At 74.5% G+C, this 56,385-nt stretch carries 50 protein-coding genes (1 of these 50 only partly in view); 30 read left to right on the forward strand and 20 right to left on the reverse strand.

Features of this window, described 5'->3' with window-relative positions; translation table 11 throughout:
* Positions 1-83 precede the first annotated feature (83 nt).
* On the reverse strand, positions 84-665 hold the full coding sequence (locus ACFV1L_RS24050) for a carbonic anhydrase (protein WP_380369044.1): 582 nt from the start codon (positions 663-665) through the stop codon (positions 84-86).
* A gap of 124 nt (positions 666-789) precedes the next feature.
* On the opposite strand from ACFV1L_RS24050, the gene cynR reads away from it, so the two are divergent.
* Together cynR and ACFV1L_RS24060 are read left to right on the forward strand one after the other, a co-directional pair.
* Complete coding sequence (gene cynR / locus ACFV1L_RS24055; RefSeq protein WP_380369045.1) at positions 790-1,749, forward strand: transcriptional regulator CynR; 960 nt, start codon at positions 790-792, stop codon at positions 1,747-1,749.
* 136 nt (positions 1,750-1,885) lie between these two features.
* Positions 1,886-3,097, forward strand: a complete 1,212-nt coding sequence (locus ACFV1L_RS24060) for an MFS transporter (RefSeq protein WP_380369047.1) — start codon at positions 1,886-1,888, stop codon at positions 3,095-3,097.
* 7 nt (positions 3,098-3,104) lie between these two features.
* Here the strand turns inward: ACFV1L_RS24060 and ACFV1L_RS24065 are convergent, their stop codons facing one another.
* From ACFV1L_RS24065 to ACFV1L_RS24075, 3 genes are all read right to left on the reverse strand, one after another.
* Positions 3,105-3,443: a hypothetical protein gene (locus tag ACFV1L_RS24065; RefSeq protein WP_380369049.1), complete on the reverse strand. Its 339-nt coding sequence runs from the start codon at positions 3,441-3,443 to the stop codon at positions 3,105-3,107.
* A complete protein-coding gene (locus ACFV1L_RS24070; protein WP_380369052.1) occupies positions 3,433-4,140 on the reverse strand; it encodes a hypothetical protein in 708 nt (235 codons plus the stop codon). The genes ACFV1L_RS24065 and ACFV1L_RS24070 overlap by 11 nt, the downstream gene beginning before the upstream one ends.
* 105 nt (positions 4,141-4,245) lie before the next feature.
* Entirely contained in the window at positions 4,246-4,662 is a 417-nt protein-coding gene (locus tag ACFV1L_RS24075; RefSeq protein ID WP_380369055.1) for an ATP-binding protein, read from the reverse strand.
* Between the two features lie 305 nt (positions 4,663-4,967).
* On the opposite strand from ACFV1L_RS24075, the gene ACFV1L_RS24080 reads away from it, so the two are divergent.
* From ACFV1L_RS24080 to ACFV1L_RS24105, 6 genes are all read left to right on the forward strand, one after another.
* Complete coding sequence (locus tag ACFV1L_RS24080; RefSeq protein ID WP_380369058.1) at positions 4,968-5,840, forward strand: helix-turn-helix domain-containing protein; 873 nt, start codon at positions 4,968-4,970, stop codon at positions 5,838-5,840.
* Positions 5,837-6,058 carry a DUF397 domain-containing protein gene (locus ACFV1L_RS24085; RefSeq protein ID WP_380369060.1) on the forward strand — a complete coding sequence of 74 codons (222 nt, stop codon included), beginning with the start codon at positions 5,837-5,839 and terminating at the stop codon, positions 6,056-6,058. The genes ACFV1L_RS24080 and ACFV1L_RS24085 overlap by 4 nt, the downstream gene beginning before the upstream one ends.
* 176 nt (positions 6,059-6,234) lie before the next feature.
* On the forward strand, positions 6,235-6,990 hold the full coding sequence (locus tag ACFV1L_RS24090) for an FHA domain-containing protein (protein WP_380369063.1): 756 nt from the start codon (positions 6,235-6,237) through the stop codon (positions 6,988-6,990).
* The gene (locus ACFV1L_RS24095; protein ID WP_380369064.1) at positions 6,987-8,348 is read left to right on the forward strand and encodes a protein kinase; all 1,362 of its coding nucleotides are present in this window, start codon (positions 6,987-6,989) and stop codon (positions 8,346-8,348) included. The genes ACFV1L_RS24090 and ACFV1L_RS24095 overlap by 4 nt, the downstream gene beginning before the upstream one ends.
* 163 nt (positions 8,349-8,511) lie before the next feature.
* Positions 8,512-9,042, forward strand: a complete 531-nt coding sequence (locus ACFV1L_RS24100) for a hypothetical protein (protein ID WP_380369067.1) — start codon at positions 8,512-8,514, stop codon at positions 9,040-9,042.
* Between the two features lie 73 nt (positions 9,043-9,115).
* Positions 9,116-10,063: a hypothetical protein gene (locus ACFV1L_RS24105; protein WP_380369069.1), complete on the forward strand. Its 948-nt coding sequence runs from the start codon at positions 9,116-9,118 to the stop codon at positions 10,061-10,063.
* 80 nt (positions 10,064-10,143) lie between these two features.
* Here ACFV1L_RS24105 and ACFV1L_RS24110 read toward each other — a convergent pair whose 3' ends face one another.
* Entirely contained in the window at positions 10,144-11,505 is a 1,362-nt protein-coding gene (locus ACFV1L_RS24110) for a cation:dicarboxylate symporter family transporter (RefSeq protein ID WP_380369071.1), read from the reverse strand.
* Between the two features lie 191 nt (positions 11,506-11,696).
* Here ACFV1L_RS24110 and ACFV1L_RS24115 point away from each other — a divergent pair, with 191 nt between their 5' ends.
* Together ACFV1L_RS24115 and ACFV1L_RS24120 are read left to right on the forward strand one after the other, a co-directional pair.
* On the forward strand, positions 11,697-13,331 hold the full coding sequence (locus ACFV1L_RS24115) for an ATP-binding protein (protein ID WP_380369073.1): 1,635 nt from the start codon (positions 11,697-11,699) through the stop codon (positions 13,329-13,331).
* Positions 13,332-13,386: 55 nt separating this feature from the next.
* On the forward strand, positions 13,387-14,103 hold the full coding sequence (locus ACFV1L_RS24120; protein ID WP_380369076.1) for a response regulator: 717 nt from the start codon (positions 13,387-13,389) through the stop codon (positions 14,101-14,103).
* Positions 14,104-14,219: 116 nt separating this feature from the next.
* On the opposite strand, the gene ACFV1L_RS24125 is transcribed toward ACFV1L_RS24120, so the two are convergent.
* Positions 14,220-14,885, reverse strand: a complete 666-nt coding sequence (locus ACFV1L_RS24125; protein ID WP_380369079.1) for a class I SAM-dependent methyltransferase — start codon at positions 14,883-14,885, stop codon at positions 14,220-14,222.
* 177 nt (positions 14,886-15,062) lie between these two features.
* On the opposite strand from ACFV1L_RS24125, the gene ACFV1L_RS24130 reads away from it, so the two are divergent.
* Together ACFV1L_RS24130 and ACFV1L_RS24135 are read left to right on the forward strand one after the other, a co-directional pair.
* Positions 15,063-16,436: a diaminobutyrate--2-oxoglutarate transaminase family protein gene (locus ACFV1L_RS24130; protein ID WP_380369081.1), complete on the forward strand. Its 1,374-nt coding sequence runs from the start codon at positions 15,063-15,065 to the stop codon at positions 16,434-16,436.
* An 83-nt stretch (positions 16,437-16,519) separates the two neighbouring features.
* Positions 16,520-17,968 carry a pyridoxal phosphate-dependent decarboxylase family protein gene (locus tag ACFV1L_RS24135; protein ID WP_380369084.1) on the forward strand — a complete coding sequence of 483 codons (1,449 nt, stop codon included), beginning with the start codon at positions 16,520-16,522 and terminating at the stop codon, positions 17,966-17,968.
* 7 nt (positions 17,969-17,975) lie between these two features.
* Here the strand turns inward: ACFV1L_RS24135 and ACFV1L_RS24140 are convergent, their stop codons facing one another.
* Positions 17,976-18,776: an inositol monophosphatase family protein gene (locus ACFV1L_RS24140; protein WP_380369203.1), complete on the reverse strand. Its 801-nt coding sequence runs from the start codon at positions 18,774-18,776 to the stop codon at positions 17,976-17,978.
* 250 nt (positions 18,777-19,026) lie between these two features.
* Positions 19,027-19,776: a MerR family transcriptional regulator gene (locus ACFV1L_RS24145; protein WP_380369087.1), complete on the reverse strand. Its 750-nt coding sequence runs from the start codon at positions 19,774-19,776 to the stop codon at positions 19,027-19,029.
* A 318-nt stretch (positions 19,777-20,094) separates the two neighbouring features.
* On the opposite strand from ACFV1L_RS24145, the gene ACFV1L_RS24150 reads away from it, so the two are divergent.
* The 3 genes from ACFV1L_RS24150 to ACFV1L_RS24160 are packed head-to-tail and all read left to right on the forward strand — an operon-like array spanning position 20,095 to position 23,587.
* Positions 20,095-21,693, forward strand: a complete 1,599-nt coding sequence (locus tag ACFV1L_RS24150; RefSeq protein WP_380369089.1) for a flavin-containing monooxygenase — start codon at positions 20,095-20,097, stop codon at positions 21,691-21,693.
* Positions 21,690-22,700 (forward strand): alpha/beta fold hydrolase, encoded by a 1,011-nt coding sequence (locus ACFV1L_RS24155; protein WP_380369092.1) that lies wholly within the window; start codon positions 21,690-21,692, stop codon positions 22,698-22,700. Before ACFV1L_RS24150 ends, ACFV1L_RS24155 begins: the two co-directional genes overlap by 4 nt.
* Positions 22,697-23,587, forward strand: a complete 891-nt coding sequence (locus tag ACFV1L_RS24160) for an SDR family oxidoreductase (RefSeq protein ID WP_380369095.1) — start codon at positions 22,697-22,699, stop codon at positions 23,585-23,587. Before ACFV1L_RS24155 ends, ACFV1L_RS24160 begins: the two co-directional genes overlap by 4 nt.
* A gap of 170 nt (positions 23,588-23,757) precedes the next feature.
* Here the strand turns inward: ACFV1L_RS24160 and ACFV1L_RS24165 are convergent, their stop codons facing one another.
* The gene (locus ACFV1L_RS24165; protein WP_380369098.1) at positions 23,758-25,818 is read right to left on the reverse strand and encodes a discoidin domain-containing protein; all 2,061 of its coding nucleotides are present in this window, start codon (positions 25,816-25,818) and stop codon (positions 23,758-23,760) included.
* Positions 25,819-26,346: 528 nt separating this feature from the next.
* Here ACFV1L_RS24165 and ACFV1L_RS24170 point away from each other — a divergent pair.
* Both ACFV1L_RS24170 and ACFV1L_RS24175 read left to right on the forward strand, forming a co-directional pair.
* Entirely contained in the window at positions 26,347-27,120 is a 774-nt protein-coding gene (locus ACFV1L_RS24170; protein ID WP_380369100.1) for an SDR family NAD(P)-dependent oxidoreductase, read from the forward strand.
* 179 nt (positions 27,121-27,299) lie between these two features.
* Positions 27,300-29,132, forward strand: a complete 1,833-nt coding sequence (locus ACFV1L_RS24175; protein ID WP_380369103.1) for an ABC transporter ATP-binding protein — start codon at positions 27,300-27,302, stop codon at positions 29,130-29,132.
* Between the two features lie 7 nt (positions 29,133-29,139).
* Here ACFV1L_RS24175 and ACFV1L_RS24180 read toward each other — a convergent pair whose 3' ends face one another.
* A complete protein-coding gene (locus tag ACFV1L_RS24180) occupies positions 29,140-29,811 on the reverse strand; it encodes a lysophospholipid acyltransferase family protein (protein ID WP_380369104.1) in 672 nt (223 codons plus the stop codon).
* Between the two features lie 231 nt (positions 29,812-30,042).
* Positions 30,043-32,223, reverse strand: a complete 2,181-nt coding sequence (locus ACFV1L_RS24185; RefSeq protein WP_380369107.1) for a CDP-glycerol glycerophosphotransferase family protein — start codon at positions 32,221-32,223, stop codon at positions 30,043-30,045.
* Between the two features lie 591 nt (positions 32,224-32,814).
* Here ACFV1L_RS24185 and ACFV1L_RS24190 point away from each other — a divergent pair.
* The 5 genes from ACFV1L_RS24190 (at position 32,815) to ACFV1L_RS24210 (ending at position 36,092) form a co-directional block, all read left to right on the forward strand.
* Positions 32,815-33,690 carry a hypothetical protein gene (locus tag ACFV1L_RS24190; protein WP_380369110.1) on the forward strand — a complete coding sequence of 292 codons (876 nt, stop codon included), beginning with the start codon at positions 32,815-32,817 and terminating at the stop codon, positions 33,688-33,690.
* A 350-nt stretch (positions 33,691-34,040) separates the two neighbouring features.
* Positions 34,041-34,310 carry a hypothetical protein gene (locus ACFV1L_RS24195; protein WP_380369113.1) on the forward strand — a complete coding sequence of 90 codons (270 nt, stop codon included), beginning with the start codon at positions 34,041-34,043 and terminating at the stop codon, positions 34,308-34,310.
* A gap of 215 nt (positions 34,311-34,525) precedes the next feature.
* On the forward strand, positions 34,526-34,948 hold the full coding sequence (locus ACFV1L_RS24200; protein ID WP_380369116.1) for a secondary thiamine-phosphate synthase enzyme YjbQ: 423 nt from the start codon (positions 34,526-34,528) through the stop codon (positions 34,946-34,948).
* 83 nt (positions 34,949-35,031) lie between these two features.
* The gene (locus ACFV1L_RS24205) at positions 35,032-35,253 is read left to right on the forward strand and encodes a hypothetical protein (protein ID WP_380369118.1); all 222 of its coding nucleotides are present in this window, start codon (positions 35,032-35,034) and stop codon (positions 35,251-35,253) included.
* A 23-nt stretch (positions 35,254-35,276) separates the two neighbouring features.
* Positions 35,277-36,092 carry an alpha/beta fold hydrolase gene (locus tag ACFV1L_RS24210; protein ID WP_380369121.1) on the forward strand — a complete coding sequence of 272 codons (816 nt, stop codon included), beginning with the start codon at positions 35,277-35,279 and terminating at the stop codon, positions 36,090-36,092.
* 7 nt (positions 36,093-36,099) lie between these two features.
* Here the strand turns inward: ACFV1L_RS24210 and ACFV1L_RS24215 are convergent, their stop codons facing one another.
* Both ACFV1L_RS24215 and ACFV1L_RS24220 read right to left on the reverse strand, forming a co-directional pair.
* Complete coding sequence (locus ACFV1L_RS24215; RefSeq protein ID WP_380369124.1) at positions 36,100-39,138, reverse strand: AAA family ATPase; 3,039 nt, start codon at positions 39,136-39,138, stop codon at positions 36,100-36,102.
* Between the two features lie 58 nt (positions 39,139-39,196).
* On the reverse strand, positions 39,197-40,369 hold the full coding sequence (locus ACFV1L_RS24220; protein WP_380369127.1) for an exonuclease SbcCD subunit D: 1,173 nt from the start codon (positions 40,367-40,369) through the stop codon (positions 39,197-39,199).
* 228 nt (positions 40,370-40,597) lie between these two features.
* On the opposite strand from ACFV1L_RS24220, the gene ACFV1L_RS24225 reads away from it, so the two are divergent.
* The gene (locus ACFV1L_RS24225) at positions 40,598-41,191 is read left to right on the forward strand and encodes a hypothetical protein (RefSeq protein ID WP_380369128.1); all 594 of its coding nucleotides are present in this window, start codon (positions 40,598-40,600) and stop codon (positions 41,189-41,191) included.
* 865 nt (positions 41,192-42,056) lie between these two features.
* Positions 42,057-42,854, forward strand: coding sequence for an SGNH/GDSL hydrolase family protein (locus ACFV1L_RS24230; RefSeq protein ID WP_380369130.1), 798 nt, complete (start codon positions 42,057-42,059; stop codon positions 42,852-42,854).
* A gap of 131 nt (positions 42,855-42,985) precedes the next feature.
* Here ACFV1L_RS24230 and ACFV1L_RS24235 read toward each other — a convergent pair whose 3' ends face one another.
* Together ACFV1L_RS24235 and ACFV1L_RS24240 are read right to left on the reverse strand one after the other, a co-directional pair.
* Entirely contained in the window at positions 42,986-44,116 is a 1,131-nt protein-coding gene (locus tag ACFV1L_RS24235; RefSeq protein WP_380369132.1) for a polysaccharide deacetylase family protein, read from the reverse strand.
* A gap of 194 nt (positions 44,117-44,310) precedes the next feature.
* Positions 44,311-46,134: an AMP-dependent synthetase/ligase gene (locus tag ACFV1L_RS24240; protein ID WP_380369133.1), complete on the reverse strand. Its 1,824-nt coding sequence runs from the start codon at positions 46,132-46,134 to the stop codon at positions 44,311-44,313.
* Between the two features lie 328 nt (positions 46,135-46,462).
* Here ACFV1L_RS24240 and ACFV1L_RS24245 point away from each other — a divergent pair, with 328 nt between their 5' ends.
* The 5 genes from ACFV1L_RS24245 to ACFV1L_RS24265 all read left to right on the forward strand — a co-directional run bounded on the left by ACFV1L_RS24245 (position 46,463) and on the right by ACFV1L_RS24265 (position 51,882).
* Positions 46,463-49,096 carry a nitrate- and nitrite sensing domain-containing protein gene (locus ACFV1L_RS24245; protein ID WP_380369134.1) on the forward strand — a complete coding sequence of 878 codons (2,634 nt, stop codon included), beginning with the start codon at positions 46,463-46,465 and terminating at the stop codon, positions 49,094-49,096.
* Positions 49,093-49,512, forward strand: coding sequence for a roadblock/LC7 domain-containing protein (locus ACFV1L_RS24250; RefSeq protein WP_035868175.1), 420 nt, complete (start codon positions 49,093-49,095; stop codon positions 49,510-49,512). The genes ACFV1L_RS24245 and ACFV1L_RS24250 overlap by 4 nt, the downstream gene beginning before the upstream one ends.
* A gap of 7 nt (positions 49,513-49,519) precedes the next feature.
* A complete protein-coding gene (locus ACFV1L_RS24255; protein WP_380369137.1) occupies positions 49,520-50,029 on the forward strand; it encodes a DUF742 domain-containing protein in 510 nt (169 codons plus the stop codon).
* Entirely contained in the window at positions 50,010-50,654 is a 645-nt protein-coding gene (locus ACFV1L_RS24260; RefSeq protein WP_380369140.1) for an ATP/GTP-binding protein, read from the forward strand. The genes ACFV1L_RS24255 and ACFV1L_RS24260 overlap by 20 nt, the downstream gene beginning before the upstream one ends.
* 580 nt (positions 50,655-51,234) lie before the next feature.
* Entirely contained in the window at positions 51,235-51,882 is a 648-nt protein-coding gene (locus tag ACFV1L_RS24265) for a winged helix-turn-helix domain-containing protein (RefSeq protein ID WP_380369143.1), read from the forward strand.
* Positions 51,883-51,962: 80 nt separating this feature from the next.
* Here the strand turns inward: ACFV1L_RS24265 and ACFV1L_RS24270 are convergent, their stop codons facing one another.
* Positions 51,963-52,376 carry a hypothetical protein gene (locus tag ACFV1L_RS24270; protein ID WP_380369145.1) on the reverse strand — a complete coding sequence of 138 codons (414 nt, stop codon included), beginning with the start codon at positions 52,374-52,376 and terminating at the stop codon, positions 51,963-51,965.
* Positions 52,377-52,619: 243 nt separating this feature from the next.
* Here ACFV1L_RS24270 and ACFV1L_RS24275 point away from each other — a divergent pair, with 243 nt between their 5' ends.
* Positions 52,620-53,126 carry a DUF6624 domain-containing protein gene (locus ACFV1L_RS24275; protein ID WP_380369147.1) on the forward strand — a complete coding sequence of 169 codons (507 nt, stop codon included), beginning with the start codon at positions 52,620-52,622 and terminating at the stop codon, positions 53,124-53,126.
* Between the two features lie 40 nt (positions 53,127-53,166).
* On the opposite strand, the gene ACFV1L_RS24280 is transcribed toward ACFV1L_RS24275, so the two are convergent.
* The 4 genes from ACFV1L_RS24280 to ACFV1L_RS24295 all read right to left on the reverse strand — a co-directional run.
* Positions 53,167-53,457 carry a hypothetical protein gene (locus ACFV1L_RS24280; protein WP_380369150.1) on the reverse strand — a complete coding sequence of 97 codons (291 nt, stop codon included), beginning with the start codon at positions 53,455-53,457 and terminating at the stop codon, positions 53,167-53,169.
* A gap of 907 nt (positions 53,458-54,364) precedes the next feature.
* The gene (locus ACFV1L_RS24285; protein ID WP_380369151.1) at positions 54,365-54,931 is read right to left on the reverse strand and encodes a GNAT family N-acetyltransferase; all 567 of its coding nucleotides are present in this window, start codon (positions 54,929-54,931) and stop codon (positions 54,365-54,367) included.
* Positions 54,932-55,077: 146 nt separating this feature from the next.
* The gene (locus ACFV1L_RS24290; protein WP_380369154.1) at positions 55,078-55,992 is read right to left on the reverse strand and encodes a GDSL-type esterase/lipase family protein; all 915 of its coding nucleotides are present in this window, start codon (positions 55,990-55,992) and stop codon (positions 55,078-55,080) included.
* 101 nt (positions 55,993-56,093) lie between these two features.
* Positions 56,094-56,385 carry the 3' end of an NAD(P)-dependent oxidoreductase gene (locus tag ACFV1L_RS24295; protein WP_380369156.1) on the reverse strand. The gene runs 617 nt beyond the window's last position, so 292 of the gene's 909 nt are visible here — the last part of the coding sequence; its start codon lies off the right edge, out of view; its stop codon occupies positions 56,094-56,096.

A 56,385-nucleotide genomic window follows, 5' to 3' on the forward strand; every position in this document is an offset into this window, starting at 1 on the left:
GTCAACGTCCTGTGGGCGCTGATCCGTGACCGACGGTGCTACCACGTCACACCTCCAGTGACCGAGACAGCTTGACAACGACATTAGGAAGCGAGAGTGGGGGCGGTGAGGTCCTCGACGGCGCCGGTGGCGATGTCGTAGACCCAGCCGTGCAGGGCGACCCGGCCGGCGGCCGTCGCCCGGGCCACCGCGGGGTGGGTGGCGAGGTTGGCCAGCTGGGCGAGGACGTTCTGCCGGACCAGGGCCGGGACGTCGCCGTCGGCGGCGGTCCGCGCCACCGAGGCGTCCGCGTGGCGCAGCCAGGAGGCGACGGCGGGCGCGGAGCTGAGGTCGTGGCGCTCGGCGAGGGCGGTCATCGCGCCGCAGGCGGAGTGGCCGCAGACGACGATGTCCCGCACGTTCAGCGTGGCGACCGCGTACTCGATGCTGGCGGAGACGCCGTCGGCCTCGGGGGTGTGGGCGGGCACCAGGTTGCCGGCGGTGCGGACGACGAACAGGTCGCCGGGCTCGGTGCCGGTGATCAGCTCGGGCACCACCCGGGCGTCGGAGCAGCCGATGAACAGCGTGCCCGGGGTGTGGTGCGTCGCCAGGTGCGCGAACAGCTCCTTCTTGGCCGGGAAGACGTCGCGCTGGAAACGGGCGAGGCCGTCGGTCAGATCCTGCATGGTCACTCCCTTCGAGTGGGGTCGGACCCGGTGGCCCGGTGAGATCCACCATGCATGACCTGGCCTCATAGCGTCCAAGAGGTGCTGACCATGGAAACGATCGACACCATCTATAGTGACGTCCGTGGCTTCCGTCGAACTGCGTCACCTGCGCTACCTGCTCGCCGTGGCCGAACAGGGCAACTTCACCCGCGCCGCCGAGGAGCTGCACATCTCGCAGCCCACGCTCTCCCAGCAGATCAGGCAGCTGGAGAAGACCCTGGACGTCCAGCTCCTGGACCGCACCGGCCGCACCGTGCGACTCACCGACGCCGGCGCCGTCTACGCCGACCACGCCCGGCGCGCGCTGCGCGACCTGGCGGCCGCCGAACGCGCCGTCCACGACGTCCAGGACCTCACCCGCGGCCACCTGCGGCTGGGCGTCACCCCGACCTTCACGGCCTACCTGGTCGGCCCGCTCACCGCCGAACTGCACGCCCGCCACCCCGGCATCGGCCTCACGCTGACCGAGCTCACCCAGGACCGGATCGAGACGGCGCTGCTCGCCGACGACCTCGACCTCGGCATCGCGTTCGCCGGCCCCCACCTCCCCGGACTGGCCGCCACCGCCCTGTTCGTCGAGACGCTCAGCCTGGTGGCCGCCGCCGCACGCGCCCGCACGATGCCCGGACCGCTACCGGTCGACGCCCTGCGGCACGAGCAACTCGCGCTGCTCAGCGGTGACTTCGCCACCCGCGGCCACATCGACGAGTACTTCGCCGCGCACCGCAGCACCCCGCGCATCACGGTCGAGGCCAACTCCGTCCAGGCGCTCACCGAGATCGTCCGCCGCACCGACCTGGCCACCGTCCTGCCCGACGCCGTCACCCACGACCACCCGCACCTGCGCCCCGTCCCGCTCGAACCGCCGCTGCCGACGCGCACCGTGACCCTGCTGCACCGCGAGGGTGCGTACCGCAGCGCGGCCGGCCGGGCGTTCACGCGGCTCGCGCACGAACTGGTGCAGGCCCGCGGGTACCGGCCGGCGCGGCAGCCGGTGACGGCGCGTCAGTCGCGCCCCGGAGCCCCCGAACCGGTCCGCTAGGATGGCCGGCATGTTCCTCGACCGTGACTAGGACCCCGCGCGGCAACCGCCCACCACGACCGGTGGCGCGGTTCCTCCGGCGTCCCTGTCCACCTTCACCGGCGCGCTGCGCGCCGTTCCTTCGAGGAACTCCACCATGTCTTCGTCCTACGGGGCTGTCCTGCGCACCCCCGGCGCTGCCCGACTCTTCGGCTCGGCCCTGATCGGCCGCCTCTCCTACGGCACCGTCTCGCTCTCCCTGCTGCTCGCCGTCAGCGGCACCACCGGCTCGTACCCGCGGGCCGGGTGGGTGATGGCGGTGTTCTCCACCGTCAGCGTGCTGCTGTTCCCGTTCCGGGCCGGACTGGTCGACCGGTACGGCCCGCGCCGCGTCCTGCCGCCGATGGCCACCGGGTACGCGCTCACCCTGCTCGCCCTGGCCGCCGCCACCTGGCGGCCCGGCACCCCGTACCCCGTGCTGCTGGCGCTGGCCGCGGTGTGCGGCGTGGCGGCCCCACCGCTCGGACCGGTCACCCGGGCGCAGTGGAGCCGCCTGGTGGCCGACCCCGAACTGCGGCGCCGGGCCTACAGCCTGGACACCGTCGCCGAGGAACTCCTGTACGTCACCGGCCCGTTGCTGGCCGGCCTGATCGCCACCGCGGCCCGGCCCGCGGTCGGCCTGCTGCTCAGCGCGGTGCTGGTGCTGGGCGGGACGCTGACGCTGGCCGCCGCCGTCCCGGCTGCGACGGCGCAGCAGGACGAGTCCGGTGGGACGCCCGCCGGTTCGTCGACCCGGGGGCTGCTGTCCCGCTCCCGGCAGCCGCTGGCGGCGGCCGCCGGGGCCGGGGCCGGGCTCGGCGCGTTCGGCCTGCTGGCCGTGGTGTTCGCCGGTCGGCACGGGCGGGACGCGGACGTCGCCTGGGTGGAGGCCGCGCTCGCCGCGGGCAGCGCGATCGGCGGCCTCGCCCTCGGCGCCCTCAACTGGCGCGCCCCGGCGGCGACTCGACTCACCGTGCTGACCGCCGCCCTCGGCGCGGCGCTCGCCCTCGCCGCGCTCGCCCCGTCCCTGCCCGTGCTGGCCGTCGTCGCCGCGCTCGCCGGCCTGGCCGTCGCACCGACCCTCACCACCGCCTACCTGCTCACCGACGAGATCGCCCCGCCCGAGCAGCGCACCCGGGCCGGTGCCTGGGTCAACACGGCATTCAACGCGGGCGGTTCCGGCTCCACGGCGCTGGTCGGGCTGCTCACCGAACGCGTCCCGCTGCCGCTCTGCCTGCTGCTTGCCGCCGCGCCCGTGCTCGCCGCCCTCGCCGCCGCACCGTCCTGGCGGCGGGGCGGCGCGGGGCGGGCACTGCCGGTAAAGAGCTGACGGCCCGTCAGTCTCCGATGAACCACAGGTAGCTGCCGGGAGTGTTCGCGCAGGCCGTCAGCAGGGCGGCCAAGTCCCGTACGGCGGCGGCCTGCGACTCGTAGACGCAGCGCTCCAGCAGGTCCGGGATCTCGCGCAGCGCGGCCTCGGCCTCCTGCTCGCCGAACAGCGTGTCGCCGTACGGGTCCACCTGCCGGAGCCGGCCGGAGCCGCGGGGGTCGAGCGTGCTCAGTGCCTGGTCCAGGGCGTCGCCGTGCTCGTACGAGCCGCGCAGCAGGGTGGCCCGGGAGGTTGACCAGCTGGAGCGGGCCGGCCGGGCGGAGTGCAGTTCGAGCTCAATTCCCATGGTTCTGCCCGTCGTTCGGCTCGGTGAGCGGTGCGCTGTGCCAGTGTTCGAAGGTGCGGCGGGGGTGCCCGGGAAGTGCGGCCCGGCCGGTGGCCCAGAGCAGGGTGGGCCACCGGCCGGCGCCGGCGGGCGCCTCGGGGAACAGCCGCGCCAGCGCCCGGTCGCACAGCCCCGCGGGCGGGCTCCAGGGCAGGCCGAGGCCGGACGCCGCGTCGTGGGTGTGCACCAGGGTCTCCACCACGCCCATCGCGGCGAACCCCTCCGGGTCGGACACCCCGTACGAGTGGAACGCCCGGACCTGCGGGGCGGCCGTCCGGACCACGGCCGCGAGCAGGCCGCCGCCGGCCTCCAGCGTCCGCAGCAGGCCGGCCGGGCCGGCGGCGCGGTCCACGTACAGCACGTTCGCCGGCCCGTCCGGGCGCTCGCGCTGCCAGCGGTACGGCAGGTAGCCGTCCAACGGGGGCCGGGCGGGCGCGAGTTGGGTCGCGTACCCGAACAGCGCGTCCGCGGCGTGCTCCACCGTCTCCCAGCAGTCCCACGCCAACTCCCCGGCCGGGACGGACCAGTCGGCCGTGAGCGCGCCCGTCAGGGTGCCGACCGCCGTCCGCACCGCGAGTTCGACGTCCGCCGCGGTGACGGCCGTTCGCGCGGCCGGGCCCGGCGTTCCGCTCCCGTCCGCCGTGTGCTCCTGTGACATGCGCCGACCCTAGCCGGACCGGCTCCGCCGACACGCGCCGACCCTGGCCGGACCGGCTCCGCCGACATGCGCCGACCCTGGCCGGACCGGCCGTGCCGCGGTCGGTCATGGGCGGAGGTCCGCGTACACGGTCTTGCCGTACGGATCCCGGTCGGCGCCCCAGGCGGCGGAGAGGCAGCGGACCAGGGTGAGGCCGCGGTGGCTCTCGTCGTCCGGTCCGGCCTCCACCACCACCGGCAATTCGCGCGAGCCGTCGCGCACTTGGATGCGGACCGTGCCGTCCGCCCGGTGCCGGACGCCGACCTGCATGAGGGTGGTGCAGCCGGTCTTCAACGCGTTGGAGACCAGTTCGGTGACGATCAGCTCGGCCGCGTCAACGAGGTGCGGCAGTTGCCACTCCCGCAGTTTGGCGCGCACCAGGCGGCGGGCGGAGCGCGCCGACTCGGGCCGGTAGCGGAGCACCGCCGTCTCGGGCCCCGGCAGTCCCGTGCTCGCGACGGGGGCGATCCCGGCCGCCGTCACGCCGGCTCCCGGTGGTGCGGGCGGGGCGGGTCGGAGCGGTGCATGGCAGGCCTCCGTTGATCGGCTGGAGGTGGACGCGGCGGCCCGCTCGGGGCCGCCCGCCGGCGGCCCGTCGATCCGGGCTGCCCACACACCGTGGCGGGTCGGCGATGAATCTGCAACGGAATCGGCGTCGAATCACCCCGAGGGTGGGAACTGGCACATGCCGCGGCGATCGGATGGCGTGGCGCGGCAAACTGATGACGTGTCAGACTGCGCTCGTCCGCACGGGCGGTGAACGCATGGACCCGGGAGGTAAGCGCGTGGTGGCACGGCCGAGGCCGACGACACGGCGGATCGAACTCGGGCACGAACTCCGGATCCTGCGCCGACGGGCGGGCCTGACGCTGGAGGAGGCCGTCAAGGGCCTGCCGTTCAGCGAGACCAAGCTCCAGCGGGTGGAGACCGGGCTCCAGGACCTGCGGAACGCCGGGGACCTGCGCAAACTGCTGGCCCGGTACGGCATCGACGACGAGGAGGCGGTCGACAGGCTGGTGGAGATCCAGCGCACCGCCTCGCGCCAGGACTGGTGGACGCCCTACATGGTGGCGCCGATGGCCCCCTCGATGCCGCGCTTCCTGGGCGTGGAGTCCTCCGCCCAGGCCATACGGGCCTTCCACCCCACCTGCGTCCTCGGCCTGTTCCAGACCGAGGCGTACGCCCGGGCCCTGCACGAGAGCGCCAAGCCGATCGAGGAGTTCACCACCGAGTTCATCGACACCGCCGTCGCCATCCGGATGGCGCGCAAGGAGCGGCTGGTGAGCGCGGACGACCCGGTCAAGCTCTGGGCCATCCTGTACGAGCCCGCGCTCCGGTACGTCGTCGGCGACGAGACGGTGATGCGCGGCCAGTACGAGGAGATCGCCCGGTTGGCCGCCCTCGACAACGTCACCGTGCAGATCCTGCCGCAGACCGTGCGCGGCTACCTCTCGCTCAGCGACTTCACGCTCCTGGACCTCGGCGCCTCCCTCCCCGCCGCCGTCCAGGTGGACTTCGCGGGGGCCAGCATGTCCCTCACGGACAAGCCCCGCGAAATCGGCCGGTTCACCAGGATGTTCGAAGCGCTGACCCGCTCGGCCCTCCCGTCCGAGGCGACACCGGAGTTCCTGCACCAACTCACCCGAGGAATCAGTACATGACCACGCACATCGCGGCCACCGAACTCGTGGGCGCCGGCTGGAAGAAGTCGTCGTACAGCGGCGGCGGCAACAACTGCGTCGAGCACGCCGACCTCACCGGCACCGCGTTCGACGCCATCGCCATCCGCGACTCGAAGGACCCCGCCGGACCGGCCCTGCTCGTCAGCCGCGAGGCGTTCGGCCGCCTGGTGGCCTTCGCCGCGACGTTCGACGTCTGATCGGCCCAGGGCCGCCTCCCCGGCAACCGCCGGCGGCAGGCGGCCCTTCCCGCGCCCGGACCCGTTCGACCGCCGACCGACCTGACGGCACGTCGGAACCGGACGCCCGGCCGCCTCTTGGCGGACACCACCCCCGCCCGGGGCGGGCTTCCCTATCCTGAGCACCGGGGGTGAGTATGCATACCATCATCGTGGTGCCGCCGGGGGGACCGCAGCCGCAGGAACACCTCACACTGGCGGCCGGCGAGCGGCTCGTCTTCGGCCGCAGCCCCGCGGACCTACCGGGGCGGCACCAGCGCCTGATCATCGGGCACGGCGGCGTGTCACGGACCGCGGGGGAGATCCTGGCGCAGGGCACCTTCTGGACCCTGAGCAACCTCAACCTCGAGCGGACGTACGTGGTGGAGAACCCGGAAGGCGGCGGCGAGCACATCAAGGTCGCGCCCGGCCGACTCGACGCACCCGTTCCGTTCGAGTTCGCGCGCATCGTGCTGCCCGCCGCGGGCGACCTGCTCACCTTCGACGTCTGGGCGCCCCGGCACGACTACCTCGGCGCCGGCCCCCGGCTCCCCGAAGGCGCCACCACCGCCGCCGCGTTCGCGCTCGACCGCACCAAACGCTACTTCGCCGTCCTGGTCGCCCTCTGCGAACCCCGCCTGCGCGACGCCCCCGCCCACGCGCCGCTGCCCACCGCGGACGAACTCGTCGAGCGGCTGCGCCCCGGCTGGCCCGCCGCCAGCCGCTCCACCGTGCAGTGGAACATCAACTACCTGGCGGTCAAACTGCGCCTGGCCAACACCCTGCGCGACCCGGAGCCGGGCACCCGGCGCAACGGCATGAAGGAGTCCCTGGTGTCGCTCGCCCTGCGCTTCGACATCGTCCGCGAGGACGACCTCGCCGTCCTCGACGCCGGCGTCGGAGCCGCCCGATGAGCCGGCCCGACGAGCAGTCCTGCGCCGTGCCCGTGCCCGCGGGCTACCGCCTCGGGCCCTGGACCGTCGGCGCCCCACTGGGCACCGGAGGCTTCGGCAGCGTCTACACGGCCCGGCGCGGCGACGGCGGACAACCGGCCGACGCCGCACTGAAGTTCCTGCCCACCGGCACCCGCACGCCTCGTCAACTGCGGTACCTCCGCGACCTCGCCGAACGCGAGATCGACCTGCTGAGCCGGGTGCGCGCGCCCCGCCTGATCCGCTTGCACGAGGTCCTCACCGTCGACGACCCGTCACAGCCCGACCTCGACGGCGCCACCGTCCTCGTCCTCGACCGGGCCGAGAGCTCGCTCCAGGACCTGCTGAACGGCTCGCCCCGGCCCGACCGGGGGCCCGAACTGCTCGTCGAGATCTGCGAGGGCCTGCACCAACTCCACCGGACGGGCTGGCTGCACGGCGACCTCAAACCGGCCAACGTGCTCCTGATGGCCGACGGCTCGGCCCGGCTGGCCGACTTCAACCTCGCCGCCGAACTCGACGGCACGCACGCCTACTCGCCGATGTTCGCCACCCCCGACTACACACCGCCGGAGATCCTCTGGGGCGACCTGGCCGAACGCGGCCGACGGATCCGGCCCACCACCGACATCTGGGCCTTCGGCGTCCTCGCCCACCTGGTCCTGACCGGCGCGCCGCCCCTGCCCGGCGCCACCGCCGCCGCCCGCCGCGACGCCACCGTCCGCTACGCCCGCGGCACCGAACAGCTCCGGCTCTCACCCGAACTCCCGCCCGACTGGCGGCAGATCATCACCGACTGCCTCGCCCCGACCCACCGGGAACGCGCCCCGCACGACGCCGCCTCCGTGCTGCCCCGGGTCCGCGCCGCCGCCAGAGGCGCCGCCGCGCCCCGACCGCTCGGCACCGCCCGCCTGCTGCGCCGGTCACTGACCGCCCTCGCCTGCGCCGGCGCCCTCACCGCGGCCGGCCTCGGCCTGGCCGCCGTGACGGCCAAACACCCTGCGGCGCCCGGCAGTTCGCTCGTCGGCTACGACCGCTGCCTCAGCGGGAACGTCTGCTTCTTCGCCGAGCCCGACGGCAACGGCCGGATGTGCTCCTGGGAGGGCGACGAGACCGACTGGCTCGGCGGCGCCTCCCGCTGCAGCTGGGCCGACCGGCAGACACCCCGCTCGGTCTTCAACAACGGCATCGGCCCCGAATCCGGCGAGCCACTCGTCCACGTCGTCTACTACGCAGGCGCCCAACTCCAGGACCGCATCGACTGCCTCCCCCGCGGCACCCGCCAGAACCTCGACCTCACCCGCTCCCCCCGCTCCCACGTCTGGACCGAACGCTGCTGACAGCACCGTGCCCGCCCCGGGACAGGGAGCACGTCACCCGCTGGCGAGTGACGCGAGTCTGCACCCGATGCCGGTCCGGGGGAACCTGTCACTTCACAGGAGCGGCAGGAGCCCGACGCCGGGCACTCTTCGGTGCAGGCAAACCGACAGAGGGGGAAAGCACATGAAGATCCGTTCCCGCCTGGCCGCCCTGGGCGCGCTGGGCATGGTGGCCGGCTCGATGCTCTTCAGCGCCGCGCCGGCGCAGGCGTACGGGCCGCTGACGTTCCACTACGCGGTGGTCGACACCTCGAACTGCGAGCGTCTGTGGGGGGACCTGGCCGTCAGGAGCGAGTCCGCCGGCTGCCGCCTCAACGACTCCGCCGACAACACGTTCTTCGAGAAAGTGGGAGGGGGCCAGGCCGTCAAGATCACGCTGAGCGACGCGGACGGGATGGTCGCCAAGGTGGAGATGCATCCGAAGACCAACGAGATCTGGGTCTACGACACCCGCAACGACGGGGACAGCATCTACGTCACCTACCGGATCAACGGGGGCGGCTGGTCCGCGCCGCTGGGCGTCACCGGAACGGACGACGTGATCGATTACGACGTGCACCCCTTCTCCGCCGCGGCCGGCGCGACGATCGGCCTCCGGGTGTACGACGACTACGCGCGGACCGATCTCCTGGGAGAGCTGTACGGCCGGGCCTGACCCGCCGCCGGGTGACACTCCGTCACGTCCGTGTCGGCGGGGTGTCACCTGCTTGCGGTCGTACATTGAGCGGATGATCGTCGACAACGGGGCGGGGCCCTCGCGGCCCGCGCGGTACGGGTGGGGGCCGTCGGGGCGGCAGTTGGCCGCGCGGGGGGAGTGGCGGGAGCTGCTGGAACGTTTCCGCCTGGCGAAGGCGCTGGACGATCCGCTGTCCGGTCCGCTCGGGCACCTGGTGGCGTACGGCGCGCCCGCCGCGATCGCCGGCGGGCTGTTCGACCCGGCGGCCGGGCCCGGCGCGGCGGCGACGGTGAGTGACCACGACGCCGGGCCGCTGTGGGAGGTGCTGGCCACCCGGCACCCGTGGCCGGTGCTCGCCGCGCTGCCGCTGCCGCCGGCGATCCGCCGCCTGGCCGCGCACACCCGCGCCCTGCTCGGCGAGGACCCGCCCGGGGAGGGCGTCTCGCTGCGCCCGTGGGAGGACGCCGGGTGGGAGCGCGACACCCGGGTCCGCGAGTACCTGCCCGGCGGCGGGGCGCGGCGCACCCTGCACCTCGCGCCGCCCACCCGGGAGGGTCTGGGCGTCCTCAGGCTGCCGCCCCCCGGAGCCAGGTCGATCGGCGGCCCGGCGACGGCGCTGCTCGCCGGACTGTCCGACTGGACGTTCGCCGTGTGCGTGGCGGGCCGCGCCGCCGACGCCGCCGCGCAGCTGGCCGCCGGGCCGGCCGTCACGGGCGGGCAGCTGCCGTTCGCCGCGCTGTACCCGGCCCTGGTGCACCTCGCGTCCGCCCGGCCCGACCGCGGCGCGGCCCACGGGCGGCTCGCCGTCCGGCAGTTGCTCGCGGCGATGGACGGCGCCGCCGGCGAGGACCCGGCCCGCCTCGACGCGCTGGTCGGCCGCCTGCACTGCCTGGCCTGGACCGAGCCCGGCGACGACCTGCGCCACCTGCACGTCGCACTCGCGGACCCGGCGAGCGGTCTCGCCTGGGCGGTCTCCGGCACCACCCCCGAACCCGCCTGAGCGGCTGCCGGGAAGCGCCGCGCCCCCGTCGGCGTCCGGCAGCACCGGAACGCCCACGGGGGCGGCGAGGAGACGCGGCGTCAGGCGGCGGTCGTGGCGGCCGGGGCCTGCGCCTGGGCGGGCAGGTCGGCGTGCTCGGCGGTGCTCGTGCTCTCGTCGTAGGGGAGGGCGCCCGCCAGGACGGCGTTCATCCGCTCCCGGTCGAGCTCGCCCGTCCAGTGGCCGATCAGCACCGTCGCGGCGGCGTTGCCCGCGAAGTTGGTCAGCGCGCGGGCCTCCGACATGAAGCGGTCGATGCCGACGATCAGGCCGACGCCGTCGACCAGCGCGGGCTTGTGCGACTGCAGGCCGCCGGCCAGCGTGGCCAGGCCGGCGCCGGTGACGCCCGCCGCGCCCTTGGAGGCGATCACCATGAACAGCAGCAGGGAGAGCTGCTCGCCGATCGACATCGGCTTGTCCATCGCCTCGGAGATGAAGATCGACGCCATGGTGAGGTAGATCGCCGTGCCGTCCAGGTTGAAGCTGTACCCGGTCGGCACGGTGATGCCGACGACCGGGCGGCTCACGCCGAGGTGCTCCATCTTCGAGATCAGCCGGGGCAGCGCGCTCTCGGAGGACGAGGTGGACAGGATCAGCAGGAACTCCCGGCCCAGGTACTTCAGCAGCGCGAAGACGTTCACCCCGGCGGCCAGCCGCAGCAGCAGGCCGAGCACCACGACCACGAACAGCGCGCAGGTCACGTAGAAGCCGATCATGATCACGGCGAGGCTCTTCAGCGCGGCCGTGCCGGTCGCGCCGACCACCGCCGCCATCGCGCCGAACGCGCCGATCGGCGCCACCCACATGATCATCGACATCACGCGGAACACCAGCTTCTGCAGGTGCTCCACGCCGCGCAGGACCGGCGCGCCCGCCGCGCCCATGCCCTGCAGCGCGAAACCGACCAGCAGCGCCACCAGCAGCGTCTGCAGCACCTGACCCTGCGTCAGCGCCGACACCAGGGTGGTCGGGATGATCCCGAGCAGGAAGTCGGTGGTGGACGCGGCGCCCGCCGCGGCCTGCGCGTGCCCGGACTTCGCCAGCGCCGAGGTCAGGTGCAGCCCGCTGCCCGGCTCCAGCAGGTTGCCCACCAGCAGGCCGATGCCGAGCGCGACCGTCGAGGTCAGCAGGAAGTAGCCGAGCGCCAGACCGCCCACCCGCCCGACCTTCGCCGCCTTGGTGACCGACCCCACACCCAGCACGATGGTGCAGAAGATCACCGGGGAGATCATCATCTTGATCAGGTTGACGAAGCCGGTGCCGACCGGCTTCAGCTCCACCGCGAACTTCGGCGCCGCCAGACCCACCACGATCGCCGCGACCACCGCGACGATCACCGCCAGGTACAGGAAGTGGGTGCGGTCCGCTCTCTTCGTCGGCTTCGCGTTCGTGGTGGGGGTCATCCGCGCGGCTCCTTCGCCGTAGGCTCGCTCTCGTCGCGCCGCCGGGGGGAGCGGACACGACCGGCCCGTGGGTGGCGGGCCGCGCACGACTATCCGCCCGGACGTGAGCCAGGTCACGATTGCGGTCATAGAGTTCACGGCGGACCCCCGCACCCGCCACCAGCGGCCCGCCACCGGGCACACTGGTCGACATGCACCCGACCAGCCCGCCCGCCGGCCCCGCCCGCCCGCGCCGGCGACGCAGCCTGGCCGGACGGCTGTTCGCCGTGCAGGTCGTCATCGTCGGGGCCGTGGTCGCCGGCGGCGCCGTCCTCGCCTACCTGTTCACCGCCGGCCGCGCCGAGGACACCGCCCGCCACCAGGTCACCGCCGTCGCGCTCTCCCTCGCCGACGCTCCCACCGTCCGCGAGGCCGCCACCGGACCCGACCCCAGCGCCGTCCTGCAGCCCTACGCGCAGCGGGTCCGCACCGACACCGGGGTGGACTTCGTCACCGTCATGGACCCCCGGGGCATCCGCTGGACCCACCCCGACCCGGCGCAGATCGGCCGCCCGTTCCTCGGCCACATCGACCAGGCCCAGCAGGGCCGCCTCCAGCAGGAGACCTACACCGGCACCCTCGGCCCGTCCGTGCGCGTCGTCGCCCCCGTCTACGACGACGGCCACCACGTGGTCGCCCTGGTCAGCGCCGGCATCACCGTCGACAACATCTCCGCCCGGCTGCGCACCCCGCTGCTCGCCCTGGTCGGCATCGCCGCCGGCGCCCTGGCGCTCGGCGCCGCCGCCAGCTACCTGCTCGCCGCCCGGCTGCGCCGCCACACCCACGGCATGGACGCCGAGGAACTCGCCCACCTGTACGACTACCACCAGGCGACGCTGCACTCGGTCCGCGAAGGGCTGGTGCTGCTCGACCGCGACCACCGCGTCCTGCTCTGCAACGACGCCGCCCGCGAACTGCTCCGGCTCGCCGACCCGGTGGGCCAGCCGACGGTGCGCCAGCTCGACCTGCCGAGCTCGCTCACCCGGGCACTGGAGTCCGCCGAGCCGGTGCGCGACGAGGTGCACCTGACCGCCGAACGCGTGCTGCTGCTCAACACCTCGCCGGTCGGGCCCGGCCTCGGCACCGTGGTCACCCTTCGGGACCACACCGAACTCCAAGGCCTCACCGGCGAGTTGGACACCGTCAAGGGCATCGCCTCGGCCCTGGACGCGCAGGCCCACGAAGCCGCCAACCGGCTGCACGCCGTCGTCTCGCTGATCGAACTCGGCCGGCACCGCGAGGCCGTGGAGTTCGCCACCGCCGAACTCGCCCTCGCCCAGCGGCTCACCGACCAGGTCGTCGGCGCCGTCGGCGAACCCGTGCTCGCCGCGCTGCTGCTCGGCAAGGCCGCCCAGGCCGCCGAACGCGGCGTCGAACTCCACCTCACCGAGGACAGCCGGATCGACGACGGCGTCCTGCCCGACCGGCTCACCCCGCGCGACCTGGTCACCCTGCTCGGCAACCTGATCGACAACGCGGTCGACGCCGCCATCGAGAACGCCGCCCAGGCCGCCCCCGAAGTCCGCGTCACCGCCCGCACCGACGACGGCCACCTGCTGCTCCGGGTCGCCGACACCGGCGCCGGCGTCGACCCCGCCGCCGCCGACGAGGTCTTCCGCCGCGGCTGGACCACCAAGCAGCACGGCCGCGGCCTCGGCCTCGCCCTGGTCGCCCAGACCGCCCGCCGCAACGGCGGCGACGTCCGGCTCGGCGATCCCGGCCGGCCCGGCGGCGGCGCGGTGCTCACCGTCCGACTCCCGCTCCAGCGCCCGGCGGTGGACGCATGACCGGCGCGCGCAGAGCGGAAGTCCAGCCCCGACCGGACCGCCAGGAGGTGGGCCCGTGAACGGCAGGCCCGACGACCGGCCGATCCGGGTGCTGGTGGTCGAGGACGACCCGGTCGCCGCCGACGCCCACGCCCGGTACGTCACCCGCACCCCCGGCTTCGCCGTGACCGCCACCGCGCACTCCCGCGCCGAGGCGTTCCGCGCACTGGAGCGGGCCCGCGAGTCCGGACTTCCGGTCGAGCTGATCCTGCTCGACCTCTACCTGCCCGACGGCCACGGCCTGCACCTGTGCGCCGCGCTGCGCGCCGCCGGGCACACCGCCGACATCATCGCCGTCACCTCCGCCCGCGACCTCGCCACCGTCCGACAGGCCGTCACCGCCGGCGTCGTCCAGTACCTGCTGAAACCGTTCGGCGCCGCCGCGCTCGGCGACCGCCTGGGCCAGTACGCCCGCTACCGGGCCAGCCTCGGCCGGGACGGCGAGGCCCTCGGCCAGGACGAGGTCGACCGGGCGCTCGCCCTGCTCCGCGGCACCGACCGCACCAGCCTCCCCAAGGGCCTGAGCGCCGCCACCCTGGACACCGTCGCCGCCGCACTGCGCACCGCCCCCGACGGGCTCTCCGCCGGCGCCGCCGCCGAGGCCACCGGCGTCTCCCGGATCACCGCCCGCCGCTACCTGGAACACCTGGTCAGCACCGGCCGCGCCACCCGCGAACCCCGCTACGGCCAGGTCGGGCGCCCCGAACTCGGCTACCGCTGGAAGACGGACTGACGGACTGGCGACTGACGGACCGTCGGGACCCTCCGTCGCAGCTCGGGCGGGCCGGGGTCGCTCGGGTGCGTCGGGCCGCTCGGGTGCGTCGGGCCGCTCAGGTGTGCCCGGGCCGCTCAGGTCCGCTCGGCGAGGACGAGGTAGCGGGTCGGCTCGTCGGTGTAGGAAAGCGGTTTCCAGCCGGTCCCGGCGAGCAGCGGGAAGAGCCGCTCGCGGGCCCGCAGGTCGTCCGGGGTGACCGGGCGGCCCTGCCGGGCGGCGAGGGCGGCCCGGCCGAGCGGATGGTAGAGCGCGAGGCGGCCGCCGGGGCGGGTGACACGGGCGAGTTCGCGCAGGCCGGTGCCGGGGCCCGGCAGGTGGGAGATCAGACCGGCCCCGAAGACCAGGTCGGCGACCGCGTCGGGCAGCGGGAGCCGGGTGCAGTCGGCCTCGATCAGCGCGGCGTCGGCGCGGTGCGCGGCGGCCTGTTCGAGCATCTCCGGCGTGAGGTCGACGCCGAGCACGGTGCCGGACGGTCCGACGGCGGCGCGCAGCAGCGGCAGCGCCCGGCCGGTGCCGCAGCCCGCGTCGATCACGAACTGGCCGTCCGTCAGGCCGGTGTCGGCGATCGCGGCGGCGTACCGCGGGCTGTCGTCCGGGTACTTGCCGTCCCAGCGGGCGGCGCGCTCGGCGAAGAAGGCGCGGGTGTCGGCGAGTTCCCGCGCGTGGGCGTCGGCGGGGGCGGTGGCGGGGCCGGTCGCGTCGGCGCCGGCGGTCGGGTCGGCGGGCTGCGGAGTCTCCATGGCGGCAGGGTACTTGGGCGGTGGCCGTGACCCGGAGCGGCCGCGCTCGTTGATGGGGCGGGCGCGAAGGGGCGGCGCAGGCTCACTCGGACGGGTGATCAAAGGGCCTGGTGGGGGCGGCCGCCGAGACCCCAAGAGTAAAGTTAGCCTTACCTAACTTTCCAAGGGAGTTCCGCTGTGACCCTCACCGTCGGCACCGCCGCCGCGCCCGCCGGCGACGCGATCCTGCGCCGCCAGCGCGTCCGCGAGTCGGCCGCCCGCACCTACGCCCGGTCCTTCCCGATCGTCCCGGTGCGCGCGAACGGCATGACCGTGGAGGGCGCCGACGGCCGCCGCTACCTGGACTGCCTCTCCGGCGCCGGCACCCTCGCCCTCGGCCACAACCACCCTGTGGTGCTCCAGGCGATCCGCCGCACCCTGGACAGCGGCGCCCCGCTCCACCTGCTCGACCTCGCCACCGCCGAGAAGGACGACTTCACCACCGCACTGTTCGACAGCCTGCCCGAGAGCTTCGCCGTCAGGGCCCGGATCCACTTCTGCGGCCCGGCCGGCACCGACGCCGTCGAAGCCGCCCTCAAACTCATGCAGACCGCCACCGGCCGCCGCGGCGCGCTCGCCTTCACCGGCGCCTACCACGGCATGACCGCCGGCGCGCTCGCCGTCACCGGCAACACCGCCGTCAAGGCCCCGCTGCCCACCGCCGGCGACGTCACCCGGCTCCCGTACCCCTACGCCTACCGCTGCCCGTTCGGCATCGGCGGCGACCGCGGCGCGGAACTCGCCGCCGCGTACACCGAGCGCCTCCTCGACGACCCGTCAGGAGGCGTCCTCCCCGCCGCCGCGATGATCCTCGAACCCGTCCAGGGCGAGGGCGGCGTCGTCCCCGCCCCCGACGGCTGGCTCCGCGAGATGCGCCGGATCACCGCCGAACGCGGCATCCCGCTGATCGTCGACGAGGTGCAGACCGGCGTCGGCCGCACCGGCCGGATGTGGGCCGTCGAACACAGCGGCATCGAACCCGACGCGATGGTGCTCTCCAAGGCCATCGGCGGCAGCCTCCCGCTCGCCGTCGTCGTCTACCGCGAGGAGTACGACGGCTGGCAGCCCGGCGCCCACACCGGCACCTTCCGCGGCAACACCCTCGCCATGGCCGCCGGCGCCGCGACGCTGCGCCACATCGCCGCCAACGGGCTGGCCGCCCGCGCCGAGGCCGTCGGCGCCCGGATCACGGCCCGGCTCGACGGCGCCCGCGACCGCCTCCCCGTGATCGGCGACGTCCGCGGCCGCGGCCTGATGCTCGGCGTCGAACTCGTCGACCCCGCGGGCGAACCCGACAGCTGCGGCGCCCGCCCCGCCGACCCGGCCCTCGCCGTCCGGGTCCGCGAAGCCTGCCTCGCCCGCGGCCTGATCGTCGAACTCGGCGGCCGCCACGACGCCGTCCTGCGGCTGCTCCCGCCGCTCACCATCACCGACGAGCAGGCCGACGCCGTCCTCGAACGGCTCTGCGACGCCGTCGAGTTCGCGATGCGGCAGACCGACGGCGCCGCCTGAGCGCAAGACCGGGGGCACCGCCCGAGCGCAGCACCGGACGCCGCAGCGGCGGCCGGATCCGACAGTTGGGAGTGGTGGAAGAAGTGAGCGGGTTAACCGAACTCTCCGGCGGCGTGGCCGGTCCCGAGGCGCTGCGGCCGCTGGTCGCCCAGACCCTGGCGGCCCTGACCGCCGGGGCGGTGCGGCGCGGCGGGCCGGTGATCGCCGGAGAGCCGGACGCGGTCGCGGAGGCGGTCCGGGTCGCCCTCGCCGATGCCCGGGGGCCGGGCGCACTCGGCCAGTTGGTGGAGCTGCTGGCGCACGGCGCCGCCGACCCGGCGGACCCGGCGTGCGCGGCGCACCTGCACTGCCCGCCGCTGGCCGTCGCGGTCGCCGCCGACCTCGCGGTGAGCGCCCTCAACCCCTCCCAGGACTCCTGGGACCAGGCCCCCGCCGCCACCGCCCTGGAGAGCGAACTCCTCGCCGAACTCGCCGCCTCGGTCGGCTTCCGGCCGGACCGCGCGGCGGGCGTGCTCACCACCGGCGGCACCGAGTCCAACCTGATGGGCCTGATGCTCGCCCGGGACCAACGCCTCGGCCCCGACGTCGAGTTGAACGGCATCCCGGGCAACGTCCGCCCCCGGATCCTGGCCTCCGAGACCGCCCACTTCTCCGTCCAGCGCGCCGCCGCGCTGCTCGGCCTCGGCGAACACGCCGTCCGCGCCGTCGCCGTCGACCGCCAACTCCGCATGGAACCCGCCGCGTTGGCCGACGCCTTCGCCGAGGCCGGCTGGGAGGGCGCCACCCCGATCGCCGTCGTCGCCACCGCCGGCACCACCGACACCGGGGCCGTCGACCCCCTGCACGACGTCGCCGACCTCGCCGCCCGGCACGGCACCTGGCTCCACGTCGACGCCGCGTACGGCGGCGGCGCGCTCTTCTCCGACCGCCTCGCCCCGCTGCTGGACGGCATCGACCGGGCCGACTCCGTCGCCCTCGACTGGCACAAACTCGGCTGGCAGCCCGCCGCGGCCGGCGTCTTCCTGGTCCGCGACGCCCGCACCTACGCCTCCCTCGCCCGCCGCGCCGTCTACCTCAACCCGGCCGACGACGAGGACGCCGGCTACCCCAGCCTGCTCGGCCAGTCCCTGCGCACCACCCGCCGCCCCGACGCCTTCAAACTCGCCGTCACCCTGCGCGCGCTGGGCCGCGACGGCCTCGGCGAACTGGTCGACCGCTGCCACGACCTGGCCCTGCGAGCAGCCGCACTCGTCCGCGCCGAACCGGAGTTGGAACTGCACTGCGACCCGGTGCTGACCACCGTGGTGTTCCGCTACGCGACCGCGGACAGCGACCACGTCAACGCCGAGCTGCGCCGCCGCCTGCTGCGCACCGGCCGGGCCGTGGTCGGCCGCACCGAACTGCCCGGCACCGGGCCCGGCCGGATCCGGCTGAAGCTGACGCTGCTCAACCCGCACACCACCGAGCGGGAAGTGGAGGCGCTGCTGGCGGCCGTCGTCGAGAGCGGCCGGGCGGTCGCTGGCGCCACCTGACCGGGCCTCAGACGCCCTTCAGCAGGATCTCCCTGAGGGTCTCCCACTGCTCCGGGTCGGAGGCGACCAGCAGGCCGTTGGTGCCGCCGGGAGGCTCCGGCAGGTAGGGCGAGCCGTCGAAGCGGGCGGAACGGCCGCCGGCCTCGGTGATCAGCAGCGAACCGGGGGCGTGGTCCCACGGGAGGGTGCGCCAGTACAGCACGAAGTCGCGCTCGCCGGTGGCGACCAGCGGGTACTCGATGCCGGCGGCCCCGCGACCCGGGTCGAGCGGGCCCAGGGCGCGGGCGTTGGCGAGCAGGTGGTGACTGGTGGGAGGGGCGAAGTAACGGGTCTTCAGAATGCCGGTCCAGGACTCCGGGGGAGTGGTGACCTTCTCGCGCACCAGCCGCTCCCCGTTCCGCCAGGCCCCCGCACCCAGCTCCGCGGTGTACGCGGTACCGGTGCACGGCTGCCAGATCCACGCGGCGACGGCCTGCCCCCCGCGGACCAGCGACGCCATCACCGCGTACGAGGGCTGGCCCGCGACGAAGTTCCTGGTGCCGTCGACCGGGTCGACCAGCCACGCGGCGGGCTCGTCCAGCAGCGCCCGCGCGAGAGCCGGGTCGGCGGCCACGGCCTCCTCCCCGACGACGGGGACGGGCAGCAGGTCGCGCAGGCGGCGGGCGATGATCCGCTCGGCGTCCCGGTCCGCGACGGTGACGATCTCGCCCGGGGCCTTCTCCATCACCTCACCCGCGGCCAGCGCCCGGAACCGGGGCTCGACCGCCTCCGCCGACGCCTCCACGAGGATCTCGGTGACCTTCTCCATCAACACGCCCGGGCTCCCTTCGCCGCCCTCCACTCTCCCATGCCGGGGTGTGACGGGTGGTGCGCAGGTGGCTGGTGGGGCATGGAGGGGGGCCGGGGCCGGTGGAGGGGCGGGTCCGGTGGGGGGTGGTGCGTGGGTGGCCGCGGGGTGGGGAGGGTGCCTGCGGCGGTGGGAGGGGGAGGGGTGTGGCGGGTGGTGCGCGGGTGGCTGGTGGTGCGCGACTCCGAGTGGTCCGTCCGCTTCGGCCGGGCTATTCGGCGGCGAGGCGGTCGTACTCGGCGCGGACCCGGCGGTCCATGGCGAGGGCGAACTGGGCGTCGTTGACGGCCCGGGCGAGGGGGCGGATGCGGTGGATGCGGTCGGTGAGGCGGGCGGCTTCGGCGGGGGTGAGGTCCTGGACGTGGGTGAGGGCGCCGAGCAGCCGGTCGCGGATGAGGCCGACGAAGATGTCGGCCATCGCGTCGGCGTACTCGCTGGCGTGCCGGCTGACCTCCAGGACGGCGGCGAGCGGCACGCCCTCGTCGACCAGGGCGACGGTGGCGTCCATCAGGCGGCGGCTGATGTGCGTGATGCCGTCGGCGTCGACGGTGATGAAGCCCTGGGCGAGGGACTCGGCGGTGTTGGCCTCGGTCAGCTGGTCGCCGAACGCGGCGCGCAGCTCGTCCCAGCTCAGGTGGACGGGCGTCTCGTCGGACCAGGGGGCGACCAGCGCGGCCTGGAGGCCGATCAGTTCGGCGACGTCGCGCCCGTCCTCGCCGGCGCCGATCAGTTCGGCGATGCCGCCCAGCGCGTGGCCGCGGTCCAGGAGTTCGGCGATCAGGCGCAGCCGGGCGAGGTGCTCGGGGCCGTACCAGGCGATCCGGCCGGCCTTGCGGGGCGGTGGGAGCAGGCGGCGTTCGCGGTAGAAGCGGACGGTGCGCACGCTGATGCCGGCCGCCTCGGCGAGTTCGGCGATGCGGTACTCGCGCGGGGGTTCGCGGTCCTTCTCGATCTCCGCCACGCCGGTCAGCATAGGGCCGCCGGGGCGGGGGCGGACATACGCGGAATCGACGGCGTCGGCGCTATTCCACTCGGTGTCAATAAGGGCTACTCTGCCCAACGCGCCAGTGATTACTGGCAACGTCCAGGACTCCACCAGCAGACCGCTGCGCCACCCGCGCACCACCCCGCGCCACCCGCGCAGCTCCGCCCCGCACCACCCGCGGTGCCTCGCACCGCCCCGCACCACCCTGCGTTGCACCGCGCCGCCCCACGCCATTCGCGCTTGCATCGCATCGCACCGGCCCGTGCCGCCACACCCCCGCCAGGAGGCCCGCCCATGGCACCCCGTACGAAGAAGCAGCCCACCACCGAACCCACCCCCGCCGGAACGCAGCCGGAGGCCGGGACCGGGCCGGACGCCGCGCCGCAGGCCGTGCCGCACGTGCGGGTCGCCGTCGTCGGCTCCGGCTTCGGCGGTCTCGGCGCCGGAGTCCGGCTGCGCCGGGCCGGGATCACCGAGTTCGTGATCCTGGAACGCGCGGACTCGGTCGGCGGCACCTGGCGCGACAACTCGTACCCGGGCTGCGCCTGCGACGTGCCCTCGCACCTGTACTCGTTCTCGTTCGCGCCGAACCCGCAGTGGCCCCGGGTGTTCTCCGGACAGCCGGACATCCGCGCCTACCTGGAGAAGGTCGCCGACACCTTCGGGCTCCGCCCCCACCTGCGGTTCGGCGCCGAGGTCACCGAGCTGCGCTGGGAGGAGGAGCACACCCGCTGGCGGGTCACCACCCGTGCCGGGAGCTGGACCGCCGACGCCGTGATCTCCGCCGCCGGGCCCCTCGCGGACCCGCAGATACCCCAACTGCCCGGCCTGGACGGCTTCCCCGGCAAGGTCTTCCACTCCTCCCGCTGGGACCACGACTACGACCTGACCGGCAAGCGGGTCGCCGTCGTCGGCACCGGCGCGTCCGCCGCGCAGATCATCCCCGCGATCCAGCCCGTCGTGGGCAGCCTGACGGTCTTCCAGCGCACCCCGGCCTGGGTCCTGCCGCGTGCCGACCGCGAGGTCACCGGTGTGGAGAAGTGGCTGCACAGCAAGCTCCCGCCCAGCGGGCTGCTGCGCCGCTCCGCGCTGTTCGTGATCCGCGAGCTCCAGGTGGACGCCTTCGTGCGCCGCCCGCAACTCCTCAAGCTGGTCCAGCAGGTGGCGCTCCGTCACATGCACCGGGCCGTCGCCGACCCCGCGCTGCGGGCCAAGCTCACCCCGGACTACCGGATCGGCTGCAAGCGCATCCTGCTCAGCAACACGTACTACCCGGCACTGGCGGCGGCGAACACCGAGGTGGTCGCCTCCGGTCTGCGCGAACTCCGGGGCAGCACGCTGGTCGCCGCCGACGGCAGCGAGCACGAGGTCGACGCGATCGTCTTCGGCACCGGCTTCCACGTCACCGACCTGCCGATCGCCGAGCGGGTCCACGGGATCGGAGGCATGCCGCTGGCCGAAGCGTGGAAGGACGGTATGGAGGCGCTGCGCGGATCCACCGTGCGGGGCTTCCCCAACCTGTTCTTCCTGATCGGTCCGAACACCGGCCTGGGCAACAACTCGATGATCCTGATGATCGAGTCCCAGTTGAACTACGTGATCGACGCGCTCACCACCCTCGACTCGCTCGGTGCGACTGCCATGCAGCCCACCGAACGCGCGCAGCGCCAGTGGAACCTGGAACTCCAGCACCGGATGAGCCGCACGGTGTGGACCACCGGCGGCTGCCGCAGCTGGTACCTCGACCAGGACGGCAAGAACACCGTCCTGTGGCCGGCCTCCACCAGCGCCTTCCGCCGTGCCACCCGGCACGTCGACCTCGCCGAGTACGAACTCCTCAAGCGCACAGCCCCGTCGGGCGACGCGCTCGACCCCGAGGCGGTGCCCGTATGAGCCCCCGTATCCCCGCCGACTGCGTGCTGCCCGACCCGGCGGCCGTCCACACCGTCCGCTCCGCCGACGGCGCCGAACTCAACGCCGAGGAGTACGGGCCGGAGGGCGCACCGCTGCTCGTGCTCGCCCACGGCTGGACGTGCGCCACCACGTTCTGGGCGCCCGTCATCAACCGGCTCGCCGCCGACTTCCGGGTGGTGGCCTACGACCAGCGCGGACACGGCCGCAGCCCCGCGCCGGCCACCGCCGCCGGGTACGGCGCCGACAAGCTCGCCGAGGACCTCGAAGCGGTGCTCATCGCGACCGTCCCGGCCGGGCGGCGCGCCGTGGTGGCCGGCCACAGCATGGGCGGCATGACCATCATGGCGGCCGGCGGACGCCCCGAGGTGGCCGCCCGCACCGCCGCCAACGTGCTGTTCAACACCGGCGCCGGCGAACTCGTCGACGAACAGACGGTGCTCCCGGCCTTCGTGCGCGGCCGCAGGCTGCGGCGCCTGCTGAGCCGGCCGGTGCTCCAGTCGCGGCTGTCGCTCGGACCGATCAACGGCATCAGCCGGGCCGTCCTCAAGTACGCCACCATGGGCCCCGCCACGCCCGCCGACCGGGTCCAGGCCTGCGCGCAGGTGGTGCACGCCTGCCCGCCGAAGGTGCGCCACCACTGGTCGATCGTGCTGGACGTGCTGGACGTGCACGCCCAACTGGCCCGGATCACCGCGCCGACCGCCGTCGTCACCAGCAGCAACGACCGGCTGACGCCGCCGGTGCACTCGCGCCGGATCGCCGCCGCCCTGGCCGACCCGCGCGGCCTGCTGGAACTCCCCGGTGCCGGCCACATGAGCCCGCTGGAGCGGCCCGCCGAGGTCGCCGACGAGATCCGCCGGGTCGCCGCACTGGTCGCCGACGAGCTGTCGGCGGCCCCCGCCGCCGTTGACCGCGCCGTTGACGCCGACGGCGCTGCCGTTCCCGAAATCCCGTCCCAGTCCGCCGCCGTGGAGGAGACCGCATGACCCCGCCGCTGTCCTCGCAGGTCGTCGTCATCACCGGAGCCGCCCGCGGCCTCGGCGCGCTGATGGCCCGCAAGCTCGCCGACCGGGGCGCCAAGGTCGCGCTGGTCGGCCTGGAGCCCGCCGAACTCAAGGCGGTCGCCGCCCAGTGCGGCGAGCACGCCTCCGCCTGGGAGGCCGACGTCACCGACCTGGACGCGATGACCGAGGTCGCGAACCGGATCAAGGACCGCTACGGGCGGATCGACACCGTGGTGGCCAACGCCGGCATCGCGCTCGGCGGCCCGATGCAGGACAGCGACCACCGGGCCTGGAGCCGGGTGATCGAGGTCAACCTGCTGGGCTCCGTCGCCACCGCCCGGGCCTTCCTGCCCGCGCTTGCCGAGAGCCGCGGCTACCTGCTGCAGATCGCCTCGCTGGCCGCGCTCACCCCCGCGCCGCTGATGTCCGCCTACTGCGCCTCCAAGGCCGGGGTCGAGTCCTTCGCCCACGCGCTGCGCGCCGAGGTCGCCTACCAGGGCGTCAAGGTCGGCGTCGGATACCTCAGTTGGACCGACACCGACATGGTGCGCGGGGCCGACGAGGACGCGGTGCTGCGGCAGATGCGGGCCAAGCTGCCCTGGCCCGCCAACAAGACCTACCCGATCGGCCCGGCCGTGGACCGCCTGGTGGCCGGCATCGGCCGCCGTTCCGCGCACGTCTACGCGCAGGCCTGGCTGCGCGGCATGCAGCCGATCCGGGCCGTGCTGCCCGGCCTGATCGCCGCGGTCGGCTCCCGCGACGTGGCCCGGCTCGCGCCCCAGCTGAAGGCCACCGCCGACACCCGCCTGCGTCCGGTCGGAGCGGGCGGCCAGGCCGACCAGAAGGCCCGTGCCGGCAAGGCGGAGTGACGGTCGGTCGGAGCACCACGCGACGGCGACCGTCGCATGACGGCGACCGCCCTGTGACCACGACCCTGACATGATGACGAGCGGACAATCGGCCCAGGGAGGCCGATTGTCCGCTCGTCACATTCGGACGGTCCCGTGGTCGGACCGCGTGGCGGTGCGGGGCGGCGGAATCAGCTGCCGTGCACCGACAGCTCGTACAGCGAGTACCCCCACTGGGTGGCCCGCGCCGTGCCGTGGAAGCGCACGTACCGGGCCGCCGTCGGGGCGAACGCGGCGGTGTCGAGCCCGCCGTCGCCCGCCGACGTCGACCAGACGGTGCGCCAGGTGCTGCCGTCCGTGGACACTTCGATCCGGTAGCCGGCGGCGTAGGCGCGCTCCCAGTCCAGCGTCACCCGGTCCACGGTGCGCACCGCGCCCAGGTCCACCCCCAGCCACTGGTCGTCGCTCCAGTCGCTGGCCCAGCGGGTCGAGCGGTCGCCGTCCACCGCCCGGCCGGGCTGGTAGGAGGTGAACGGGTTCCACTCCGAGGAGCTGGCGGAGGCCGCCGCGCCGGTCGCCAACTCCCGGCCGGCGGAGTACCGTTCGGTGGCCCGCCAGGTGCCGAGGTAGGACTGCGCCCCCTTCATCAGGTCGTCCACCACGCCCTGGCCGCCGCTCAGTCGGATCTGCTCGATCCAGTCCGGCAGCAGTCCGGCGTGCGCCACACCGTCCGTGTTGACGTCCCAGGTGCGGGAGCCGGTCACCTGACGGTCCAGCACCGAGCCGCCGTCCGCGCTGCGGAACGGGTAGGTCACCGCGTTGGGCGCGCCCGTGCCGACCGGGCCCGGCCAGCCGCCGACGCCGTTCAGGTCGCTGCCGTAGCCGTAGCCGACCCGGTACTGGTCGCGCAGCGCCTTGGTGCGGTTCGCCTCCGCCACGAAGCCGTTCGCGTCGTGCGGGTACTGGGCCGCGAACCCGCCCAGCTTGTACAGGCGTTCGGTCCAGTTGAGGTCCATCCAGCTGTGGCTGGAGATCACTCCCGGGTAGGCCTGCGACTCGAGCACCTCGAACGCGCTCCTCGCCGCCTTGACGCTCATGTGGTCGACTTCCAGCATCATGTGGCGCTTCATCATGCCGCGCAGCGCGTAGTCGCCGAGCTCGGTCAGCCCGCGGGTGTTGCACTGCGCGGACGCCGAGTACGTGGGCAGCTCCACCCCGGCCGGCAGCATCCCCCGGGCCAGTGCGGTGGGCAGCCCGATCGGGTTGTCGTGCTGCGGGCCGGTGCACTGCTCGGTGGTCCAGAAGGTGCCGGTGGACAGGAACTGCCCGGCGTTCACGGCCACTCCGGTAGTGCCCTCGTCGAACCGGACCCCGCACAGCGCGTTGTCGAACTTGTGGCAGAGGAACATGCTGCGGACACCGAGCGCGTACAGCTCGTCCAGCCCGCGGTCGATCGCTGCCCGGTCGCACTGCGGCACGTCCAGGATCTGCTTGCACCCGAACGGCTCGGAGGTCTCGACTCCGAGCACGACCGCCAACTTGCCCTGCTCGACCACCGATCGGGCCTGATCGGAATCGGTCACGATGCGGAACCAGCCCTTGCCGGGGCCGCCGTACATCGCGTCGACGTACGCCTGGAGTTCGTACGACTCACGCGCCTCGGTGCGGATGGCGTCCATCTCGTCGCAGCCGCGGTCCTTGTACGGGTAGATCGAGCACAGCAGGCCGTTGGTCACCAGGTCGTTGACCAGGATCCGCTCGCCGCCGCGCCAGGCGCGCTCCACCCAGGCGTAGTAGTCCTGCTGGTGGCTGAGCGAGTCGTGGGCCGGCCAGTCGGCGAAGGTCGGCCAGCCGACCGGGTCGTGGTGGCCGTCGGCGCCGCCGGTGACGTTCTCGAAGAGGGCGAGCGAACCGTCCGGGTAGTGCTCCGGGCAGTCCTTCAGCGCGTCCGCGACGCCCTGCGGGGAGAACGCGGCGCCGCAGATCACCCGGCCGCCGAAACCCTCGGCGGACATCAGGTGGTTGTGCGCGTCGACGAAGCCGCGGACGCTGCCGTCGGCGGCCGTGCCGCGGAACGGTTCGCCCGTCACGTTGATCTGCGAGTCCGGCGCCGGCCGCGCGGTGGGATTCCACCACCCGTCGGCGGCACGGGCGTTGGGGCCAGGCATGGCGCCACTGACCAGCGCCGCCGCGAGCAGGAGCAGCGGCAGCAGGCGGGCGAGGACGTTCCTGGCGCGATGGTTACCGGTCATGGTCACCTCTCGGCTCGGGGGAGGCGGCGGGTTTCCCGAGAATCCCGAGCTGTTGACGGTCCGTCAATAGTTCGGACGGGATTACTTACCGGTCAGTATCAAGTGCTATGGGGGGATGCCCCGGGGGAGTTCCGGGAGCCGTGGGGGCGGGTGCCGGGTGAGCCGACATGTCGACAGGTCGTCAGGTGCTCGGGTGGTGGGGCGGCCGAACGTGCGACGGGCCCGGCCCCGTGGAGACGGGGCGGGCCCGAGTGGGCGAAGGCGCGCCGGCCGTCAGGACCGCCGGGGTCGGGGACGGGCCGGGCGCGCGACTTCTATGGAGCGGGGGCGAAGCTGGAACAGCATCAGTTTCTCCTGGACGAGGCGGACGCCGCGTGGGACAGCGGCGTTTGCCCGAAACCGTAGGGTGATCCGACCAACGCCACGACGGGGCGCGCCGCCCTCGCCCCGCGCATCCCTCGAAGAGCCGACGGCCCTGCGGGGCCGGGTCGGTGCGACGGCCGGCTACCGCCCGGTACGGTCGGGCCCATGACCACAGCTCTCATCACCGGCGCCACCGCCGGCATCGGCGCCGCCTTCGCCCGCCGCCTCGCCCGCGACGGCCGCGACCTGGTGCTGGTCGCCCGCGACACCGAGCGCCTGCGGCAGTCCGCCGAGGAACTCGCGGGCCGCTACGGCGTCCAGGTCGAGACCCTCGCCGCCGACCTCGCCACCGACGTCGGCATCGGCGCCGTCGAGGAGCGGCTGCGGGACGACGCCCGGCCCGTCGACCTGCTGATCAACAACGCCGGCTTCGGCAACCGCGGCGCGTACCTGGACGTTCCGGTCCAGGACGAACTCGACATGCTCAAGGTCCACGTCGAGGCCGTGCTGCGCACCACCACGGCAGCCGTCCCCGGGATGCGCGAGCGCGGCTTCGGCGGGATCGTCAACGTCGCCTCGGTGGCGGCGTTCGTCCCGCGGGGCACCTACGGCGCGACCAAGGCATGGGTCGTCAACTTCACTCTCGGCATCGCCCGCGACCTGGCCGGCAGCGGCGTCCGGCTCCAGGCCCTCTGCCCCGGCTTCACCCGGACCGAATTCCACCAGCGGGCCGGCATGGGCACCTCCTCCATCCCCGCCTGGGGCTGGCTCACCGCGGACCGCGTCGTCGACGAGTCCCTCCGCGACCTCGCCCGCAACCGCCCGCTCTCCGTCCCCGGCAAGCGCTACAAGGCCGCCGTCACCGCCGCCCGGATCCTCCCGCTCGGCGGCCTCGGCGGCCTCTCCACCAAGGCGGGCCGCGACTACAGGACCGGCTGACCCTCCCGGGGCGCGGGGAAGCGATCCCGCCGACACCTCCACGGCCCGCACACGTCCCCGCGCCCCGTTCTCGCACCCGCCCGCCCCGCCCGTCGCGCTCCTGTTCTCGCGCCCGCCGACGGGGCTCCAGATAATTAGGTTTGCTAATGGTGAGTGAAGCTCGTTAAACTCGCAGGGTCATGTCCGTCGGCTGCCAGGAGGCTTCCGTGCGAGTGGATCGGATCGAGTGGGAGCCGCCCGCGGGGGCGGAGAGGCGGCCGGCGCAGGTGGGGAGGATCGTGGGGCTGTTCCGGCCGTACGCCGGGCGGCTGGCCCTGGTGGGGTCGTTGGTGGCGGCGTCCGCGGTGGTGTCGGTGGTGACGCCGTTCCTGTTGCGGGCAGTGCTGGACACGGCGATACCGGAGCGGCGGACGGGGCTGCTGACCCTGCTCGCGCTCGGGATGATCGCGGCCGCCGTGATCACCAGCGTCCTCAACGTGCTGCAGACGCTGATCTCGACCACCGTCGGGCAGCGGGTCATGCACGACCTGCGGACGGCGGTCTACCGGCACCTGCAGCGGATGTCGCTGGCGTTCTTCACCCGGACCCGCACCGGTGAGGTGCAGTCCCGGATCGCCAACGACATCGGCGGGATGCAGGCCACCGTCACCGGCACCGCGACCTCGCTGGTGTCGAACCTGACGGCCGTGGTGGCCAGCGTCGCCGCGATGGTCGCACTGGACTGGCGGCTGACGATCGTCTCGCTGCTGCTGCTCCCGGTGTTCGTCTGGATCAGCCGCCGGGTCGGCCGGGAACGGAAGAAGATCACCGGGGAGCGGCAGCGCCAGCTCGCCAGACTCTCCTCCGCCGTCCAGGAGTCACTGTCCGTCAGCGGCATCATGCTCGGCCGTACGATGGGCCGCTCCGCCTCTCTGACCAGCGAATTCGCCGCCCAGTCGGACGAGTTGGCGGCGCTGGAGGTGCGCTCCAGCATGGCCGGCCGGTGGCGGATGTCGACCATCGGGATCGTGATGGCGGCGATGCCGGCGCTGATCTACTGGGCGGCGGGGCTGGCCACCGCGGCCGGTGCGCCGATCGTCTCGCTGGGCACCCTGGTCGCGTTCGTCTCGCTCCAGCAGGGCCTGTTCCGCCCCACCGTCGGCCTGCTGTCCACCGGCGTGGACGTGCAGACCTCGCTGGCCCTGTTCCAGCGGATCTTCGAGTACCTGGACCTGCCGGTGGAGATCGACGAGCCCGCACACCCCGTCCGGCTGGAGCGGATCCGCGGCGACGTGCGGTTCGAGGACGTCGAGTTCCACTACCGGCCCGGGCAGGACCGGCCCACGCTGGCCGCGATCGACCTGACCGTGCCGGCGGGCGGCTCGCTGGCCGTGGTCGGCGAGACCGGGTCGGGCAAGTCCACGCTGTCCTACCTGGTGCCGCGCCTGTACGACGTCACCGGCGGACGGGTGCTGATCGACGGGGTGGACGTGCGGGAGCTGTCGTTCGAGACGCTGGCCCGGGCGGTCGGCGTCGTCTCGCAGGAGACCTACCTGTTCCACGCGTCGGTCGCCGACAACCTGCGGTTCGCCAAGCCCGACGCCACCGACGAGGAGCTGGTCGCCGCCGCGAAGGCCGCGCAGATCCACGACATGATCGCCGAACTCCCGGACGGCTACGACACCCTGGTGGGGGAGCGCGGCTACCGCTTCTCCGGCGGCGAGAAGCAGCGGCTGGCGATCGCCCGCACCGTGCTGCGCAACCCGCCGGTGCTGATCCTGGACGAGGCCACCAGCGCGCTGGACAACCAGACCGAGCTGGCCGTCCAGCAGGCGCTGGACGCACTGGCCGAGGGCCGCACCACGATCACCATCGCACACCGGCTGTCCACCGTCCGGGACGCCGACCAGATCGCCGTCCTGGACCGCGGTGCGATCGTCGAACTCGGCACCCACGACCAGCTGGTGGCCCGGAACGGCCGGTACGCCGCGCTGCTCGACCGGGAGGCGCCGGTGCCGTCGCCGGCGGGCTGACGGGGCGTCAGGCGGCCTTCGGCACTTCGTTGTACTGGTCGGCGAGCTCCTGGCCGGACAGCTTCTGGATGGCGGCCATCACCTCGTCGGTGACCTGCCGGCGGGCCTTCGCGGAGCGGGCCTGGCCGTGCAGGTCGTCGAAGCGCAGCGGCTCGCCGAACCTGACGGTGATCTTCCGCAGCCGCGGAATGCGCTTCCCGACCGGGAGGATGTGCTGCGGGCCCTCCAGGGCGACCGGGACGACCGGCACGCCGGCGGTCAGCGCCAGCCAGGCGACGCCGGTCTTGCCGCGGTACAGGCGGCCGTCCAGCGAGCGGGTGCCCTCCGGGTAGATGCCGAACGCCCGGCCGGAGTTGAGGATCTCCAGACCCTCCTCCAGCGAGGCGGTGGCCGCCCGGACGCTGCCGCGCTCGACCGGCACGGCGTTGATCACGTGGGTGAAGAAGTACCGGGAGATCGCGCCCTTGAGGCCGGTGCCGGTGAAGTACTCGGCCTTCGCCAGGAAGAACACCTGACGCGGCGCCGCCAGCGGGATCACCACGCTGTCCACGAACGACAGGTGATTGCTCGCCAGGATCACTCCGCCCTTTCTCGGCACGTTCTCCAGGCCCTCGATGGTGGGCCGGTAGACGGCCCTCGCGAGGGGCTTGAGCACGAGCTTGGTGACGAGGTCGATCACTGGCCCTCCCTGGCCGGATGTCGGACCGCCCGGGGCCCAAGTGCGGTGCCTGCCGAGGGGCGGGCACGCGGCTCGGACGGAGGTCGGACCACTGGGTTCGAACCGCAGACTACGACACTCCCCCCGCCGCCCGTCCACCACCCGCCGCAATCGCGCCGCTGCGATCCTCGTCACGCCCACCTGGTGGGAAAGCGTTTTCCCACCAGGTGGGACGGGAGCCGTCGGAGGGGGTCAGCGGCGGACCGGGAAGATCCGGCTGACCACGCGCTCGGCGGCCCGGCCGTCGTCCCACGGGCAGAACCGCTCGCGGAAGCGCTGGCGGGCGGCCGGCTCCGGGTCGCCCGCCAGCAGCGCCTCGGTCAGCGCGTCCTGCTCGGTGGCGACCGCGCCCGGAGGCTCCTTCATCAGGTCGAAGTAGACGCCGCGGACCTGCTGGTACTCCTCCCAGTCGGGGGCGTACACGGCGATCGGCCGGTCCAGCACCGCGTAGTCGAACATCATCGAGGAGTAGTCGGTGACCAGGGTGTCCGCCGCCAGGTACAGGTCCTCCACCGACGGGTGGTCCGAGACGTCCAGCAGCCGGGCCGAGCCCTCCCTCGCCGTCAGGTCGCCCGCGCCGCCGTCGTGGAAGTAGTGGGTGCGCACCAGCACCGTCCAGCCCGGGCCCAGCCGTTCGGCCAGCGCCGGCAGGTCCAGCAGCGGCAGGTAGCCGCCCCGGGACTCGCGGTGGGTCGGCGCGTACAGCACGGTGCGCTGCCCGGGGGCGATGCCCAGCTCCCGGCGCACCCGAGCGCACTCCTCCGAAGTGGCGTGCACCAGGCGGTCGTTGCGCGGGTAGCCGGTGTCCAGGATCTGGTAGGTGCCGGGGAACGCCCGGGCGAAGTGCTCGCTGGTGTGCGGGTTCGGCGACACCAGGTAGTCCCAGCGCGCCACCGCCTCGCGCAGCCGCTCGAAGTCCATCCCGTCCGCCGCGACGGGGTGGTCCACCAGGTCCATGCCCATCGCCTTCAGCGGTGTCCCGTGCTGGGTCTGCACGTGCACGGTGCCGGTCCGCTTCGCCATGGTGTGCGGGAAGTTGACGTTGTTGACGAAGTACTTGGCGGTGGCCATCGCCTTCAGGTAGGCCGGGGTGTTGACGATCACGTACGGCACGCCGTCCGGCAGCGTCGCGGCCCGCGCCGCGTTCTCCACCACCCACACGCCGCGCACCTGCGGGGCCAGCTCCCTGGCCTTCTCGTAGATCGCCGCCGGGTTGCATGCGTACCCGCGGTGCCAGTACGCGGCGTACACCGCCAGGTGCTCGTCGATCGGCAGTCGCCGGAACGCGTTGTACGCGGTGAACCGGGCGCTGCTGCGTACCGCCTTCTTCACCCCGGGCGCGACCGCCCGGGTGCCGCGCTTCACGGCGCCCGGCAGCCGGCCGCCGCGGCGCAGCTCGGCGTAGGCCCGCCGGGAGCCGCGGGCGGCCAGCCGGTACTGGATGCCGCGCACGCCGGACGGGTAGTGGTAGCCGGCCGGGCGGTGCTTGGCGAAGTGGCCGGTGATCCGGGCGAAGAACTCGGCGCGCAGCTCGACCGGGACCAGCCCGGGGGTGTCGTAGATGGTGAGGGCCTGCTTGACGGTGCGGTCGAAGACCAGGGTGCGCAGCCGGTCGGCCCGTTCGTTGCGGTCCAGGAAGGCGAAGATCGCGTCGTACTGGGCGAAGGCGTCGGCGTGCTTGGCGGAGGCGGTGGCGGTGATCGCGCCGGGGCGGCCGCGCCGGTAGCGGTAACAGGGGCGGTCGAGGTAGACCAGCCGGTCGGCGGCCAGCAGCAGCGGGTAGGTGACCGAGATGTCCTCGTAGTGGCCGCGGCCGAAGTGCACGTCGAGGTCGAGCAGGTACTGCCGGCGCATGATCTTGTTCCACACGGCGAGCACCGAGTTGAACAGCGCCGGGTGCTCGGCGGCGGTGCAGCCGGACACCAGCGGCGAGCCGGCCAGCACGTGCCGCCAGGGGTTCGGCTCCTCGCCGCCGTCGTGGTAGACGTGCGTGAAGTCGGTGAGCAGGACGTCGGCGGGCACGTCGCGGGTGGTCTCGGCGCGCAGCTCGGCGAGGACCGCGTCGATGGTGCCCTCGGGCAGCCAGTCGTCGCTGTCGACGAACCAGACGTAGGTGCCGGTGGCCTCGGCGAGGCCGGCGGTGCGGGCACCGCCGAGCCCCTGATTCTCCGTCAGGTGCAGGACCCGCATCCGGGGGTCGCCGGCGGCGTGCGCGTCCAGCAGGGCGCCGCTGCGGTCGGGGGAGCGGTCGTCCACCGCGATCAGTTCGACCTCGCCGGGGGCGGCCCCGTCGGCCCGGAGCGAGTCCAGGCACTGCGGCAGGAAGCGTTCCACGCCGTGGACGGGCAGGACGATGCTGAGCAGGGGTGGCACGTGCGTTCACTCCGCGAAGGGATGGGGTGGCTCCGGCAGGTCGCCCGGTCCCCGCCCACTCTACCGAGCGCCTCCGTGCGGCCTCCGGGCGCGGCCGGAGCCGCGGCACCCCGGGCGCAGGTGGTCGGGGTGGCCGGGGTGCCGCGGGCGGCGTACTGCGCTCACCGAAGAGAACGCGACCGCCGGTGCCGCGCCGTTCCAGCGGCGGCACCGGCAGTCCGGTTGGCGGTCCGACCGACCCTCAACGGTCGACCGCCGGTCCGTGCACCACTCCGGAGTCGGGCCGCCGCAGCGTCGAGACGGCCGTGATGTGACTCTCTGTGGTGCCGGAAGACTGTGGTGTGACGATCAGATGATTCGTTCATACTCGAACACAAGCGATCGGGGATGAGCGGGCGCGACCCGTGATCCCGTGTCGATACAGATATTGCTTGGAGGTTTCGGCGGCGTCAATCCCTCGTATGTGTTCAATTTCTGAACTCTGGGTTGCGCGGCCGTCGGGACCCGGTGCGCAGACCGTGCGCAGCCCATTGCCCGGCCCGGCGGCCGCTCCTATATTGACGCCACGTCTGACAAGGGGGTCGGAGAAGGATGCCCAGCACACCGCCTGTGCGGCCGGTCAGCCCCGTCCTGCGCGCTCTCGTGCTCGGCCCGCTCGCCCTGGCCGCCGCCTGGACCTTCCTCACCCTGTGGCCCGCCGCCGGCTCCACCGACAGCCTGTTCGCCTGGGCGATGTCCCCCGTCACCGCCACCCTGCTCGGCTCCGCGTACGGGGGCGCCGCCGTCATGCTGCTGCTCGCCGCCCGCGCCCGCAGCTGGGCCGAGGTCCGGGTGGTCACCGCCGCGAGCTGCCTGCTGATGCTGCTGATGCTCGCCGCCACCCTCGCCGACCGCCCCGCCCTGCACCTGGACGGCGGCCCCGTCCTCGGCTTCCTCGGCGCCTGGGGCTGGCTCGCCGTCCACCTGGCCGCCCCGCCGATCGGCCTGATCGCCCTCGGCGCCCAGTGCCTCACCCGCGGCCCCGCCCCCGTCCGCGCCCCGCGCCTGCCCTGGTGGGTCACCGCGCCCATGGTCAGCGGCGGCGCCGTGCTGGCCGTGCTCGGCGCCGTCCTCGCGCTGCGCCCCGCCGGGTTCGCCGCGCACTGGCCGTGGACCGCCCGCCCGCTCGACGTCCGCGCACTCGGCGTCTGGGCCGTCGCCTTCGGCGTCGCGCTGCTGCTGGCCAGCCGCGAGGCCGAACTGCGCCGGGTCCGCAGCGGCATGGCCGCGCTGGTGCTCACCGGACTGCTCGGCCTGGCCGGCCTGGTCCGCTACGGCGGCCGGATCGCCTGGCACCAGCCCTCCGCCTGGGTCGCCGTCCTGGTCCTCACCGCACTGCTCGGCCTCGGCCTGTGCGGCTACGGCGTCTCCGCCGTCCTCGACCCGCCCCGGGACCGCCGGCCGCCGCGCGAGGTCGAACTGGTGTGAGGCCGAACTGTCGCAGGCCGGGCGGGGGTTGTGGGGATGCTCCGGCGATGCCGGGCCGATCCGGGGTCGAACCGGTGCGGGAAGGGTGCACGCGTGTGCGCCCCGCGCGCCCCGCTGCGGCGGTGCGCCCCACGAACGACCCGAGCCGCCGCAGCACCTGACGCCCGGTCATGCTTGGATGGTGCACCATCAACCGATGCGCAGTCGTGACCGATGCCACCGTCCTCGGGTGGAGCGTCACTTCCGTTCGCACGATACGGTGGCAGAACACCAGGACGGTTGTGTGAAGGCCGTCATAGCCGGATAGTCTTCGCCTCACGGCCCTGGCGCCTCGTAGGGGTGGGAAACAGATGGAACAGATGCAAGTGCGGACGCGGCCCCGGGTGCCCGCGATCCAGTGCGGCGTCGGCGCGACCGGCCGCCGGATCGACCGACACCTCGCCGTGCTCGGCGCGCCCGCGCTCTCGGCGGTGGACACGGCGGAAGCCCTCGGTTTGATAAGAGAGCTGACGCCGCGTGGACCCAGCGTCCCGGTCGCCGTGCCCCGGCGCTCCGTGCGGGTCTCGTTGATGGCCCCGCTGCGCCGCCTCAAGCGCAGCATGTTCGGCAGCCGGGGCTGAGCACGCCGACGTGAGGACGGGCGGTCCCGCCGCCCGTCACCGCGCACCCGACGGACCACGGGTCCGTCGGGCTTTCGGCGTCCCCGGATCCGAACCGCCGTCCCCTGGCGCGCTGTTGCGGTGCGCTGGCGCGCCCTGGCGGGCCACCTTGCGGTCGGGTGGCGTTCGTCCGCCGGGCCTGGGGGAGCCGCCTCAAGATCGGCCAGGATGGCCCCATGTCCGACACCTTCCGCACCACCACGCTCGACGTGACCACCGGCCCCAGGGAGACCGCCCTCGACATCACCGACCGCTGCCACGCCTTCCTCCGGGACGTCGCCGGCGGACGCGACGGCCTGCTGAACGTGTTCGTCCCGCACGCCACCGCCGGCATCGCCGTCATCGAGACCGGTTCCGGCAGCGACGACGACCTGCTCGCCATCCTGCGCGAGCTGCTGCCCGCCGACGACCGCTGGCGCCACCGCCACGGCAGCCCCGGCCACGGCCGCGACCACGTGCTGCCCGGCCTGGTCGCCCCGCACGCCACCCTGCCCGTGGTCGGCGGACAACTCGCCCTCGGCACCTGGCAGTCGGTCGTCCTGATCGACACCAACGGCGACAACCCCGAACGCACGCTGCGCCTGTCCTTCTTCGGCTGACCCTTCCCACCGCACCTGTTGGAGCACCCGGGCCCCCGATGTGGGGGCGGGGCCCGGACGGCAGGGCGACGTACCCTGGAGGCATGGCAGAGACCGAGAGGCCCGTCGCGGACGCCGAGCAGATCTGCGAGGTGGCCGCCGACCCCGAGCGGGCCCGCCGCGGACTGCAGCCCGGCGGACCCGGCGAGCGCGCCGCGTGCGTGCTGTGCGGCGGCGAGACCGAGTTCCCGGCCGAGACCGCCGGCGCCACCCTGTGCCCCGTCTGCACCTGGCAGCAGGCCCAGCGCGCCGCCTGCTCCGGCTGACGGACCGTCGGACGGCCCGCCCGATGACCACGACCGCACCGACCGCCACCGGCCTGCTGGAACGCCCGCACGCCACGCTCGCCTTCGAGACCGCCGGCGGCCCCGGCCCGCTCGCCGTGCACGCCCACGGCTCGCTCTCCAGTCGCGCCCACGAGCGGCGCGCCGGGCTGTTCGACTGGACGCCGCTGACCGCGACCCACCGCCTGGCCCGCTACGACGCGCGCGGACACGGGCATTCGACCGGCCGGCCCGTCCCCGCGGACTACGGCTACCCCGCGCTCGCCGCCGACCTGCTGGCGCTCTGCGACCACCTCTCGCCGGACCGCCCCGTCACCGGGATCGGCGCGTCCATGGGCAGCGCGACGGTCCTGTGGGCCGCGCTCGCCCGGCCCGAACGGTTCGACCGCCTGGTCCTCGCCGTCCCGGCCGTCGCCTGGGCGGCCCGCGAGCCCCGCCGGGCCGGGCTGCGAGCCGCCGCCGCCCTGGTGGAGCGGCGCGGCACGGCCACCCTCAGGGCCGCCGCGAAGATCGGCGGACCGCCCGCCGTGCTCACCGAAGCACCCCAGTACGCGACGGAGTTCGACGCCGCCGAGCACCTCGTCCCGGCCATCCTCCGGGCCGCCGCCGAAGCCGACCTGCCCGCCCCCGAGCGCCTGCGCGACCTCCCGCACCCCGCTCTGGTCCTCGCCTGGCCCACCGACCCCGTCCACCCCGCCGGCACCGCCCGCACCCTCGCCGCCCACCTCCCCGACGCCCGGCTGCACACCGCCGGGACCCTCGCGGACATCAGGAACTGGGGACGGCTGGTGGCCGACTTCCTGGCGGCGCCCACGGCGTGACGGGCCCTCAGGCGTCCTCGCGGGTGGTGTGGTGGGTGGTGGAGCCGTGCCGGTGCTTGCGGATCAGGAGCTGCGCGGGAATGCGGGTGCGGAGGTCGGCGACATGGCTGACGATGCCCACCGCGCGGTCGCGTTCGCGGAGCGAATCGAGGACGTCCATGACCTCCTCCAGGGTGTTCTCGTCCAGGGTGCCGAAGCCCTCGTCGATGAAGAGGGTGTCCAGGGGCATGCCGCCGGCCTCGTCGGTGACGACGTCGGCGAGGCCGAGGGCGAGCGCGAGGGAGGCGAAGAAGGACTCGCCGCCGGAGAGGGTGGCGGTGTCCCGTTCGCGGCCGGTCCAGGCGTCCACGACGTTCAGCGAGAGCCCGGAGCGCTTGGTGCCGGAGACCAGGCCGTCACTGTGGACCAGGGTGTAGCGGCCGCCGGACATCCTCAGCAGCCGCTGGCTGGCCGCCGCGGCGACCTGCTCCAGGCGGGCCGCCAGGACGTACGACTCCAGGCGCATCCGCAGGGCGTTCTCGGCGGGCGCGCCGGCGAGCAGCGCCGCCAGCCGGCTGACCCGGGCGTACGCGTCCAGGACGGGCGCGAAGGCGTCGGCGAGGGCGGTCAGCGCCTCGGTGATCCGGGCCAGCGCGCCGACCCGGTCGAGCGCCGTGCGGTGCGCCGCGTCGGCGGCGCGCAGGGCGGCCGTGGCGTCCTCCTCGGCGGCGCGCGCGGCCGCGACGTCCGCCGGCGGGAGTTCGGCGGCGGCGCGCAGCTCCGGATCGGCGAGCCGGGCGGCGGCCTGCTCGCGCGCGGCGTCCAACTGCTCGAACTGCCGCCGCAGGGCCTCCCGCCGGTGGGCGGGGAGTTCGGCGGCCGCCAGCGCCGCCAGGTCGGCGAAACCGGCGTCAGCGGCGGCCCGCCCCAGGGCGTCGGCGGCCTCGGCGAGGCGGGCGGCGGTCTCGGCGGTGCCGCGGGCCGCGTCGAGGACGGCGGTGACGGCGGCGGCGAGCGCGTCCACCGCGGCGGCGCGGGCCGCGACCGACGGGGCGTCACCGCGGGCGGCGGCGATCCGTCCGGCCAACGCGTCGAGTTCGGCCGCGACGGCGCCCAGCCGGTCCGCGAGGACGGCGCCGCGCTCGCCCGCCTGGCGCAGCCGCTCGCTGCGCGCCCGGCGTTCGTGTTCGAGCCGCTCCACCCGCTGGCCCAGCGGCACCAGCCGCTCCGCGGTGTGCAGGGCTTCGCGCCGTCGCGCCGTCAACCCGTCGAGTTCGGCCGCGAGTTCGGCGACCGTGCGGCCGCCGGCGGCGGTCCCGGCGGCCGCCGCCTCCACCTGGAGGGCGGCCAGCCGGTGCTTGGCGGCGTCGAGTTCGCCCTCGGCGGCCTGCTGGGCGGCGCGGGCGCGCTGCTCGTCGTCGGCCGTGACCTGCCCGGCCGACGGGCGGGCCGGGGCCGGGTGCTCGGGCGAGCCGCAGACCCGGCACGGCTCGCCGACGGTCAGCTGGGCGGCCAACTCGGCCGCCATGCCCGCGAGTCGGCGCTCCTGGAGGTCCAGGGTGCGGGCCCGGGCGGCCAGCGCGGCGTCGGTCCGGACCCGGACCTCCGCCTCCGCGTCGGCCAGCGCGCCCCGCAGCCGCAGGTGTCGACGCGCCGCGTCCTGGCGGGCCGTCGACTCGGCGTGCTCGGCGTCGAGCCGGGTGAGCAGGGCGTGCGCGTCGCGGGCCGCGTCGAGCTCGGCGTGCAGCTGCTTCAACTGGTCGTCGTAGCCGCCCAGCCAGTCCTGCGACTCCTCCGCCAGATCGTCCGCCCGCTTCTGCTCGGCCGCCAGCTCCGCGCGTTCGGCCAGCAGCCGGGCGTGCCGCTCCTCGTCCGCGCGGGCAGCCGCCAGCGACGCCGCCTCGGCGCGCAACACGCGCTCGGCGGCGGCGAGTTGCTCGGGGGAGCGGACCTCGCCGAGCAGCCGGGCGGCCCACGGCGCGGCGGCCCGGGCGGCGAGCGCGGAGCGGTGCGCGGACTCGGCGTCGGCCGCCGCGGTGTGCGCGGCCAGCGCACCCCGGTGCAGGGCGCGTAGCGGGGCCAGCGCCTCGGCGGCCAGCGCGGTGCGCAGCACGGCCCGGTCGGCGGCCGACTCCCGTTCGGCGTCGGCGAGTCGCAGCTGCTGCTGGTGCGCGGAGCGGTACCGCTGCTGCCGGTCCGCCAGGGCGGTCTGCGCGTCCAGCTGCGCGCGGGCCCCGGCTCGGGCGGACTCCGCGGCGTCCAGCGCCAGCCCCGTCGCGGCGACCCGTTCCGCGGCCGTGCCGCGCAGCATCGCGGCCCAGGCCAGCGCGTCGGCCGCCGACGCGTTCTCGTCCGGCCGGTGCGCGGCGGCGTCCGCGGCGAGCGGCCCGGCCGCCTCCTCGGCGCGGGCCACCAGGTCGCGCAGCTTCTGCCGGCCCGCCTGGACCTCGTGCTCCTGGCGGAGCCGGCGGTCCGCCGTCCAGCGCTCCAGCTGCTCGAACCGGCCGGTGTCGAACAGCTTGCCCAGCAGGTCGGCGCGCTGCTTGGAGTCCGCGCGCAGGAACCGCGCGAAGTCGCCCTGCGGCAGCAGCACCACCTGGCAGAACTGGTCCCGGCTCATGCCGAGCAGCCGGGTCAGCTCCTCGCCGGCCTCCTGGTGCGACCTGCTGAGCGCGATCCAGCCCGGCTCGCCCTCCCCGGCGTCCGCGACCCACTCGCGCAGCAGCGTCTGCGCCTTGTCCAGGGTGAAACCCGAGCCGCGCTTCTTCGGCCGCGGCTGCTCCGGGCTGCGGGTGATCTCCAACCGCCGGCCGCCGAGCGTCGCCTCCAGCACCACCTCGGTGCGGCGGCCCTGGTCGGCGTGGTCGCTGCGCACGCCGTTGCTCCGGCGTGAGCCCGGCAGTTCGCCGTACAGCGCGTAGCAGACCGCGTCCAGCACGCTGCTCTTGCCCGCGCCGGTCGCCCCGCGCAGCAGGAACAGGCCGGACGCGGTGAGGCGGTCGAAGTCGATCCGCTCCGTCGAGGCGAACGGGCCGAACGCGGTGACGGTGAGCTGGTGCAGCCTCATCAGGCGGTCCCCCCGGGGAAGTGGCGGTGCGTCAGGTGCCGGTGCTGCCGACGGGGCGTCATCGGCCGCTCTCCTCGGCCCGGTCGGCGGCGCTGCGGCGCACCGACTCCAGGCCCTCCAGCAGCCAGGACCGCTCGGTGCCGTCCAGCTCCCGCCCCGGCCGGACGTGGGCGACGAAACCCTCCACCACCTCCCGGTCGCTGCGCCCGCTCACCCGCTGCGCGTACGACCGCTCCACGGCCTGCTCGCCGCCCTCCGGCTCGAACAGCAGCTGCAGGGTGTGCGGGAAGCGGGCCCGCAGCCGCTCCATCGGGTCGGTCGGCCGGACCGGGTCGGTCAGCGTGGCCTGCACCCAGGCGTCCTCGGCCCACTCGTGCTCCTCGGCGGCGAGCAGCTCGGCCAGGCGGCCGCGCAGCCGGGCCAGCCGGCGCGGCGCCGGGCAGGGGATCCGGGCTGCTTCGACGGAGCCGTCGGCGGCCAGGTCGACCAGCCACATCGACTTGCGGTGGTCGGCCTCGGAGAAGGAGTAGGCGAGCGGCGAGCCCGAGTACCGCAGGTGCGGGGCGAGGGTCTGGCAGCCGTGCAGGTGGCCGAGGGCCACGTAGTGCACCCCGTCGAACACGCCCGCGGGCACCGACTGCACGCCGCCGACCGCGATGTCCCGCTCGCTGTCGCTCTCCTTGCCGCCGGTCACGAAGGCGTGCGCCAGCACCACGGCCCTGGTCCCGGCCGGGCGGGCCGCGAGGTCGGCCCGGACGGAGTCCATCGCCGCCGCCAGCACCTGCTCGTGGCCGCCCTTCGCCAGGCCGAGGCGCTCGCGCACCAGCGCGGGCTCCAGGTACGGCAGCCCGTACACCGCGACCGGGCCGTGCCCGTCGGCGAGCAGCACCGGCTCGGCGAGGGCCCCCGGGTCGGTGCGCAGGTGGATGCCGGCGCGCTCGATCAGGCGGGACGCGACGCCGAGGCGGCGCGCCGAGTCGTGGTTGCCGCTGATGAAGACCGTCGGCACGCCGAGCTCGGCCAGCCGCCACAGCACGTCGTCGAACATCGCGACGGCCTCCAGACCGGGCAGGGCGCGGTCGTACACGTCGCCCGCGACGAGCACGGCGTCCACCCGCTCGGCGGTGACCGTCGCCACCAGGTGGTCGAGGAACGCGCGCTGCGCGTCGTGCAGGTTCTCCCGGTGGAACGAACGGCCCAGGTGCCAGTCCGAGGTGTGCAGCAGCCTCACGCCGAAGCTCCCCGCAGCATGTCCGTCACTCCTCGTCGCTTTCATGGTGGTCCGGCCGGTACCGAGTATCACAGGTGCCGGTGACAGGCCCGGGTTCGTGGGGCGGCGGGGGCGGACGGGACGGGTGGGGCGGTGACCCGGGTGGCGGTCGGGGCTGTTCATCGGTCGGGTGTTCGGGGAAGATCATCAGGTGGCGAGGGTGGCCGCCCGGAGTGCGGAGGGAGCGGCATGGGCATCGAGTACAGCCCGGAGATCTCCGAACTGCTCGGGCGGGTCCGGCGCCGACCGAACGCGGGGTGGCCCTGGCACCCCGGCGTCCGCGTCCCGGACGGCCTCCCGGTGAAGCAGTCCTGGGGCTGGCTGTTCGGACCCGACGGTCGGGTCCTCACGCTGGTCAACCCGCGCGACGGCGTCGTCAGCCTGCCCGGCGGCTCGCTGGAGGCGGAGGACGCGGGCGACCCCGGCGCCGCGCTGGCCCGGGAGGCGGGGGAGGAGGCGCAGGCGGTGATCGGCCCGCCGGTCTACCTCGGCTACCTCTACGACCGGGTCGGCTCCGCGAACGGCGGCCACGAGTGCGCCCGGGTCCGGATGGCCGCCGCGCTCCACGGCGTCGGCCCGTCCGCCCCCGACCCCGCGTCCGGCCGGCACTACCGCCGCCTGCTGGTCGCCCCCGGCCTCGCCGTCGAGCTCCTCGGCTGGGGCGCCCCCGGCCTCCAGCAGGCCCGGGCCGCGGTGGCGGCGGCCGTCGCGGTGCTGGGCGTGCCGGCCGCCGCCAACGAGACGATCGAGGAACTCCCGCCCGCCGGCTGCCGCTTGCGCTGAGCCCTCTTGGGCCGGCACCCGGCGGCGGGCGATCCCCGGAGGCACGGACGGGAGCGCCGTGGTGGGCGACCGGACCGACGGCGGCCGTCGGCGCCGGGCCGACCGGGCACGGACAGCACGTGGTGGCGGTGGCGGGCTCCGTCGCGGGCGAGGTGACGGTGCGGCACGAACGGTGCGGCGGGAAATCCAACTGGTTCCGGTGGAAACGGAGTTGCCCGAACGGTACACCGCATCCAAAACATGACGGTGCCTCAGGATTTCGACGTACGCGCACTGGGAATCACCGCCGCCATCGGTGAGGGGGCGTGCTGGAGCGGATCCGGCTGCTGCTCGGCCGCGACCCGGAGCGGTCCCCGGCGGGGCGACCGGCGAGGCCGACGGGCGCGGGTGCCGGTCGGCCGGACGTCGCCCCCCGGCCTCGCCGTCGTCCGGTGCCGGGCAGCCGGAAATCCAGTGCCCGGCGCGGGAGTTGGCGTCCGGAAATCGGTGCGCGGTGTCCGTTGAACGGACTGCCGTGCGCGCCCCCGGGGTGGCGATTCGTCCGGTTCGCGCCGTTCGCGTGCTGCGGCCGCCGGGGCGGATGAGCGGGGGTGGGGCGGGATTTCCGCACGGGGTGTCACGTGGCCGTCGCGCACAGAGATGGGGCGGGAAGTGACGGTGCGTCAGGTGAGAAATTGGCCGATCGGACGTTCGGGCGGTCGTTCGGCGGGGTTTCCGCAGCCCAGGTCAGGGGTGGGTCTCCGCGCGTAGCTCGGATTCGGCGTTTGTTGGATGAGAGTTCGTCAAAATTCTTGGCATGACCGCTTCCCCGCCAGGCTACTGACTGGTATCCAATGTGTGGCCTGCGTCACCCATTGGAGGAAAGATGACTCGCGTCCGTGCTGTAACCGTCGCTCTCACCGCGGCGGCCCTGTCCATCACCACCCTGGCCGCCGCCACCCAGGCGAGCGCGGCCGGCGTCAACTACGTCGCGCTCGGCGACTCGTACTCGGCCGGCGTCGGCTCGGGCAGCTACACCAGCGAGAGCGGGAGCTGCAGCCGCAGCACCAACGCCTACCCGTACCTGTGGAAGAACTCGCACGCCCCGACGTCGTTCTCGTTCGTGGCCTGTTCCGGCGCGACCACCAACGACGTGCTCGCCAGCCAGATCGGAGCGCTGAACTCCTCGACCACCCTGGTCTCGATCACCATCGGAGGCAACGACGCCGGCTTCGCGTCGACCATGCAGACCTGCGTGCTGAGCAGCGAGAGCTCCTGCCTGAGCGCCGTCAACACGGCGAAGAGCTACGCCACCAACACGCTGCCGGGCAAGCTGTCCAACCTGTACGCGCAGATGAAGGCCAAGGCCCCGAACGCCCACGTGGTGGTGCTGGGCTACCCGCACCTGTACCAGGTGCCGGGCAACTGCATCGTCGGCATCTCGGACACCAAGCGGACCGCGATCAACAGCGCCGCGGACACCCTGGACTCGGTGATCTCCAAGCAGGCGGCGGCGGCCGGCTTCACCTTCAAGGACGTCCGCTCGATCTTCTCCACCCACGAGATCTGCGGCTCGTCCAGCCAGTGGCTGAACAGCACCACCCTGCCGATCAGCGACAGCTACCACCCGAACTCCTCGGGCCAGGCGTACGGCTACCTCCCGTCGTTCGCGGCGGGCGTCTGATCCACCCGGTCCGCGCGGACGTTCGCGGCGGGTGAATGAGCCGGTGTCCGGGCCCATGGGAGGGGCCCGGACACCGGTGTTCGTGGACCGCCACGGACTGACGATACGTCAGCTTATTTCGGCGGCGGCGGTCATCGCAGGTAATCGGTGAGCGCCGCCGGCGTCAGGCCGGCCTCGCGGGCCGCGTCCAGGGCGCGCTGGAGGTCGCTCGCCAGGGTGTCGGTGAAGTGCAGGATGATCACGTCGCCGGGCTGGAGCGGACCGCCGTGGTAGACGTTCGCGGCGCCCGAGGTGAAGTCGGCGGTGGCGGTCAGCAGGTACCTGATGCCGCAGTTGGCGGCGGCCTGCCGGGTCTCGGCGTCGAAGGCGAAGTACGGCGGCCGCAGCAGCGTGGGCGTGCTGCCGTAGCGGGCGGCGACCGCGTCGCGGGCGTCGCAGATCTCGGCCTGCTGCTCGGCGAGCGACAGGGTCGTCAGGTCGCGGTGCGACACACTGTGGTCCTGGATCGACGAGCCGGGGGCGGCGGTGATCCGGCTGAAGTAGTCCGGCTCGAAGCCCTCCGGCATGGGCAGCGGGAACGCGGTGACCGGCAGCCCGCGGTCGGCGATCAGCCGGGCCGCCTCCGGGGCGCGGAACCAGCCGTCGTCGATGGTCAGGAAGACCACCTTGTCGGAGGTCGGCGCGTTCCAGGTGGCGTACGCGGGCGCGGGGGAGTCGCCGGTGACGCTGACGTCGTCGACCGAGATCGGGCCCTGGCCGTACCAGCCGTGCACGTACAGCTGGACGGAGGCGGTGGCGGCGCCGGTGGTGAAGGTGGTGGACAGCTGCTGCCAGCCGCCGCCGGTGGACGCCGTCCAGGCCGGCGGGACGTCGTGGCCGGTGCCGGTGGCGCCGAGGAAGGCGTACGAGCCGCGCACCCACGCCCGGTAGCTGTACGTGGTGTTGGGGCGCACCGCGAGGGTCTGGGTGCACCGGCCGGCGGAGTCGGCGGAGGCCGGGGTGATCGTCAGCGCGGAGCCGCCGGAGCGGGCCGCCGCGGTGACGGCGCCCTCGGTGCCGTCGCAGTGCCAGCCGGGGATCGAACCCGGGTCGGCGAGCGGCAGGGTGGGGATCTCGAACCCGGCGTTCGTCGCCAGTTCGGGGGCCGGTGCGGCGGCGGCGGGTGCCGGGGCGTCGGCGTGCGCGGCCGGCGCGGCGCCGAGGGCGGCCAGCACGGTGGCCGCGGCAGCCGCCGCGAGACGGCGGCGTGCGGAACTGAGCACGGATCAACTCCAGTGTGGGGGAGGGGAGGAGGCGTGACTCCCGGGAGGGGCGGGGGTCGCTCGCAGGCCGGCCGCACCGGGCCGGTGCACACAATGGACTGGACCAATCCCGGCGGTCAAGGGGAACCGGCGGAGATCGGTCAACCGCTGTACGCCCCGTCGACACCCGCCGTCCGCGCCGCGCCGACGGGCCGTCAGCCGGCGTACAGCTCGTCGATGTCCTGGGCGTAGCGCTCCGCCACCGCGGCCCGCCGGATCTTCAGCGAGGGGGTCAACAGGCCCTCCTCCAAGGTGAATTCACGCGGCAGCAGCCGGAAGGCGCGGATCGACTCGGCCCGCGAGACGGTGGTGTTGGCCGCGGCGACGGCCCGCTGCACCTCCTGGTGCAGCTCGTGGTCGGCGAGGGCCTGCCGGACGTCCAGCTGCGGCCGGCCGCGGGCCTTCAACCAGTGCGCGAGCGCCACCGGGTCCAGGGTGATCAGGGCGCCCAGGTACGGCCGGTTGTCGCCCACCACCAGGCACTGGGCGATCAACGGGTGGGCCCGGACGCGTTCCTCCAGGATCGCGGGGGCGAGGTTCTTGCCGCTGGAGGTCACGATGACCTCCTTCTTGCGGCCGGTCAGGGTCAGGTAGCCGTCCTCGTCGAGCGAGCCGAGGTCGCCGGTGGCCAGCCAGTCGCGGTACAGCGCCTCCTGCGAGCAGCGCGGGTGGTTGAGGTAGCCGGCGAACACGCCGCCGCCGCGCACCCACACCTCGCCGTCCTCGGCGATCGCCACCGACGCGCCCGGAACGGGGCGGCCGACGGTGCCGAACTTGGGGCGGTCCGGCGGGTTGGCGGTGATCGCGGCGGAGGTCTCGGTCAGGCCGTAGCCCTCGTACACCGTCATCCCCGCGCCGGCGAAGAACAGCGCCAACTCCCGCCCCAGCATGGACCCGCCGGACATCACGGCGCGCACCCGGCCGCCCAGCACCGCCCGCACCCGCTGGTACACCAGCCGCTCGTACGCGGCGTGCCGCAGCCGCAGCGCGGGGGACGGGCCGGGGCCCCGGCGGTGCGCGCGGCGCTCCCAGGCGCTCGCCCAGTCGATCGCGACCTGCTCGGCCTGGACGAACACGTCCAGCTTCCCGGACGCCTCGGCGGCCTCCCGGGCCCGGCGGTGGATCTTCTCGAAGATGTACGGGACGGCGTGCAGGAAGGTCGGCCGGAACGCGGCCAGTGCGGGCAGCAGGCTGTCCGTGGCGAGCCGGCCGTGGTGGCCGATCCGGATCCCGCCGCGGACCGCCGCGACCTGGGTGAGCCGGCCGTACACGTGGGCCAGCGGCAGGAACAGCAGGGTGGCGGGCTGGTCGCCGCGGGTGTCGGCGAACACCTCGGCCCAGCCGTCCAGCACCGCGTCGGCGACGGACGCGAAGTTGCCGTGGGTCAGCAGGCAGCCCTTCGGGCGGCCGGTGGTGCCGGAGGTGTAGATGACGCTGGCCAGCGAATCCGGGGTGACACCGACCCGCTGACGGTGCACCAGGGCGTTCGGCACCCCCGCGCCGTCGGCCATCAGCTGCTCCACGCAGCCCCGGTCCAGCTGCCAGATGCCGGTCAGCTCGGGCAGCGCGTCGCAGACCGCACCGACCGTCATCGCCTGGTCCTCGTCCTCGACCACGCAGGCCACCGCCGCGGTCTCGGCCAGGATCCAGCGGACCTGCTCGGCCGCGGCGGTCGGGTACACCGGCACCGGGATGGCGCCGATCGACCAGAGCGCGTAGTCGAACAGCGTCCACTCGTAGCGGGTCGAGGACATCACGGCGACCCGGTCGCCGTAGCGCACCCCGCGGGTGAGCAGACCCCTCGCCAGGGCCAGGACCTCGTCCCGGAACTGAGCGGCCGTCACCGGCCGCCAGGCGCCGTCCGCCCACCGGGACAACTGCACCAAGCCCGGTTCGCGCTCCGCCCGGTCGAACACCGAGTCGGCCAGCCCGCCGGTCACCGCCGAGCTGGCGAGCGCGGGGCTGCTGAACTCTCGCACGGTACCCCCGTTCCCGCCGATCCCGCCCCGGCTCGCACAACCGGCGGCGGCACCGGCGAAGCTACCCGATCGTGGCGGCGCTGCCCAGAGTCACCGCCCGACGACACCCCGCACCGGGGACAGTGCCGCAGGTCGGGGCCCTGGACGGCCCCACCGAGGACATTGAAGGACGATCCGGACAGCACACGATAACGATGCAAATTCACCCTACGAACGGATGGTCAGGAAGTAGTAGGCTCGCGGCTCTCGTACCCCTCAGCACCCACCCCTGCCCCCGGCCGCCCGAGCCCCGCCGACCCCACCGACCGAGGACCACCAGAGGACCCACATGCGCCTGCGCCGCAGCTCGATCCGCGCGAGGATCATCGCGCTGCTCCTGGTGCCCATCGCGGCGCTCAGCGGCCTGTGGGGCTACTCCACGCTGATCACCACCGGCGACGTGTGGAACCAGCTCGACATCAGCGCCACCTACCAGGCGTTCGGCACCCCCGCCGACCAGTACGCCGAGGACCTGCGGATCGAGCGCGCCGCCGCCGTGCTCCGCCTCGCCGACCCCGCCAACAAGGCGTACGCCGACTCCTACCTGAAGGCCCAGACCGTCACCGACCGGGACCTGCAACTGCTGCGCTACCAGGTCGGCAGCCGCGACGCCGGCAAGCTCAACGGCGACCAGCGCGCCCGCATCCACGACCTCCTCTCCGTCGCCGACCAACTCGCCGCCATCCGCAGCCAGATCGGCCAGCAGCGGCAGAGCTGGGACGGCGCCCTCAAGGACTACAGCGACCTGATCGGCCCGGTGTTCACCTTCCGGTCCTCCTTCGTCTCCAAGGAGAGCGGCTCGCTGCCCCGCCAGGGCACCATCCTGATCGAACTCACCCGGGGCGCCGACTACCTGGCCCAGGAGACCGCCGCCATGCGCGCCCTGCGGGCCGGCAGCGCCACCGCCGCCGCCGACCCCCGCAAGCAGCAGGTCGTGCTCGACGCCATGCACGCCCAGCAGACCCTGTTCCGGATCTACGTCGCCGAACTCGACCCGCAGAACCAGGCCGACTACAACGAACTGCGCACCGGCGAGGCCTGGAGCGCCCTCACCACCGCCGAACACGCCTTCGACGACGCCCCCGACCGGGCCCGCGAGGTCCGCAGCGGACCCGACAGCTGGGGCGAGAACTCCGACCGGGTGCTGGCCGACATCAACGCCATCAACGACCGGCTGGTCGCCAAGATCGGCGACCAGGCCCACGCCTACGCCGTCAACGCCCTGATGCGCGGCGCCGTCGCCGGTGTGATCGGCCTGTTCGCCGTGGTGCTGTCCATCGTCGTCTCCTACCGCATCGGCCGCCGCCTGGTGCGCGAACTCGTCGGCCTGCGCAACGCCGCCGCCGACCTGTCCGCCCACCGGCTGCCCTCCGTGATGCTCCGGCTGCGCCGCGGCGAGGCCGTCGACGTGGTCGCCGAAGTCCCCCAACTCGAGTTCGGCGCGGGCGAGATCGGCCAGGTCGGCCGGGCCTTCAACGAGGTGCAGCGGGTCGCCGTCGAAGCCGCCGTCGAACAGGCCGAACTGCGCCGCGGCGTCTCGGCGGTCTTCGTCAACCTGGCCCGGCGCTCCCAGGTGCTGCTGCACCGTCAGCTCACCCTGCTGGACACCATGGAGCGCCGCACCGAGGACCCGCGCGAACTCGAGGACCTGTTCCGGCTCGACCACCTCACCACCCGGATGCGCCGCCACGCCGAGGGCCTGATCATCCTCTCGGGCGGCTCGCCCGGCCGCGCCTGGCGCAAGCCGGTCCGGATGGTCGACGTGGTGCGCGCCGCCGTCGGCGAGGTCGAGGACTACGCCCGGGTCATCGTCCGGCCGTTCCCCGGCACCGGCCTGCTCGGCTCCGCCGTCGCCGACGTCACCCACCTGATTGCCGAACTCGTCGAGAACGCCACGGTGTTCTCCCCGCCGCAGACCCAGGTCACCGTCCAGGGCGAGGTCGTCGCGCACGGCTTCTGCCTGGAGATCGACGACCGGGGCCTCGGCCTGAACGAGCAGCACCTCGCCGAGGTCAACCAACGCCTCGCCGTGGAGCAGGAGTTCGACCTCGCCGACACCGACCGGCTGGGCCTGTTCGTGGTCTCCCGGCTGGCCCGCCGGCACGGCATCCGGGTCCACCTGCGGCCCTCCCCGTACGGCGGCACCTCCGCCGTCGTGCTGATCCCGCGCGAACTGCTCGCCGACGCCGCCGAGATGGCCCCCGACGGGGCCCGCCCCGGCACCGACGAGCCCGCCCACCGGCGCGCCCCCGGCACCGTCGAACCCGCCCGCTCGCACGCCGCGCCCGGCAAGGCGCTCGGCGGCCCCCGCCCGTCCGCCGCCGACCCCTCCGCGAAGCCCGGCGGCCTGCCGCGCCGCCGAAACCCCGCCCAGGCCGGACCCGCTGACGGCGCGTCGGCCAAGGCGCTCGGCACCGGGCGCCACCGCCGGCCCGAGGACGCCGCGCCCGCCGCCGCCCAGGCCCCGGCGGCTGCCCCGGCCGCGCCCGTCCCGCCGCTCGCGCCGGTGGCCGGCGGGCTGCTGCCGCGCCGGGTCCGGCAGGCCAACCTCGCCCCCCAACTCCGGGCCGGTGCGGGGCCGGAGAGCCCCGAGCCGACCCGCGAGCGGAGCCCCGAGGAGGCCCGCTCCGCGTTCGCCTCGTTCCAGCGCGGCTTCGCCCGCGGCCGCGGCGACCGGCTCCAGCCCGCCTCGCTGACCGTGGTGCGCTCCGAGCCCGGCCAGGCCGGCGGGGGCCCGACCGCGACCGCCGACGGCCCGTCCGCTCCGCTCGTCCCCGCGGCCGGCCGCGCGCCCCGGCTGCGGGTCGCCCTGCCCTCCGCGCCGGTGCCGGCCGCGCTGCCGGCCGCCCCCGTCCGCTCCGTCCCTCCGGCGCACCAGCCGCCGGACGCACCGCCCGCACCAGCAGAAGGAACCGAATCATGACCGCAACCACACCGCCGTCCGGGGAACTCGACTGGCTCCTCAACGACCTGGTCGGCCGCGTCGCGACCCTTCGGCACGCGGTGATCCTGTCCAGCGACGGGCTGGCCACCGGCGTCTCCAGCGGCCTCGGCCGGGAGGACGCCGAGCACCTGGCCGCCGTCGCCGCCGGCTTCCACAGCCTCGCCAAGGGCGCCGGCCGGCACTTCCAGGTCGGCGGTGTCCGGCAGACCATGGTCGAACTGGACGACGCCTTCCTGTTCATCACCGCGGCCGGCGACGGCAGCTGTCTCGCCGTACTCAGCGACGCCGAATCCGATGTGGGCCAAATCGCCTACGAGATGGCACTGTTGGTGAAGCGCGTCGGCGAGCACCTGGCCGCCGAGCCGAGGACCGAGACCACTCCGCCCGGGAGATGACCGATCAATGAGCGAGCCCGAGCCGACCGAGCCGACCGAGGCCACCGCCCCGGCCGGCCACAGCGGTGAGCCCGCGGACGGGACGCCGGCCGACGAGGAGTCGGTCGACCTGTTCGCGCCCCGCACGCCGGTGGACGACCGCTGGTTCGACGACGAGGCCGGGCCGATGGTCCGGCTGTTCGCCATGACCGGAGGACGCGCCCGGCCGGTCGACGACGGCCTGTTCGACCTGATCTCGCTGATCACCGCCGCCGGGCCGGCCACCGACCCCGGCGGCGTCCCGGCCGACCTGCCGCTCGGCCCGGAGCACCACGCGATCCTCCGGCTCTGCTGCGAAGAACCGCTCAGCGTCGCCGAGTTGGGCTCCTACACCGATCTCCCGGTCAGTGTGGTCCGGGTCCTGCTCGGCGACCTCCACGACGCCGACCTGATCGACGTCACCCGACCCTTCCAGCTCGCCCAGCAACCGGACGAGCGCCTGCTGCGAGACGTGATCAATGGCCTCCGTGCACTCTGACGCCCCGTCCGGCGTCCACTCCGCCGCCCCGTCCGGCGCCCCGGCGAACCCCGCCGCCCGCAAAGCCCCCTGGGGCGCCAGCGCGGTCAAGATCCTGATCGCCGGCGGCTTCGGCGCGGGCAAGACCACCCTGGTGGGCGCGGTCAGCGAGATCCGCCCGCTGCGCACCGAGGAGACGCTCAGCGAGCGCGGCCGGCCGGTCGACGACACCGCGGGCGTCGAGACCAAGCGCACCACCACCGTCGCCATGGACTTCGGCCGCATCGACCTGCGGCCCGGCCTCGCCCTCTACCTGTTCGGCACCCCCGGCCAGGACCGGTTCTGGTTCGTCTGGGACGAGCTCGCCCGCGGCGCCCTCGGCGCCGTCGTGCTGGCCGACACCCGCCGCCTGGCCGACTCCTTCCCCTCCGTCGACTACTTCGAGCAGCGCGACATCCCGTTCGTCGTCGCCGTCAACTGCTTCGAGGGCACCGAGGTGTACGCGCCCGACGACGTCCGGGCCGCGCTCGACCTGCCCGAGACGGTCCCCGTGCTGCTGTGCGACGCGCGCCGCCGCGAGGACGGCAAGGAGCTGCTCGTCCGGCTGGTCGAGCACGCCGCGGACCGGGCCGGAATCCGACTGTAATACCTTTGCTCTTCTTGCAGGTCAGAGACGTGGTGTCCGAATGGTGGACGGTTTCTGTCCCGTCCTGCGGACAAGGCGGTGCAGTGGGTTGCCTTCCGGGCATTTGGCGTGGAAGTCTCGTACCAGTGCCCGCCGTTCACCGCGGGTTCCTGACACGCCCCGGGGGAGGAGCAGCGCCATGACCACGACAGTCCGCGTCGCCGCCCTCCCCGTGCTCCCCGTTCTGACCGTGCGCCGGTACATCGACCACGGGCTGATCTACAGCGCCTGCTGTCGCTGACGAACCGTCACGCACCCGGCCCGCCGGGCGGTGGCGGTTTTCGTGTGTCCGTCCCGCTCCGTCGGCTCGACCGGGCCGCCGGCCCCGTCGAACCCGTCACGCTCCGGAGAGCAGCAGTCGTGCCCCCTCGCACCCTCCTCGAACCGTTCTGGCCCTCGCGCCAGGCCCACCACTTCGACCAGACCTGTCGGCGCGCACCCCGCGCCTCCCGCCCGTCGCACTGACCGACCGTCAGCCCGGCCCGCCGGAAGCGCAGACGACGACCACCCACCGCCCGTCACGCGCGAAAGAGCCCTCGATATGTCCTACGCCGCCACCGCGACCCCGCACCTGCGAGCCGTCCGCACCCTCCCGAACCACCCCCTCGACACCGAGCCGCGCCGCGTCGCCCCGCCGACCCGCCCCGCGCCCGCCCTCACCCCGGAGAGCCTGCTGGCCGGCCTCCAGGACGGCGCCGCCGTGGTCGCCGCACTTCCCCAGTCGGTGCTGCCCCAGGCCCTGTTGACGCAGCTCGGCGCCACCGCGAACGCCCCGCTGGTGGGCTACCTGGTGCTGGTGCCCGCGGAGAAGGCCGCGCCCGCCGTCGCCCCCGCGCCCGCCGTCGCCCCCGCCGGCCCGGTTCCGGGCGGCTCCTCGGTCCGGCCGTTCGTCCGCCCCGCCGAGAGCGGCATCTCCGTCGACCTCGACCGCCGCAACGCGTACGTCGACGGCTCGCTGCTCGACCTCACCTACCTCGAGTTCGAGCTGCTCGCCCACCTCACCGAGCACCCGCACCGGGTGCACACCCGCGACCAACTGGTGCACACCGTCTGGGGTTACGGCCACGTCGGCGACGGCCGCACCGTCGACGTCCACGTCGCCCGGCTCCGCCGCAAGCTCGGCGCGGCCTACCGCGACACGATCGTCACCGTCCGCCGCGTCGGCTACAAGTACGCGCCCGTCGCCTGAGCACGGACCGGGGCCCGCCCCCCGCCATGCGGTGGGGGGCGAGCCCCGGCGCGGTGGGGGCGAGGGCCCGGCGGACCGGGTCAGTCGCCGTAGTAGTCGTCGTACCGGGCGGAGTGCTCGTCCACCGAGAAGCCGGCCAGGCGTCCGGCCGCGTCGAGCCCGCGCAGGTGCTCCAGGGCGGCCGCGGCGGACGGCGCCGGTCCGGAGGCGAGATACGCCGTCGTCGCGTCGAGGCCGCGGCCGAGCAGGAGTTCGGGCTCGATCGAGCAGCCGGCGTCGAAGCTCGCGCCCTTCGCCTCCCACACCAGGAGCGCGTCCTCCACGGCCCCGCTGTTGAACAGCTGGACGCAGCAGAGCTTCATCAGTTCGGTGTCGCCGCCGCCCTGTGCGCCGCGCTCCAGAGCCGTGTGCTCCACCAGCAGGGCGCGGACCCGGTCGAGATCCGCGCCGAGAGGGCGCAGCCCGAACCGGTCCAGGCTCTCCTCGCCGTCCACCGACAGCCCTCCCGTTCGCTCGCCCGACCCGCGTCCCGCCGGGGCGCGGCCGCGGAGGAGCTCCAGTGCCCGCCGCCGTGCGTCATGAGCGGCGGCACCCACCGTCCGGCGCCGTCCGACAGATCAAGTATTCCAACGGTCGGCGGGGTCTGTCACCGTCCTCCGGGAGGAGATCCGGTGCCGATCCGCGCGCCTAGAGTGGCGGACGACCAGGGAGAACCTCGATCCGACGGGAAGTCAGGAATGGCATTCGACGTTGCCGCGGTGGCGGCGGAGCTCACCGCGATGATGGCGGCCGACCACGGGGCCGCGCACCGGGCGAACAGTGACGACCCGGCGGAGCAGCTGGCCTGGCGCCGCCTGACCGCGCAGCACGCGGACCGGCTCTCGGCGCTCATGGACGTGCACGGCTGGCCTACCGCCGACCTGGTCGGCGCGGACGCAGCTCGGGCCGCCTGGCTGATCGCGCAGCACGCGGACCGTCAACTCGACGTCCAGCGGCGGGCGTTGCGGTTGATGGAGCAGGCCGTCGCAGACGGCAGGGCCGGCGCACGGGAGTTGGCGTTCCTGCGGGACCGGACACTGGTGAACGAGGGGCGGAAGCAGGTCTACGGCACCCAGATCGCCGGCGTGCGCGACGGCTCGCCCGTCCCGTGGCCGTGCGAGGACCCCGAGCGGATGGACGAGCGGCGGGCCGAGGTCGGGATCCCGCCGTTCGCCGAGTACGTCGCCCGGTTCTCGACCACCTGACGGCGCGTCGGCCGCCGGGCGCCGGTGCCGGGGCCTGTCCTCAAGCCCGTGCCGCGGGGCTGCGGCGCGGGTTCGAGGACGGGCCCCAGGACGCTGCGGGCCGGGCGATCGGGGCGGGGCAGTGGGCCGGTTCGTCGCCGCGGTCGATCAGCCGGGTGGGGGTGAGGCCTTCCAGGCCGGCCCGGCGCAGGGCGTACCGGGTGAGTTCGTAGGTCGGCAGGTGGTCGTCGGGGCGCTGCCGGATCCGCTTCCCGTCGGTGTGCAGGCCGGTGCGGACGACCTCGGCGACCGGGGCCCCTTCGACGCCCGCGGCGGCGCCGTCGCGGATCACGACCGGCCGGTCGACCGGCGTGCGGGGCGGCGTCCGGGGAGCGGGTCGCGCGGGCTGCGCGACGCAGGCGCAGGCCGGAGATCAGTGCGCCGCCCGGCAGGCCGAGGGAGACGAGGCCGACGACGATAGCGGCCGTGGCCGATTCGTTGACGTGCCCGCCGTTGCCCTGCGGGGCGGGCAGGCCGGCGCTCGCCGCGGACGGCAGGAAGAACAGGGCCGTGCCCGTCAGGGCCAGCAGCAGCCGGTTCAGGTTCCGCGGCGGAGCGAGGCGGGCCGACGGCCGGGCACCGACGGCGAGGAGAACGGCGCAGCCCAGCGCGGGCAGCACGGTGCAGGTCACCCACTCGGCGAGCAGCGGCGCGCCGTACCACTCGGCCTCGGGCCGGGGCTGGTCGTCGTAGTGGAGCGTCTCCGGCTGCGGCGTCCCGAGGAAGTCGCGGATCGAGCCCGGCACCAGGCCCGCGAGCAGCGCGGCGAGCGCCACCGGGACGACCGGCCGGCGCTCGCCCGCGCCGATCAGGCGGAGGGCCGGCGCGGCGGAGCAGCCGGCCAGCGCGCCGAAGAACACGCCCTGCACCGCGCCGTACCCGATCGGGGTCCACACGTTCCACGGATGGTTGAGCATGTGGTCCGCCCGCCAGTTCCCCGCCGGCCCCCAGCAGAGCGCGCCCGCCGCGACACCCCACGGCACCACACCCGCCGGCTTCGCCGAGCGAACCGCACCCGCCGGGCCCCGTCCCGGGAACGCCACCGCGGCGCCCGCCGTCGTCTCCGCCATCGCCCGGACCGCCCCGTCGCCCGTACTGGCCGCGACGCACCGCCGCGCCCGGTACGGCGGGACGACGCGCCCGCGGCCCGCGCAGTTCCGCCACCGGGCCTGCGGGGCGTCCGACGCGGGGGCGGGCCTTCAGCGTCGTTCCGACGGCGACCGGGTCGGGAGCGCCCGGTCTTCGAGGATCCGCTCCCACAGCAGCGCGTCGTGCCACCGTCCGTCGAGGAGGATCGAGGAGCGCGCGACGCCGTACGGGGTGAAGCCGTTGCGGCGCAGCACCCGCTGGGACGGCAGGTTCTCCAGGTTGGTGGACGCCTCGGCGCGGTGCAGTCCGAGATCGTCCGCCATGACGTCGAGCGCGAGTCCGAGGGCGCGGCCCGCGTGCCCCCGGTTCTGCGCGACGGTGGCGATCCAGTAGCCGACGGAGGCGCGGCGCAGGTGCGGCTGCGGCAGGATGCCGCCGACGGTGACCTGCCCGATCACCTCGCCGTCCGCGAGCACCACTCCCGGCCAGGCCGTTCCGTCCTGATAGGCCGTCAGCAGGCGTTCGATCCGCTGCGCCTGCCCCTCGGGCGTGAAGTACGCGGCGGGCTGGGCGGGTTCCCACCGCCGGAACGCGTCGGCGTCCCGGGCGCGGTGCGCGGCGATCGCGGCGGCGTCGGCGGGCTCGATCAGGCGGATCCTCGTGCGGCTGCTGCTCATGGCTGATCCTCGTCGTGGCCGGGGCGGGAGCGACCCGCAGCCTATGCGAGGGCGGGGAGTGCCGGCGCCGGTACCGGTGTCGGTGCCGCGGGCCGGGCCGGTCGGGCCGGCGGCGCGACCGCCGGGCTCCGAACGCGAGCGGTCGTTCAGCAGCCGAGGGCGCTCAGGTGCCGGTGGACCTCCCGGTGGCCTTCCGCGTCGGGGTGCAGGCCGTCGACGAACAGCTCGGGCCGGTCGCGCAGCGGCTCCCAGAGGTCCAGGAAGTCGAGGTGCTGCTCCGCGCACCAGCTCCGCAGGGCTTCGCGCAGGGCCAGCGCCCGGGCCGTGGTGAAGCGGAGGCCCTCGAAGTCGCCGGTGCGTGACTCGTCGAGCCAGAGCGGTCCGAGGACGACCAGGCGGGCCTGGTGCTTCCGGGCCGTCGCGGCCAGCGAGGCGAGGGGGCCGGCGATCTCCCGCAGGCCGTCCCGGTCGGCGTCCGTCGCGGTCAGCGGCACGGCGGAGTCGTTGATCCCGGCGGCCACCACCAGGGTGTCCGGATGGCGGGCCGTCAGGAGCGCGGGCGTCTGCTGGGCGACGTCCGCCAGCGTGCTGCCCGGGACGGCCAGGTTGAAGACCCGGTGCTCGGTCTCGTTCGCCCCGATGTGGGCCGCCGCGAACCGACCGGCCCACCCGCCCCGCGGGTCGCAACGCCCGTACGCGATGCTGTCGCCGACGATCACGACCCGGGACGCCGCACGCAGCGGCCGTGCGTCCAGGTGCGCCCACGCGGCCTCGCCCGAGGCGAGACGCACCCGCCGCCGGGCGTTGTGCTCCGCCACGTGCGCGTCGGCGGCGGCGAGTTCGTCCTCGCTCAGGCGCAGGACGGCGCCGTCCACGGTGCTGCCGAGCCGGCGTCCCAGGACGAGGTGCGGGTCCCGGCCGCCCGGCGCGAGGGGCACGGCCGTGCAGCCCGGGAGCGACGCCGGCTCCGCCGGCACGGTGCGACCGAGGACCGCCGTCCGGACTCCCGGGTCGAGCAGCGTGCCGAAACAGAACAGGGTGTGGGGGCGGGACTCGGTCACCGTGAGCGCCGTGGCCTTTCACTCGGAACGATCACTCGGAATGATCGAGCAACCCTATCGGCCCCGCCCTCGGGGTGGGCGGGGCCCGGGGTGTCGGGCCGTCAGCGGCCGCCGCGGATGGTGTCGATGATGCGGGTCCAGTTGTCGGTGCCGTGGCCGTTGGCGATGGCGTGCCGGTAGTGGGACTGGACGGCGCGGGGGAGGGCGAGGTCGAGGCCGAGGGCGGTGCTGGTCTCGACGATGTGGTCGGCGGTCGCGCCCATCATGGTGACGGTGCTGAGGTGGCCGGGGTGCTCGCCGGCGTCGAGGGCGGTGCCCGGATGCTGCTCGCCGGCGCGCAGGACGGCACCGATGGAGTCGGCGGAGGCGAGCAGTTCGGGGAGGGCCTCGGCG

It is taken from the genome of Kitasatospora sp. NPDC059646 (assembly GCF_042734615.1).
GTDB lineage: Bacteria > Actinomycetota > Actinomycetes > Streptomycetales > Streptomycetaceae > Kitasatospora.

Coding starts and splice junctions, on each gene's coding strand:
- ACFV1L_RS24100 (WP_380369067.1), top strand. CDS start 8,512: ATGAAGATCCGTTCCCGCCTGGCCGCCCTGGGCGCGCTGGGCATGGTG.
- ACFV1L_RS24275 (WP_380369147.1), top strand. CDS start 52,620: ATGGCATTCGACGTTGCCGCGGTGGCGGCGGAGCTCACCGCGATGATG.
- ACFV1L_RS24085 (WP_380369060.1), top strand. CDS start 5,837: ATGACCACGCACATCGCGGCCACCGAACTCGTGGGCGCCGGCTGGAAG.
- ACFV1L_RS24050 (WP_380369044.1), bottom strand. CDS start 665: ATGCAGGATCTGACCGACGGCCTCGCCCGTTTCCAGCGCGACGTCTTC.
- ACFV1L_RS24260 (WP_380369140.1), top strand. CDS start 50,010: ATGGCCTCCGTGCACTCTGACGCCCCGTCCGGCGTCCACTCCGCCGCC.
- ACFV1L_RS24175 (WP_380369103.1), top strand. CDS start 27,300: ATGTCCGTCGGCTGCCAGGAGGCTTCCGTGCGAGTGGATCGGATCGAG.
- ACFV1L_RS24070 (WP_380369052.1), bottom strand. CDS start 4,140: ATGTCACAGGAGCACACGGCGGACGGGAGCGGAACGCCGGGCCCGGCC.
- ACFV1L_RS24190 (WP_380369110.1), top strand. CDS start 32,815: ATGCCCAGCACACCGCCTGTGCGGCCGGTCAGCCCCGTCCTGCGCGCT.
- ACFV1L_RS24095 (WP_380369064.1), top strand. CDS start 6,987: ATGAGCCGGCCCGACGAGCAGTCCTGCGCCGTGCCCGTGCCCGCGGGC.
- ACFV1L_RS24245 (WP_380369134.1), top strand. CDS start 46,463: ATGCGCCTGCGCCGCAGCTCGATCCGCGCGAGGATCATCGCGCTGCTC.
- ACFV1L_RS24255 (WP_380369137.1), top strand. CDS start 49,520: ATGAGCGAGCCCGAGCCGACCGAGCCGACCGAGGCCACCGCCCCGGCC.
- ACFV1L_RS24060 (WP_380369047.1), top strand. CDS start 1,886: ATGTCTTCGTCCTACGGGGCTGTCCTGCGCACCCCCGGCGCTGCCCGA.
- ACFV1L_RS24195 (WP_380369113.1), top strand. CDS start 34,041: ATGGAACAGATGCAAGTGCGGACGCGGCCCCGGGTGCCCGCGATCCAG.
- ACFV1L_RS24155 (WP_380369092.1), top strand. CDS start 21,690: ATGAGCCCCCGTATCCCCGCCGACTGCGTGCTGCCCGACCCGGCGGCC.
- ACFV1L_RS24265 (WP_380369143.1), top strand. CDS start 51,235: ATGTCCTACGCCGCCACCGCGACCCCGCACCTGCGAGCCGTCCGCACC.
- ACFV1L_RS24210 (WP_380369121.1), top strand. CDS start 35,277: ATGACCACGACCGCACCGACCGCCACCGGCCTGCTGGAACGCCCGCAC.
- ACFV1L_RS24225 (WP_380369128.1), top strand. CDS start 40,598: ATGGGCATCGAGTACAGCCCGGAGATCTCCGAACTGCTCGGGCGGGTC.
- ACFV1L_RS24160 (WP_380369095.1), top strand. CDS start 22,697: ATGACCCCGCCGCTGTCCTCGCAGGTCGTCGTCATCACCGGAGCCGCC.
- ACFV1L_RS24250 (WP_035868175.1), top strand. CDS start 49,093: ATGACCGCAACCACACCGCCGTCCGGGGAACTCGACTGGCTCCTCAAC.
- ACFV1L_RS24285 (WP_380369151.1), bottom strand. CDS start 54,931: ATGAGCAGCAGCCGCACGAGGATCCGCCTGATCGAGCCCGCCGACGCC.
- ACFV1L_RS24230 (WP_380369130.1), top strand. CDS start 42,057: ATGACTCGCGTCCGTGCTGTAACCGTCGCTCTCACCGCGGCGGCCCTG.
- ACFV1L_RS24165 (WP_380369098.1), bottom strand. CDS start 25,818: ATGACCGGTAACCATCGCGCCAGGAACGTCCTCGCCCGCCTGCTGCCG.
- ACFV1L_RS24150 (WP_380369089.1), top strand. CDS start 20,095: ATGGCACCCCGTACGAAGAAGCAGCCCACCACCGAACCCACCCCCGCC.
- ACFV1L_RS24200 (WP_380369116.1), top strand. CDS start 34,526: ATGTCCGACACCTTCCGCACCACCACGCTCGACGTGACCACCGGCCCC.
- ACFV1L_RS24125 (WP_380369079.1), bottom strand. CDS start 14,885: ATGGAGACTCCGCAGCCCGCCGACCCGACCGCCGGCGCCGACGCGACC.
- ACFV1L_RS24140 (WP_380369203.1), bottom strand. CDS start 18,776: ATGGAGAAGGTCACCGAGATCCTCGTGGAGGCGTCGGCGGAGGCGGTC.
- ACFV1L_RS24065 (WP_380369049.1), bottom strand. CDS start 3,443: ATGGGAATTGAGCTCGAACTGCACTCCGCCCGGCCGGCCCGCTCCAGC.
- ACFV1L_RS24105 (WP_380369069.1), top strand. CDS start 9,116: ATGATCGTCGACAACGGGGCGGGGCCCTCGCGGCCCGCGCGGTACGGG.
- ACFV1L_RS24110 (WP_380369071.1), bottom strand. CDS start 11,505: ATGACCCCCACCACGAACGCGAAGCCGACGAAGAGAGCGGACCGCACC.
- ACFV1L_RS24170 (WP_380369100.1), top strand. CDS start 26,347: ATGACCACAGCTCTCATCACCGGCGCCACCGCCGGCATCGGCGCCGCC.
- ACFV1L_RS24215 (WP_380369124.1), bottom strand. CDS start 39,138: ATGAGGCTGCACCAGCTCACCGTCACCGCGTTCGGCCCGTTCGCCTCG.
- ACFV1L_RS24205 (WP_380369118.1), top strand. CDS start 35,032: ATGGCAGAGACCGAGAGGCCCGTCGCGGACGCCGAGCAGATCTGCGAG.
- ACFV1L_RS24090 (WP_380369063.1), top strand. CDS start 6,235: ATGCATACCATCATCGTGGTGCCGCCGGGGGGACCGCAGCCGCAGGAA.
- ACFV1L_RS24115 (WP_380369073.1), top strand. CDS start 11,697: ATGCACCCGACCAGCCCGCCCGCCGGCCCCGCCCGCCCGCGCCGGCGA.